This window comes from Mesorhizobium sp. M1396, assembly GCF_040317725.1.
Lineage (GTDB): Bacteria > Pseudomonadota > Alphaproteobacteria > Rhizobiales > Rhizobiaceae > Mesorhizobium.
Window position 1 is genome coordinate 1 of record NZ_JAMYLA010000053.1, and the last position, 52,142, is coordinate 52,142.

The following is a 52,142-nucleotide window of genomic DNA, read 5'->3' on the forward strand; positions in this document are numbered from 1 at the left end:
CCCGTGAAGTCGCCGGCAAGATCGAACGCGAGACGCGCTTCTACATTACCTCGCTGGTTCTCATCGCCAGCCTGATCGGCCCCCTTGTATCTGCACGGAGATGATTTTGTGCGATGGAAGCGACTGAGCCTCGAACCGGATGGCCATCCAGTTCGAGGCTTGGCGAAGTCGCCCGATGCCCCTCCGGTTACAACCGTGGATGAGCCTGGGATCTTCGCCTTCGTCACGCACGACCGAATAGTCGCTTGGCTCCAATCGCACGCACAAGGCAGGTTACCGTGAACAAGACCCTCTGTGGAATAGATATTTCGAAAGACTGGCTCGACGCCCATATCGAGCCGATCGGAACGGCAAACCGTTTCGCCAACGAAGCGGCAGGCATCGCCGAACTCGCCGCGTTTTGTCGGAGCCATGGCGTCGAGCTCGTCGTCATGGAAGCCAGCGGCGGCTACGAGCGCCTGGCCTTCCTGCTGTTGTGGGAGATGGGTCAGCCCTGCGGCATGGCCAATGCGAGGAGCGTTCGCTACTTCGCCGAGGCAATGGGCTTCCTGGAGAAGACCGACCGGATAGATGCCGCCGTCATCGCCCGTTACGGGCAGGTCAAGCGGTTGCAGCCAACGCCGCCGCCGAGCGTAGCCCAACAACGGCTCAAGGCGCTGGTCGCCCGGCTTTCCCAGGTCACCGGCGACCTCACCATCCAGAAGCAGCGCCGCAGCGCGGCTCGCGATGCCGAGACCATCATCAGCCTCGACGAGGTTATTGCTCTGCTCAAGCGCCAGAGCCGCCGGCTCGAAGGCGAGATCGCCTCGCTGATCGACGACGATCCCTTGTGGGCATGCCTCGACCAGGCCTTCCGCTCGCTCAAGGGCGTCGCCTCGCGCACCGTGGCCCGCCTCATGGCCGAGCTGCCCGAGATCGGCATCCTCTCCAACAAGGCCATCGCCAAGCTCGCGGGCCTCGCGCCGATCGCCAATGATAGTGGCAAGCGCAGTGGCCGCCGGTCGGTGCGCGGTGGTCGCGAAGGCCCGCGTTGCTTGCGCTTGACGTTGGGCGTCTAGCGCTCTCTGTTCGAGGGCGGACCTACGGATCCGCGTTCGATGATCGCGGTCGGCAGAATGAGCCTTTCGGGCGATCGTGTTTCACCCTTCAACCGCCGGATGAGCAATTCCGCGACACTCTTGCCAAGCGCATAGACCGGCTGGTCAATGACGGTAACGGGCGGCGTTGTTACGCTCGTCCAATCTGCGTCATGGAAGGTGATCAGTGAAATGTCCTCGGGAATCCGCAAGCCGCGCTGGCGGATCACCCTGAAGATCTCCAGCGCTATGACGCTGTCGGAGGCAAGGATCGCCGTCGCCCGATCTGGTCCGGACAGCAGCTTGTCGGCAACCCCGCGCGTTTCGGCCGGGCTTGTTGCACCAAGGCGAACATAACGTTCTGGCCGCTCAATTCCGGCGTCACGGCACACGGTGAGGAAGCCGTCGATACGCTCGCGAACCGATGAGGTATAGATTTGCCCGAGATCGCGGTATTCGTGCCCTTCGGCGTCGACTGCGGTCACATAGGCGATGTTACGGTGGCCGGCATCCGCAAGAATGCGGGTCGCCCGCATGGCGATGCCGCGATCGTCGACCGTGACGGTATCGACATCCAGATCGGGCAGCGCCCGGTCAAGCAGGGCAAGTGGCCGGCCCGAACGGTGGATGTCGCGCAGATGCGAGATGTCACGCGATTCCGATGGCGTGACGATCAGTCCGTCGACGCGCTTGCCGATCAGCAGCTTCACAGCTGCCTTTTCCGCCTCGATCTTCTCACCGGAGTTGGCCAGAATGACGTTGAACCCCGCGGCCTTTGCCGCATCGCTAATGCCGCGCACCGCAAGGCTGAAGAACGGGTTCTCGATGTCGCCGACCACCACCCCGATGATGCCGGACCTGCCGGTTGTCATGCTGCGAGCCAGCTCGTTCGGACGGTAGTCCAATGCCTTGGCTGCGGCCATGACGTCCGCGCGGATCATATCGCTGACGACGCCATATCCGCCGAGCACGCGCGCGGCTGTCGCTTTCGACACGTTCGCCGCGCGGGCGACGTCGCTGACTGTTATCGACCGGGTTTTGGGCGCGGTTGTTTTCATCGGATGAACGACTACAAGAGTTGTTGACGGAAGGTCAATCTGGCGATAACGATTATCAAAGAGACCGGTCTCACACAATAAGAGACCGGTCTCTTACCCGAATGAACGAGTCCTCAGAGCGTGGAGACCTGTCGGCCGCGCAAGCCCGTGGCGGCGACGAACGATGCGAGGCGTGAAATTTACGGGCTCAACGCAAATGCCAAGAACAATAAACCCCAGAGTGGAGAGAAGACATGAGCAGGATTGGAATTCTCAAGTCATTGATATCGCCGATCCAGGTTGGCGCAATGGCTCTGATGGTTGTGTGCATCGGAGCGGGTTTGATTTCGCGGGCCGCGGCGGGTGACAATCCCTATGGTCTCATCGATGCGAAAGTCATCAGCGTCGGTACTATGGGAGACGCCAAACCCTATGCTTTCACCCAGGCGGATGGCACGTTCACGGGGTTCGACATTGAATTCTTTCGAAATGTCGCGAGCCGCCTTGGATTCAAACCGGATCAGGTGATCTTCACCGGTCAGGAGTTCTCGGCGCTGATGCCGTCGGTGGCCAATGAACGCTTCGACGTGGCGGTGGCGGCGATCGGTACGACGGAAGCGCGCAAGAAGACTGTCGACTTTTCGGACGGCTATCTCGCAGGCTATCTCTCGGTGCTCACAGCAGACAAGGCGATAAATTCGGCTGACGGGCTTAAAGGCAAGCGTCTTGGTGTCGTCCAGGGAACATTGCAGGAAATCTATGCAGCGAAGAATTTTGTCGGAACGGATCTCGTGAAATTCCCCGACAACAACTCCGCCGTTTCCGCGCTCAACAATGGAACTGTCGACGCCCATTTCCTCGACTACGAGGCTGCCAAGGACTATGGCGTCCGCTATCCGGACCTAAAGATCGCCGTTAACATCCCCTCCTTCGATGCGCCAGCGGGCTTCGTCGTGCGCAAGGGCAACGACAAGCTTCGCGATGCATTGAACACCTCCCTTCATGCGGCCATGCAGGACGGCACCTGGAAGACGCTTTATGAGAAGTGGTTCCCCGGCTCGCCGATGCCTGACCAATATCTCCCCAAGAAATGAACGAACTCAGCCGCCGGCCCTGAGGGCCGGCGGCTGGCGCGCCTCTGGGCGGCGCGAACAGCGCAATGAAAAAGGGGACCGAATGGACTGGCTTGAAAACTTGCGTCGCAGTTTCCTCGACTGGCAAGCCATGGCGTATGTGCTGCCGAGCATGATCACCATCGGATTGAGGAACACCTTGATCCTTGCGGCCGCGTCAACGGTACTCGGTGTTGTTCTGGGGATGATCCTGGCGGTCATGGGCATCTCGCAATCTCTCTGGCTGCGCATTCCGGCCCGGGTCTACACGGATGTTTTCCGCGGCCTCCCGGCGATCGTGACCATTCTGCTGATCGGCCAGGGCTTCGCCCGCATCGGCCGCGAAATCTTCGGGCCTTCGCCCTATCCACTCGGCATTCTCGCCCTCAGCCTGATCGCCGGCGCCTATATCGGAGAAATCTTCCGCTCGGGCATCCAGAGCGTCGAGCGCGGGCAGATGGAAGCCTGCAAGGCGCTCAGCATGAGCTACGGGCAGGGCATGCGCCTGATCGTAATCCCGCAGGGTATCCGCCGCGTTCTGCCGGCTCTGGTCAACCAGTTCATTGGCAACGTAAAGGATTCGAGCCTCGTCTATTTCCTCGGATTGCTTGCGTCGGAGCGCGAGATTTTCCGCGTCGGCCAGGACCAGGCGGTGGTCACAGGAAACCTCTCGCCGTTGCTTTTGGCTGGCGTTTTCTATCTCGTCATCACCGTGCCGTTGACCCATGTGGTCAATTACATCGACAACTCGCTGCGGGTCGGAAAGCAAAAGGCCGGCCTCGTCATCAGCGGCCTTGCCGAGGTGAGCGAACTGGAAAGCGCAATCAGTGGTCCACCTTCCGAGGCCAGCCCTGAGGGCAGCACGGTGCTCCCCCGGTTCAAGGGTGGCAGTCTCGCCATCACCAATCTCGACATGGCCTATGGCGATCTTGATGTCCTCAAGGGCGTCAGCCTGAAGGTCAAGCCGGGCACTGTCACATGCGTCATTGGCCCGTCGGGTTCGGGCAAGTCGACGCTGTTGCGCTGCCTTAACCGTCTGGTCGAGCCCAAAGGCGGCGACGTGCTGCTCGATGGCGCGAGCATTCTGACGATGAAGCCTGAAAAGCTACGCCGGCGTGTCGGCATGGTGTTCCAGCATTTCAACCTGTTTCCCGACCATACAGCCCTCGAAAACGTCATGCTGTCGCTGACCAAGGTCAAGGGCATTCCAGTGCAGGAGGCAGAGCGCATCGCCGAGGCCCGCCTTGCCGATGTTGGGCTTGCCGCACGCAAACACCATCGTCCCGGAAACCTGTCCGGTGGCCAGCAGCAGCGTGTCGCGATCGCTCGTGCACTGGCGATGGACCCTGAGGTCATCCTGTTCGACGAGGTGACCAGCGCTCTCGATCCCGAACTGGTGAAGGGCGTCCTCAACCTGATGGCGGACCTCGGCCAGCGTGGCATGACGATGGTCGTCGTCACCCACGAAATGGGCTTTGCCCGCAAGGTCGCCGATCAAGTCGTCTTCATGGATGAAGGCCGCGTCGTCGAGGCCGGCACGCCAGCTGCGATCTTCGACACTCCGAAAAGCGTGCGTCTGAAGCACTTCCTTGCCGAAGTGCTTTGATCGCACCATTGCAGGCTCTGAGACGCATCGAAAACAAGATGCCTTCGTTCCCGCCGTCCAGTCAAACCTCCACACAGTGAAAGAAATATCCCATGACTACATCGCATTCGGTCTCAAAGGTCGTTGTTGTCGGGGGAGGTATTTTCGGTGTCTCCTCGGCTGTTCATCTTGCAAGGCTCGGCATCGAAACCCTCCTGGTCAATGATGGACCGCTCGCCAGGGGAGCTTCCGGCCGCTCGCTCGCCTGGCTCAATTCCTCGCGCAAGCGGTCTGCTGAGTATCATCGGCTGCGCATGATTGGTATCGACCGCTACCGGACGCTGTCCGCGAGATATCCGGATGCCGCCTGGCTGCGTTTCGACGGCGGCCTGACATGGGACGCGGATGACGCCTCGAACGAGATCGCCGATGTCTTCGCCCATGAGAAACACCTGGGCTATGACGCGCGGCATCTGTCGTCAGATGCGATAGCGTCGGTCACCCTGGGCATAGATGCCAGCGCGGTCACGCCTCAGGGCGCGATCCTCAACCCAGGCGAAGGCTGGGTCGATCTGCCGTCGCTGATCGAGATACTAATTGCGGAATTCGTGGCGCGTGGCGGCCAGCTTGTCACCGATGCCGGAAGCGCCGCGGTCACGGTCATCAACGGTCGCGCCACTGGTGTCACCACGACAAGCGGCATCAGCTTTGCCGCCGATGCGGTTCTGCTGGCCACCGGCGGTGATGTGCCGCGCATGGTTGCGCAGTCCGGCCAACATATCGCCGACGGGACGCCGATTGCGCTGCTGGTCAAGACCAAGCCGGTCAACTTGCCGCTGCGGGCGGTGCTCAACACGCCACGCGTCGCCATACGTCCGACGCCAGATGGAGCCCTCGTGCTCGATTCCGCCTGGTCGGAAGACGAGGTAGTGGTCAATCCGGACGGCACTTACGGCGTAGAGGCTTCGACCGTTCAGGGGCTTCTCGACGAAGCCTCGAAAGTTCTCGCGGGCCATCCGAAGCTGGAATTGGAAAGCCACGGTGTCGGCCCCAAGCCGATCCCCGGGGACGGGGAGCCGGTATTGGGCCAATTGAAGGACATCAAGGGATACTACATCGCCTTTAGCCACAGCGGCGCAACGCTTGGCCTGATCGCCGGCGAGCTGCTTGCCGACGAGATCGCCACCGGGAGAGAGCACCCACTCCTAGCAAACTTTCGACCAGCTCGGTTTTCTTGAAGATCGATTCAAGATCGGAACTGCCGCTAATCACCTACACATGAACGCTAATCACCTACACATGAATGTTCTACCTATTGTAATACAAATCGAGCTTGAAGGAAGAACAAAACGTAATTAAAACGATAACTTGCTATTGTGGTCGATCCGATGTGGCCAGAATAACTCATGACGATCGTGCTTTTCGCCCAACCCTGCGCTCGTTTGACTCGCCCGCGTACTGCGACCCGACGTTCTTCCTTCGGCTAAAGATCCTGCCTCGCTCGTTCGACGCTGGTTTATCTTGGTCAAGCCAGCCGACTTGCATCCTCTCAGGTGAGCCCGTGCCGGACGAGATGGCGAACGACCGGCGAAAACATCTGCTGGCCGATATAAGATCCTGTGTTCGCCTGCTCGAACAGTGTTTCGGCGGCTACCGCATCCTCGACTATGGGGATACCTGCCTGGCGCGCCTGAGCCGTTATCTCGTCGGCCGCGCGGCCTTGACCCTTGCCAACGACCGTCGGCACCGGCGTTTCGTCTTTGACGTAACGCAATGCCACGGCGCGGTCGCCGGACACGAAGACGATGACCGCATTCTTCACACCCAGCTTCGCAGGTTGCATCACCGCTTCGCGCCGCTGTCGCTGCTGTTCATGGCGGATCATTGGATCTCCTTCGAGATCCTTGTGTTCGCGCTTGTATTCGGTTGCCGTCATGCGCATGTCGCGAAGGAACAGCCAGCGCTGAATGGGAACATCGATCAAGCCGATAACGACAAAGGCCAGGGCGGCGGCAATTCCAAGGGGTGTCAGCACCGCCTTGATAATCGGCTCCAGGCATGACTGACCACAGCCTGGCGCATCGAACAGCGGCTGCAGCCATTCGGTCAAGATGAATACGAACAGGCTTGCCAGCAACACCACCTTGATCAGGCCTTTGGTGAACTCGATGACGTTGCGCAGCGACAGGATTTTCTGAAGGCCCTTCGCCGGGTTTATGTTGTCGAACTGCGGCTTGAGCTGCTCAAACGAGAAGACCGGTCCGAACGTCCCCAGCATGCCGAAGGCCACGGTGAAAACGACAACGATCCCGACCAGCGGAAATGTGGCAAGCATCAGCAACGAAAACGAATGGCGAATGGCCCGCAGGCTGATCTCCCCGAACGAGCCGCCGGGCACCGTCACGGTTTGTACGAGCTCCGAAAGGCGCCTGAAGAGCATCGGCCAGGAAAAATAGAGATACGCGAGCGCTGCGAAAAGCGTGAAGCCGGAGACCAGGTCGCGGCTTTGCGAAACCTGGCCTTTGCGGCGGGCGTCACGAAGCTTCTTGTCGGACGCTGGTAATTTCTTTTCCTCAGCTTCTTCGGTCATGTTGCAATCTCATCGCACTGTCGTGGTTCCAGTAGGCCGCTGGCCTGTGTAAGGTAGGGCGGGCTTGGATACGGAGAGGTGGATATGCGGTTGCATGTCGTATTCTGGCCAATCGTCATCACGCCGGCTGGCGTCATGAGGTTGCCTCTTGCCCGGCCTTCGGCTGAGCCGATGGCAACGACCGGGAGACACTGCTCGCGTCGGCCTTGCCCGAGCGGCCCGCGATCGTGGCCAGCGGCTGGACGTTGAATTCTTGCGCGAGTTCCTGGAAGGACAGAACCGGAAGCTCGATGGCATTGTGTATGAGCAGGCTCCGCATATGACGCCGCACATCCATCGCGGCGAGGACCACCGGTGAGACGTCGGTGGAGTTCTGCGTCAGCGCCCGCTCGATTTCGGTGACCAGGGCCTGCGCATCATCGTCGGAAAGATTCAGGAATGTCCCGGTCGAAGTGCTTTGCACCGCGTTTCGCAGGATATCCTCGGCCGACCGCTGCAGGACATAGGCGGCGATGATGTTGGTGCGGCCGGCGGAGCGGAAGCTGATCTGGCGCTTCAGGGATGTGCGGACATATTCCGTCAGCAGGACGACGTCCTGTTCGCGCTGGCCCCATTCGATCAGGGCCTCGAGGATCAGGCGCAGATTGCGGATCGGCACGTTTTCATCGACGAGCCGGCGAAGCACTTCTGCGATCTTCTGCAGCGGCACGATCTCCTGTGCCTGTTTGATCAGGTCCGCATAATCCGGCTCCATGTCCGACAGCAGCCTGCGTGTCTCCTGAATCCCGACGAAATGGCCGGCATAGAGCCGAAGCGAATTTTCGGTCCATTTGGCCGCTGTTTCGGCTGGCGTGGAGAAGGCGAAGCCGGCTTCCTTCAGCACCGATATGTTGCTGTCATCGACCCACGCGAATTTGCGCTGACCGGCAACCGGAGGAGCTCTTTCGTAGGTCACTTCAAGCAGATCGAGATGCGTCGCGTCCGCTTCGACAAGAACGCGGTCGGCTGGAATTTCGGCATCCAGGATGGGCGCTCCTTCCAGATCGATGCGGATGCCTCGTGGTGAAAGCATCTCGTCGACCTGCGTGCCGATAGCCGGAACGTCGACACCGAGATCGCCGAACAGTTCGCGGCGCACGCCGTCGGCGAGTGTGGCAAACTCGGGCTCCGGGATTGAGCGTCCTAGCTCGGTTCCGAAGCGGACCACGACGCGATAGGAAGGAGGCAGTGTTCCGGTGGGGATTGCTGAAAGCGAGACGGAATTTCCTGGTTCGGGCGTGGCGATCTGGCCGATGTCTTTGGGCCCGGATTCCTGGGCAGTGCGGCGATTGATTGCGTAGGCGCCCGCTCCGAAGCAGGCGCCAAGCATGAGGAACACGACGGCAGGGAAGCCTGGCACCATGGCAAGGCCAACCATGATCACCGCGGCAAGCGCGAGCGCTCGGGAGTCCCGCAGCAGCTGGCTGGTTATTTGCTGGCCAAGGTCTCCCGTTCCGTCGGCGCTGCCGACGCGCGTCACCATCGTACCGGCGGCCACGGCGACGAGCAGTGCCGGTATCTGAGCCACCAGCCCGTCGCCCACGGTAAGCAGCGAGTAGGTGGAAGCAGCGTCCCCCAGGGACATATCGTGCTGCAGTGTCCCAACGGCGAAACCACCGACAAGGTTGACCATAATGATCACGATTCCGGCGATAACATCGCCCTTGACGAATTTCATCGCGCCGTCCATCGCGCCGAACAGCTGGCTCTCGCGCTCCAGCTGCTGGCGCAGGCGGCGTGCCTCCGCCTGATCGATGTCGCCGTTGCGCAACTCGGCATCGATACTCATCTGCTTGCCCGGCAGGGCATCGAGCGTGAAGCGCGCGGCCACCTCGGCGACGCGTTCGGCACCGCGTGCAACCACGATGAACTGTGCGACGGTGATGATCAGGAAGATGACCAGGCCTACCGCAATACTGCCGCCGACGACGAAGGTACCGAAGGCGGTAATGATGTCGCCCGCGTTGGCCTGGAGCAGGATCAGTCGCGTTGTCGTGATTGTGATGGCCAGCCGGAACAGGGTGGCGATGAGGATGACCGACGGCAGCGACGAGAACTGGAGCGGATGAGAGACGTAAAACGAAGCCAGCAGGATAAGCACGCTGATGGCGATATTTGCGGTGATGAGAATATCGACGAGGAATGTTGGCAATGGGATGAGCATCATCACCACGGCGACCAGCAGCAGGACGGCGATGACGAGGTCGCTGCGGCGTGACAGCCTCGCCAGCAATTGCAGAAGCCGCTCCGACATGGTCATTCAACACCTCGTTGCGACAGGAAGCTCAGCAAGGCACTGCGCGCCTCGGTCTTGCGCCCGGCCGCCAGCAAGGCGCGGCTCTTCAGCAAGGCAAGCGCCGGATCGTCCATTCCTTCCAAGGTCTCCAGCCTGGCGATCGTGGCAAGCGCCTTTTCCGCCTCGCCATCAAGTGTGAGCAGGTGCGCCAATGTCCTGAGCACGCCGGCATTTCCCGGCGAGAGCTGTGCGGCGATAAGCAGGTACGCCGCGCCCCGCTTTGCCTGCCCGTGACACCCGTAGAGATAGCCCAGGACATGCAGCAGATGCACCGTCTCATGCGGGTCGGTCAGATTTCGATTCCTTCCTGCATGCGACCAAGCAGATCGCGATGACGCTCGATTTCATCCTCCATCAGCGTTCTGGCGAGTGACTTGAGTTGCTCGCCGCCCTCGAGGTCAGGGACCAGGTCCGCTACGAAATGCTGAAGAATTGGCACAGAACGACGCATGATGGCTGGCTCGGGAATACTGGGCATGACGAAGTTGATGAGGATCTCATCGAGCGATTCCCCGGCTTGACCCGGAGAGGGCTGGAATTCCGCTGTTTGTGTCTTTTCCGTACCAGCGGCCGACTTCGTGCCCTGTGCACGGTTTGAGGCTTTGTCGACGCCATTCATCCGCCGCCGGTTGATCGATTGACCGCGTACGCTTTCGGCCTGGCGAACCTCGCGGCCGGGTGTGTCGCCCCTTGCCGTGTCGAACCGCGGCCCTTCAAGCCGGCGGCTCACGGATATTTCAGCGCGACCGTGGCGCCGCCCTTGGTCAGGAGAAGTTCCGTCTCGCCGATATGCTTTATGGTCCAGCCGTCATTCGTGAATGCACCTTCGTGGTAGCGTGCACCGTCGGCTGCGATGACGTAGGGCCGCTCGCCATACCAGATTGCCTGCAGCGTCAGGCGCGGAGCCTGCTCCGCATTGCCGATCATGACGTTGGAGACCAGCGCAATGTGGGCGCCGAACGCCTGGTCGAACCAGGATTGCGTTTCCGTCCAGACACCGCTCTTGTCATTCGGGATCATCCCCGAGACCAAGAGGCGTCCCGTTGATTGCTGAACGGTCAATGCGCTTATGCCCGACTGCTCGAGATGCTGCTTGAGCTGGCTTGCCGCTGCGGCGGCATTCTGAATTTGCGGCGGCGATGAATCGTCCAGCACTTCTTGCCCTGCCGCGCCGGCGAAGGCCATTCTGATCGGTTCGCCGTCCTGAGAGGCTAGCTTCTCCTCGCCAATGTCTGGCTTGGCGAAAGAGAACCCGTTCGCAGCGACGGAGACGGCGAAGACGGCAAGGAGAACGCTGCCCGCAACCAGGAGAGGACGATTGGAAACAGGCCAGCGGTTCGATCCGCGCGCCGGGTTAACCAGCCGGATACTGGCATCACCCACATGTATGATGAGCGGCAGCCTGCAGCGGCTGCCATGTCCCTCGTGGATGGTCTCTCCCGTGGCAAGCGCCACATCACCGCCAACGGCTTCGATTTCAAACTGGCTGCCCTGACGCCGCAGCCTTGCATGGATCGGCGCGATGCCTGCATCCCTGAGGACAATGTCCGACTCCGTGCTGGAGCCGACCGTATAGAACGGCTCGACCAGATCGATTTCGGCGCCGGCGTGAAATCCGTGGATTACGCTCAGCGCGATGGAATGTCCTGCTGCCGTGGAGGGAGCGATAATCGAGCGGAACCGGCGCGCCGGTGCCGCATCCAGATATCTGCCGATAGGCCTAGCGGTCATGCAACTTGATCTCCCGCCGATGACAATTTCAAATGCAGCCAGACGACGGCGTTGAAAGGTTTCTGCCGTGCAGTACGCCGCCGGTTGCTTGCGGCGGCGTACGGGTTCGAAAATCCGCTGCCTTAGGCCTTTTCAGCCGACTGGCCGAGCGTTTTCGCGGTGCTCATCAGCATGTCATGTTGGGATTTCGCGATCTCTTTCGTGATCTCCAGCCCGAACATGCGCTCCTGGTGCTTGATCATCTTGTCCAGGTTCTGTTCCGGCGACCCGGCAGAGCCGGAGGTAATGGGAGGGGTAGCAGCCATCATTGTCTCCTTGAGGGACTATTCAAGTTACAAACTCCGGACTCACACCGCTGCGATCCGGCAGGTTGCCGAGGCACTCTAAGGCAGCATGACCGAAATTGAAAGTCCATTTGGAATATGCGACCCGCTCAAGTTCCAACTGTTGCATTGCCAACGCGTGAGGAGTAATCTGCCAAGCGGGTGAATGGGGTACTTCAGGATGGAAAAAGGTCCTTTGGCCGAGTTATTGGTCGAACGGTTTGACAATATGCCGCCGCAGTTGCGGGTCGCCGCGCGTTTCGTGCTGGATCATCCCAAGGAGGTCGCGCTGATGTCGATGCGCGAGCAGGCGCACCAGGCTGGCGTTTCGCACAGCACGATGATGCGGCTGGCGCGATTGCTTGGCCTTGAAGGTTACGAGGATATGCGCGGTCTTTATGCGCGCGCGCTGCGGGAGACGATCGCAGGAGAGCCGGCGCGACAGGGGATCGAACAGCGTGGCGATCCGGGATATTCGACCGTCGGCGTCGTTGCCGACACGCTAGCGGCCCAGATTTCAAGTCTTGGTGAATACACCAACGCCATACAGATCGTTGCCGCCGCCGACCTGCTTGCAAGATCGCGCGATGTTTTCGGTCTCGGCTCACGTTCGGCTTATCCGGTCGCCAGCCACTTCGTTCACGTCATGTCGTTTCTGGCTGGCGGTGATCGCAAGGTGACGCTTGTCGGCGAGATGGCCGGACAGGGCCTGGATGCACTCCAGCACGCGGGACGTGGCGACGTGCTTCTGGCTGTGGGCATGGCGCCTTATGAACGCACGACCATCGACGTGGCGCGCCAGGCGGCTCGGCAAGGCGTCGGCGTGATTGCAATCACCGACAGCAGCGTGTCTCCGCTGACGCGGATCGCGCGGGAGACAATCATAGTCACGTCGAATTCTCAGTCGTTCTTCCGAAGCATGGCGCCGGCGTTCGCCGCCGTCGAGCTTCTGGCGGCGCTGACGGCAGCGCGGTCCGAAACGGATGCCGTCGAACGGGTAAAACAGTCGGAAGAGCAGCTTGCCGCTTTCGGCATTTATTGGAAGCCCCCTCGATAGCCTCCGAAAGGGTGCGATCGGGCGGGCGTGCCGGCGGCCAGGCTGCCGGCAACAGTGATTTCCGGAGGTCGTCCAGATGGTTCGCCCGATAACGCTCAACAAGCCGCCGGTCCAGCCGCAGAAGGTCAATGCAACGGCAAACACCGAGCAGATAGCGCGGCTGGAGGCGCAGGCGGCGAAACTCCGGGAGCAGATCAGGCTCGCCAACAGGATGGGCGAGCGCGACTGGTCGGCGCAGGCCCGTCAGGAACTGGCGCAGGTGAACACGCAGCTGAGTTCCCTTCAGCCGCCGCCTGTCGCGGCTCCGGCGGCGCCGGGCATCAACCTCGTGAACGCTGGCACCGGCACGCCCGGCAACGGCACGACGGTGACGCCGGCGCTCTATGTGCGGACTGATCTCGCGGCACCCACGCTGGCGCCGGTCAAACTTGACGGAAGCAAGCCCGACGACAACGCCGCGGAAGCGACGACTGCCCGCAACATCGTTAACGACGTCACCGGCGGCAAGAGCATCGACCAGATCGCGTCTGCCCGCGGCATGACGCGCGACCAGGTCATCGCCGCGCTCCGGTCTGGCGGCATGACCGTGTCGACCACCGATCCGAATAGCGATGTGCAGACGACGAAAATCACGGATGCCAGCGGCCGCACCGTCACGCAATATTACGACTACCAGCACGACAGCTACTATACGAGCGTCGAGCAACCCAACGGAACCGCGACCACCACGCCGGTCCGGGATGGGCTCGGGCGCAAGGAAACCAGCAGCTACAATGCCGACACCGGCGCCATAACGACACGTTACGAAGACGACCTCGGTTCGGGCACCGTCACCGAGCGGACGTCGCTGCCCAACGGTGCTTCGGTGGAAACGGTGACGCCGGGCGCCGGCCCGTCGCTTCCCGTGACCACGGTCACCGGTCCAGACGGCCGCAAGACCATATTGGCGGCCGCGCAGGATCCCGGCGGGACAAGCACGCAGAATATCAAGGACGGTCTGGCGGACGGCAAAAGCATCGAGCAGATCGCGCGGGACAACGGCCGCACCAGCGAGCAGGTGATCGCCGAACTGCAGGCCGCCGGCTATCAGGTCAAGACGCAGGCAGCGGCAAGCGGCAACGGCGACGTGCAGTCGGTCGAAATCGTCGATCCGCACAGCGGCAACAAGACCGTCTACTCGCACGACTATCAGCACGACGAACGCACCGTCGTGACCACGGCGGACGGCAAGGAAACGTCGCAGTCCGTCGATGGCAACGGCAAGACCCGCAACAGTGTACGCAACACCAAGACCGGCGAAACCACGACCACCATCGTCGATCCGAAAACAGGGACCGAGACCAAGATCGTCACCGACAAGGACGGCCGCGTGACGACGACCACCACCGAGAAGATCAACGGCGGCAAACCCGTCGAGTACGAGGTCAAACCCGACGACAACCTGACCCTGGTCGCGCGGCAACATGGCGTGACACTGGATGATCTCAGGCGGACGAATCCGGAACTTTTCAGCTCGTCCCGCGACCCGGACACCATCCATCCGGGCGAAAAAATCACCATCGAAAACGGGACGCGCACGACGGTGGAGGTCAGCTTCAACGGCTATACGCTGACCACCAGGCCCGATGGCAGTCTGACGCTGCACAACAACACCACCGGCATCGACCTGAAGATCGAGGCAGGAAGCACGCAGGCCTCCCTGGCCAGGACGCTATTGGCGGTGAACCCCAACAGCAGCAATTCCGAGGAGGCAAAGGAGGGCCAGGTCGTGAAGACCTTTGTCGAAGGGCTGTTGGCCGGTGAGACCTTGCCCAGCCTCATCGACGCTGCGGAGAAAGCCGGACAGGACAAACAGGCTCTGATCGACAAATACGGTCTGGGCACGGCCGCCAAGCCCAAGCTGGATGGGCTGAACAGGGTTGTCGATCCGTTCGGCGATCCGCCACAGGGCAACGCACCTTCCGGAGGGAAGTGGACGCCGATGAAGATCGACGGCGTCTGGACCTGGGTCGATCCCCAGGTCGCCCAGGCCATCATTGACGAGAACATCGCCCTGTCGCGCATCACCGAGACGCGAGCCCTGGCCGGCCAGCAGCAGGAGCAGTTCAACGTCGATATGCTCGATCCCGCCTACAAGGATGCGGTCGATGGCGCGCAGACCATCATAAACAAGGCATTGGCGCCTCACGGCCTGCAATGGACTGCGCAGAAACCGAAGGGCACGCTCGCCGATGCGCGGGAGCGGCTGACCAAGGCCAACACCTTGCTGCAGAACGCACGGGATGCCCGCGGCGAATATGAGAATGCCGGACGCGTCCTCAAAGATGCCATCGCCGGGCAGAGCACGCTGACGCCGCTGGGTGATCCCAATGCAACAGCCGTCGGCCCTGTCAACGGCCCGAACCGGTATACGGAACACGCTCAGGGTGTCGCCGAGCATGCAGCCGTCGACAAGCTGTTTTCCGAGGTCGGCCTGCATCTGAGCAAGGGCGACAAGCTCACCATCGATTTCCTGGTGGGGAAGGCCGAACTGGACGGCGTCCCCACGGACTCGAAGGAATACAAGGACCTGAAGGCGCTGCAGACGACAGCAGGCAGTCAGCTCGAACTGGCGCAGGCCTACCAGAACTACTTCGACGCTCATACCACTGCCGCACAGGTCGGCGCGCAGCAGACGGATCTCGAGCAAAAGCTGCTTGTCCAGTATCTTGGCGAACAGAAGTTCGACCCGAACGAGGAATACAACCGGTATAGCGGCGACTACCTGGGTCACTACAAGACCTCGACGCTCGAAGTCCGTGATGGCCAGCTCTGGGTCGTCAACCATTTCGACAAAGGAACGACAGAGCAGCAGCTCACCTACAGTCTGAACGACAAGAACGTCAGGGACGAATACCGGGACCGCCAGCTCAACAAGGACTGGCAACAGCTTCTGAGCGGTTCGACGGAGAAGGTGTGCACCGCCAACGGCCTGGAAACCGCGAAGGCCGGCGAGGCGCAAGCGGCAAAGAATCTGAACGATGTCCTAGACAAGCAGCTCGGCAACAGCATCACCGACCTGAAAACGAAGCTGACGAGCCTGCAGACCAACTTCAACAATGCGCTGACGCAACACGGGCCTGGGGCGGTCGATGCGCCCCAAGGGACGCTGCCCGATGGCGTGCAGCCGGTCGAAATCGATGTCGGCGGACAGACGATCAAGGTGGCGCCGGAGGTTGCCCAGAAATACAACCAGATAGGGATCGATGCGCTGACCCAGGGCGGCAAGGCAATCTGGATCGACCTGGACACACACGATGACGATCATGGTGGCCGCTGGGTCGACCCCGAACTGGCGGTCTCCAAGCTCAAGCTTGATGCGACAAGGGCTGAGATAACGCAGGCCGAGGATCTGCGCAGGGTGGTGCAGGGGTTCAGCGATTACCATGAGCTTCGGCTCAGCGATCCCTCGCTCTTGGCCGACCGCAACGGCACGGTGGACAAGACCTATCTGGACGAACATCAGCAACAGACGCTCGACGGCATCTATCAGCCGAAGTTCCAGCAGCTGCTCGACAGCGGCTACGACAACGAGTTCCGGGAACAACCTGGTACGACCCTCGACGACACGGTCGCCAGGACGTTCGGCCTGGATCGTTCGACCGATGATGGCCGCGAGGCGATCGACAATGTGACGGAGGAGATCCGCGATATTGGCGGCGACAATCCGTATGTGCGCAGAGTACCGATCTTCTACGTCGACGACGAGGTCGGGACGCAGCAGGTCACGCTCTTTGCCGTGCGCGACGGAGACGGCAACACTCGCTATGTCGACGCAACCGGCAAGAAGTTCGACGACCTCGGCGATTTCCAGGACAACAACAGCCAGTTTGGTGAGAACGGCAAGCTCGTCGTTCCCAAAGGACTGGAGATGAAGGCGGGAGACGACGGCAAGATCGCGCTTGAAGTGGTGAAGGCGCGCAACGTCTCGGTCTGGGACAAGGTTGTCGATCCGCTGGTTGGCATTGGGACCGGCATCGCCACTATCCTGTCGTTCACGCCGGCCGCGCCGATCGCGGCACCGCTGGCCTATACGGGGGCTGCCTATCTCGGAACCCGAGCGGTCATAAACCAGGTCAACCATCTGGAACATGGCGGCGAGTGGGACGATAGAGAGTCACTGATGAACATCGCCAGCGCGGCGACCACGGTTCTGCCCATGGCATCCAGCGGCCTGCGCACCATTGGCATGGCGGGAAAGGAAATGACCGCTCTCCAGGCCTTCCGCGGCAGCATAGGCGCAACACGGTCTGGCTCTTCCCTGGCGCTCGAAACCCGCAGCTACATGCAATCGACCGCCGGCCTGAACAAGGCGGCGTGGGGAATGGATGTCGGCTCGGTGATTGTCGGCGCACCCTTACTGGCGACCTCTGCCTACGATCTTGCCGTCAACGGAGACCAGATGAATGGTCTCCAGCTTGCCAATGCGCTTACGGGTCTTGGCACCGGGGTCACCGGTACCGGCCTCGGCATCCACGGCCTGCGTACGTTGCGGCCGGGAACGGGCACGCAGGCGAGCTCCAATGGTCCGGACGCCAGTCCGCCACCGGTCAGCGACGGACCACACCAGCAGCCGCCTGGCGGCAACGGACCGCGGCAATTGCCGCCGGCGCCGGAGCCCGGTTCCTCGGGGCGCCCAATGAATGTCTATGAGATCGGTGCCGACGGCGTTTACAGGCCGACCGGGAAGCAGGTCTTCCACGACCCCAGCCATCCGGTGATACCTGGAGACGTGATCAAGGCCGATGACGGCAGCGGCGATGGTTCGACAATGCAGCCGGGCCACGATCCTCAGGGGTCGACCCCGCCTGGTACTGCCCATCCCGCCGATGGCGATCCCATCATCGTACCGGGCAAGCCGACAGGACAAGACGGAACGGTGCGCCTCGTCTGGGACCCGGAGACACGCAGCTTTGCCAGCACGCCCGGACACGACACGAGCGAGTATGTCTACACCAGCGGCAAGGATCCGAGGACGCCCTCGGCCTATCTCGACGGCTTGACCGTCGAACAGCTTGTGACCCGCTACGAGCAGGAGAAGGGTTATTATTCCAGCCGCGAAATGGCCGAGCGCTATGGCCCGGACGGCGTCCAGATACCGCGCACGCCACTTCGCGACATCCTGCCGGACTTCCGCGTCGGCGTCACCTTCCGGGCCCGGCTGAACACCGGAGATGCATTCGGGATCGGCTCGCCGACAATTGCGGCCGTCGGCTTCGGTGTCGGAACCAAGACCGATTTCGGCATGATCGGATGGTCGATCGTCGACAGCGTCGGCCAACGCAGCCTGACGCCGTTCAAGGACGCGCTCGGCACCCAGGGCGTCGTATCCTACCGGGCACGCGAATACAGGAACATCACAAGCCTCCAGGCCGGCGTATGGCCGGTGTCCAACCAGACGGCCTTCCCGGTCCGCAGCAGCGATCTGTCGGCGGCTGCGAGCAAGGCGATATTCAGCGATGCGACCGGCTATGACGCCAAGCCAGTGGATGCCGCCATCGTCGGGATGACGCCGGATGGCGAAGGCACCGTGATCGAGATGGCCTACACGCCTTCGCTCGATGGCAAGGAGGTCACGCTCGCACCCGGCCAGCACGATTTCTTTGGTGTGCCGGCGGAAAACAGCTCCGGCCATGTCACGCTGCAAGGCGCGCTTCCGTTCGACCGTGTCATGACCGAGACGAAGGCCGGCATACGCCTGCCGATCGTGGCCAATCATGTCGCGGCGGTGGACCAGATGCCGCGCGTCGGCTTCGAGAAGCGCCCGGAACTGTCCGTCAAGGACACGCTCCAGCCGGGCGACATTGTGTCGACGCAGGCATACGACCAGATCCAATCCGCTCTCGGCTCGACAAGCCTGAAGATCCAGTTCGCGGTCAAGGATCCGGCGAAGGCGTCCGAACTCATCGCAGCCATCGGCCAGGGCGATGGCATCCGCTCGATCCGTGACCTCGTCAAGGCCGGCCAGATCGATCCGTCGAACACGGTTTCTCTGGTTGACGAACCGACGCTGAGCGGGTTGCGGCTGTCGGCCATACCGGGCAAGGCGCCCACCGCGGACATCGTTTTGCTGACCGGCGAGAAGGCTCGAATTGTAAATCCCGAGGCGATGCTGGTCGACGTCATCTTCAACGATCACAACAGGCTGCCTGGCGTACTGGGGTTCAATCCCGACCGGATGGTCACGTCCGCGACCTACAAGGTGAAATCGACAGTACAATCATGGCTTCCGGCGCGCTTCCAACCCGACGGATCACCGCAGTCCCGCTACATGCCGAGCGCGGGCAACATCTATAAGAACCTCTACGGTTCGCATGGCACCCCGGCCACGCGCTACACGCTTTCACTGTCGACCCATCCTCTGCCTGCTGGAGCGTTGACTTTCAGCGCCGAGGTGAGAATCCAATACAAGTCCAAGGCGGCCAGCATCGCGTCTTCGATCGCCGAGAACGAAACCGCGACACTGACCTTCAATCGGGCCGACGGGCAAACTGAGGAATTGACGATCCCCGCCTGGCTCGCCCACGCGGTAGAAACCTCGCGCGACGGCTCGGCGACAGGCATTCCGAAGGGCGGCAAGGCCTCTTTGGAGCAGTTCCTCGGCGAACTGGAAAACGCAAGGCCCGACCAGCGCGCGGCGATCGAGCAGTTCCGGACGGAATTCGGTTCGTCGATCGTGGATGGCGGGTTCATGCGCCAGAACGTTGCCGATGGCGTGCTGACCTTCCTCTCCTCGCAAGTGGGCAGCCGCCGAAACGGCCCGATTCAGATAAGGGACGAGCACGGTCAATCCGTGACCGCCACCCGATATGGACCGCTGCCAAAGAGCGCGGAGAATGTCTATGTGCCGCCAGCCGACGGACAACCAGCGCGCGGCGACGAAACGGAACTGATGCACAAATCGCATATTCTGTTCCGCGATCCGGAGACCGGAGAGGCATACGTCCTGCCATGGGTGCGCGGCGCCTCCGAGGACCATGTGCCGGGCAGTCAGGGACGGCCGGAGGGCGAAACGGTGCCGCCGGCGGCAACGCCAGCCAGGAAGGCCATCGAGGCGGCGCCTCCGACGACCCACTCGCTGCAACAGGTCCGCAACATGCGGCAGCCCGAGAAATGGAAGGCCGGCGAGATCTATACGCGCGAACTCAATGGGTCGCCTGGAGAAGTGCATTTTCCGGTCGATGCCAACCCGGGTGGGCCCCACCCCGTCTCAGGCGTGGGTGGGCGATACGTGGATTCGCCTGTCTTTAAGAGCGACGACGTGATCGAGGCAATCGAGGTCAAGACCTATCATCGCTGGACGACGATCAACGGTGTCGCGCAGATGCGTGAAGTGCCGCTCACGCCGAAATTGCAGGAGCAAATCAACAAGGATGTGGCGCTGCGGAACGAGAACCCGGGTTATCAGCCGCGCTGGGTTTTCCTCGATGCGCCGCCTTCCGCGGACTTGCAGCGGGCGCTCGACGATGCGGGAATTGTCGGCAACATCTTCGGACACAACAAGCCCGCCACGGCAGCACCGCAACCCCAATCCGCAACGGCCGGAACCGGTTCGGGCCGAACCATGCAGCTCAAGGACGAGAGCGGCAAGGTGATCACCGCGACAATGTTGGGCACCGAGCCGAGGGGCCCGCAACAGGTTTATGTGCCGCCTTCCGACCGGCCTCGCGCGCCGGCCGATGCACCGGAGTTGGCGGACAAGACGCACATACTGGTGTACGACCCCGACACCGGCGAAGCCGTCGTGCTGCCATGGATACGCGGTGCTTCCGGCGGCCACGTGCTCACCCGAGATGGCGTCAGGGCGACGCCGCTTGACCAGGTGCCGGATCTCGTCATGGGCGATTTCCAGCCGAACCAGATTCCCTGGCTCAAGCGTGAGCAGGTGGCCGAACTGACGGAACAGCAGTTCCGCGACTTGGATCAGGCCGGCTTGCTGCCTTCTCTGACCAGGAGCCAACTGCGGGGTATCCCGAAGGCAAAGATAGGCCAGGTCAACATCGCGGGCCTCGACGGGAAACAGATTCCTTGGCTGACCGAGGGCCACATCCGGAACATGACCGGCCAGCAGTTCCAAGATCTCGGCAAAGCCGGTTTGACGCCTCAACTGACGAAACCACAGTTGCAGGCGATCAAAGGAGACTTGGTCGAGTTCGTCGACGTGTCGAAGTTGGAAGCGCGCCAGGTTCCTTGGTTCAAGCCCGGCCAGGTCGCGAAGTTCACGTCACAGCAATTCAAGGACGTGGGCGAGGCCGGATTGCTGAAGAACCTAACCGAGCGCCAGGTTCAGGCGATCCCCGAAACCATGGTCGGTTCCGTGGACGTGGCGAAGCTCGATCCCAAGCAGGTGCCGTGGCTGACCGAGAAGCAGATCCCGGTGTTGACCCGCGATCAATGGGGCGCCTTCACGATCCACCACACCGAAGCGCTGACCCAGCCGCAAATCGAAGCGGTGACACCAAAACAGTTCGAGGAAATGAGCCCCGGCCAGTTCCGCAAGTTCACGCTTGAGCAGTTCGAGTGGATGAGCGGGGATCACATGAACGGCCTCTCCGTGCTGCAACTGACGACCTATCGGGCAACCCATAAAAAGGCGATGACGCCGGAGCAAGCGAGCAGCGTCGATCTGGCGCTGAGCCATGCCAGGATACGGGAAAACGCTCAGGCGCTCGCCACCTTTGGCGGCATGTCGACCACCTCCTACATGCTGTGGACTTCGTTGCCGCCAACTTGGACCGCCACCGCAAGTGGGGTGGCATTTGGCGTGCGAGGCTTCGTTTTCGGCGCGCAGGCGCTCTTCCCCAACGCAACCGCGGGTCACAAGCCGTTCGGGCGATTCCTCAACGCGCTCGGCGGAGCCACATTCATAGCCGCGGCGCCAGGTGCCGCGACCGGGATGATCCAGGGTAAGGATCTTGTCGTCAACAGCACGTTTACGCTCGGCAACATCGTCTATGGCACGAAGTCGATGCTGCAGTCGTTCACAGGCAGACCGGTGATCCGAAACCTGGCCGAACATCTGGCTGGACCAGGATATGTGCTTGGCTGCGCCGTCTATACGCTGCATTCCTGGCCGGCGCCGATCGCAACAGTCGCCGGCACCATGTTCACGTTCGGCTGCGCGGAATTCTGGGCGTCGGCCATAAGGACGGACCGAATGAATAGCCGTTCGGTACCGCGAACCGATGCCGATATCGCGGCGGCGGAAAAGTCCGACAAAAGATGGACCGCATGGGATCGGTGGACCCTGGGCATCACCTTCGGCGTTGGAATGCTTCTCTTCTCGCTGGACTCCCTGCTCGCGGAGCCTTGGGAGGGCGCGAAGACGGCCCCTCCACCCGATCCGAAAAAACCGGATGGCGATCCCTCGTCCCAGCGACCCGATGATCCTTCGGATGTTCCAGGTGGGACGCAAACCCTGCCAGAGACCTTTCCGCAACTTGTCGTGCAAGCGGATGACGGCCTGAATTTGCGGACCCAGCCCGACGGGCATTCGGCCGTGGCGACGGTTCTGCAACCCGGCACATTCGTCGAACAGACCGCGAAGCCTTCGACCGATCCTTCGGGAGAAGCCTGGATACCCGTCGAAGGTTTCGGACCGGACGGCGAAATGCATAGCGGCTGGGTCTCCGGCGACTATGTCGAGATTCACCCCAAGGGCAGCAGCAATTCCGAGGGCCGCACGAATCCAACACTGGAGAAGAATGGCTATCAGTGGGTCGACGTCAAGAACGGCGACTCTATCCGCCTGATCGCCAGGACCCATTCAGCGGATGTGGCGGAGACGGTGGTGCTCAACATGGATCATATCCTGAGTCCGGACATGATTTTCTCAGGCGACCGCATCTACCTGCCGGTCACGTCGGTCGGCTGAGGAACTGCCGGCCCAATCTAGCGCCCGTCAGCAGGCTGCGCCTTGCCGCTTCTCGCGGCATAGGCGTGCGCGACGCAGGCAGCCAGCTTCGCCGCCCGCTCCGCTATCGCATTGGATGGTTCGGAAGAATAGGAGGCGGTAAACTGCAGGTCGGACGGGTGCCATTCGCAGTCGACAATGCGCAGTGTGCCGCTTGCGGTATAGTCCCGGACGACTTCCTCGGGGAGCGAGGCTATCCCGATACCGTTGAGAGTCATCTTGATGGAGGCCGCCAGCGAATTGGCCGGAAAGATACGCGGCGTCTCTTCCAGTTCACTGGTGAGCTTGCGGTAAAGTTCGCTGTAGGGTCTGGTGGTGCGCGCGTAGCTGATGATCGGAAACTGCATCAGATCATTCAGCGTCAGCTTGCTTCGGTTGGCCAATTTCAATCGCGGCGAACAGACCCAGACGAGCGGAAAGGATGGCAGCTCGATGTTCTCGATGCTGTACTCTAGAATCGGGCCCATCAGCACTGCAAGATCGAGCCTGTGGGACATGAGTTCGTTGCGAAGGGTCGTCGTCGCATCAACGACGATATCCGTATCGACGAGCGGGTAGTTTGCTTGCAATTCCTTCAGGAAATCCGGAAGCCAGGTGTGCACGATGGATTCGGCAACCCCGAGCCGAAGCACCCCTGCCGTCTCTGAGAGAGAGTTGGCCGCGAGTTGCAGCCGTTCCGCTACGCGCAGGACCCGTTGAGCAGGTGGCAGCAGCCTTTGTCCCTCGGCGGTCAGCCTGACGGTGCTGCTGTGCCGTTCGAACAGCCTGGCGCCCAGCGCTTCTTCCAGGCCGGCAATTCGGGTGGATACCGCCGGCTGCGTCGTGTTCAGGCGTTCCGCTGCCTTTCGAAAGCTTCCGAAAGTGGCGACCAGGAGAAAGGTTTCGAGCTGCTTGATGTTGAAAGGGATCACGATTCAATGCCGGACAATAATCTGAGCTCCAATCTTTACGCGGTCATATAGATCGATAACGTCTTCATTGGTCATGCGGATGCATCCGGAGGAGTTGGCCTGTCCGACGGTCCGTGGCTGGTTGGTGCCGTGGACGCGATAAAGCGTATTTCCGATATACAGGGCGCGGGCGCCAGGCAGCATTCCTTCGTCTGACGTCTGGTCAGCAGCAGAAGGGGAGACCAGCACATTTCTCGCCTGATCGTAAGTCCAGCTTCTAGGGTCATAAGCGCTGTTTGATTGGGGCCTGCGCCGCCATGGCGGCAACCAGCGTGGCAGCAACAAAGGCTGCCGCAGCCAGTCTCCGGCTGAGACGTGGGCCGGACAGCATACTGCCTCCCGCTATGCTGGCGGAAACGAACACGTTCGCGAGCAGGGCCCTGTTTGCCACCACCGACACCTTTCTGCATCCAGGCGTTGAACAGTGGATCACACATGGGTCCCGCCTGATTCCAGCGCGCACCATATCGCTTTGTTTGTCGTTCGCAACATTTGGCACAGCAAGTTAATGCGTAGTCCAAATGGACTTCCAATTTTCCAGTGTGCGCGATAGAGTGAGACCGGCGGGCAAACCATGAAGCGAGCGACGCGGGCAACACTCGTGGGTCGCTTGCAATAGGACCAAAATTGACGGGACGCGGTATCTGCCATGCGGATCGGTTGTCGGGAGCCAGGGCTGCCTTTGTCGCCTGCGGCCTGGCGATGGTTCTGGCGTTCGGCCTTGCCTCGCAGCGCGCGTATGCCGCCGAACCGCGCTGGCCTCCTGGCCCCTACAAATACATCACGGTCGACCAGTCAGTGGCAGACGCGCTGGTCGAGCTTGGCCGCAACATGCGGGTGCCGATGCGTGTAAGCAAGCTTGTAAAGGGGCGCCTGAGTGCCGGCATGCCTGTTGGAACGGCCCACGAGTTTCTGGAAGAGATTTGCAATCGGTACGGGCTGGTCTGGCATTTCGACGGCATTGTCATGAACGTGGCAACCGAAGCCGAAATCCAGACGGAAATGATCCCGCTTGATGCAAACACGGTTGCCGGCGCCGAAGATCGGCTTTCACGGCTGGGCGTCATCGATCCGAGGTTTCCGGTAAAGGTTTCCAAGCAAGACGATGTCGTCTCGGTATCGGGGCCGCCCTCCTACATCGAACTGGTCAGGAAAACGCTCGGGGTTCCCGCGGCAACGGGCACGAAGCCGGAGCCGGGCAAGGTTGTTTCGGTCCGCGTTTTCCGCGGCAGGCAGGTGGAGGCGTATGATGTCCCCTCCGCCAACAAGGACTAGGGAACGGGAGGCAGGTTCATGCAGATCGCACCGATTGGAGCCCTGGAGGCTATGCTTGCAAACTTGACCACCAGCATAAGCTCGCAACAGCAGATCACCGCTGGCGCCGCGGCGCAGCCTGGCAACCGGATGGTCGGTGCCAAGCAGGAAAAGCACGACGCCGTGAAGGTCAACACACCTGAGCGCGGTGATGTCGCCTCACGGTCGGGTCAGCAGGTGGCGCAAGCATCGTCCGGTGCCAATCCGGCAATGGCTGGGCAATCCTCCAAACCGGATAGGACGGAGCCGATCGTCGAACGCCAACTCTTCGACTATCTGGCCGAGACCGAGAAGGCAGGGGGCGGGGCGTTCACGGATCCGTCGGCGCTGTTCGGTTCGGCCGTTCGGTCGCTGGACGGAACCATGCAACAGGTCCAGAAAGCACTCGGCCAGGCGAACGCTCCCGCGAACGCCGAGACAGCCGCCACGCAGGACATTGCGGGCAAGCCAGCGCCGCCCGGCAAGGAAGCCGAAAATTCCCCGGCAAAGAATGCCGAGCAACTCCTCGAACGGTCCATTTCGGTGATGTGGGCAGCCGCCAATCTCGAGGTCGTGACGAGCAGCGTGACGGCCGTCACGTCGTCCACCAGCACGCTGATCAAACAACAGTAAATGCCGCGGAGTGTTTCGTGCCGACGCTAACCTTGCCGTGGCGGTCAACGCTATTGAATCGATACGGCGCCCGTTGGCGCGTCGCTCTCGTTGTCATGGGTATGCTCGTACTGCAAGCGTGCTCTGTGGAGCTCTATTCCAACCTCAGCCAGCGGCAGGCCAATGAGATCGTGGCTACGCTGGTGCGCCACGGGATTCCGGCGCAACGCGAGACCGGCAAGGACGGCAAGATGACGGTTTCCGTAGAGAAGGGCCGCTTCGCCGAGGCCATGGCGATTCTCGACGAAAGCGGCTTGCCCAAACAGGAATTCCAAACGCTCGGCGAGGTGTTCAAGAGAGGTGGGATTGTATCCTCGCCGGCGGAAGAGCGGGCGACGATGATCTATGGCCTGAGCCAGGAACTGTCGCAGACCATCTCGGATATCGACGGCGTGCTTTCCGCGCGTGTTCATCTCGTCTTGCCCGAAAACGATCCGCTGAGACAGCAGCTGGTGCCGTCGTCCGCCTCCGTCTTCATCCGGCATCGCGCATCGGTTCCGATGAATGAGCTGATTCCGCAGGTCAAGATGCTGGTGGCCAAGGGTGTCGCCGGACTGACCTATGACAATGTCTCCGTCACCCTCATTCCGGTGACCGCGACGGCCCCGGAACAGGGAACCGGCGAGGCGGGCCTCACGAGCTTCCTCGGCCTCTGGATGCATCCGGACAGCGTTGCCGCCGCGATGGGGCTGTTTTACGGCATGGCGGCGGCCATATTCGCGCTGGCTGCCCGCCTGGCCTACCTGCAGTGGTCCCGACAGCCAGGCGTCTATGCGCTCGATGCTTCGACAATGCCTGTGAAGAAGACATGACCGAGACCCGCTCGACGCAAACCGCCAGCCCGGAGTGGCAGGCATTCGTGTCCAACCCCGCATCCTATGTCGATGCGGCAAGGCTCGCGGAATGCCTTGACGGTACGATCGGCGAGGCTGCCTGCGAGCGCATGCTGCAGTCGCAACGCCTGCATGAACGATTGTCAAAGCTTTTGATAGAGCGTCATAGGCTCTCTTCAGCAGTCGAAGAGCCGGCCGACGAGGTCGATCGAGCGATCGCTCTGTCCTCTGGCGAGGAGTTGGAGGAACTTGCGCTTCGCGCCGGCGCGATCTACTGGGCCGGCAGTCTGGCCGCTGTCATTGTTGGACGCGAAGCGGTCGCGTGGCAGGCAGCGCTTGGCGCGGATCTCTGCGCTTTCGCGGTCGCCAATCGCGATCTGGCCGGTCCGATACAGCGGTTGGAGCCCCTGGAGGACATTTACGGCCGTGTCTATGCCGACGGCCTGCGTTGCCTTGGCGCTTGGTGTCAGGCGATGCCTGGCGATACGAGCATGCGGGTGCGCCTCAAGCTGGTGTCGCACGAGCTTGTCGACCAGACGGCAGCCGAACCCTTTGCCGAGGCCGGTCCAGCGATTGTTCGACGAGCGATGGGCTAGGCGGGATGATCGAACCGGGCAAAGCGACCGATGCCGTGCCGAGGCGCCCTTTCGCCCGGATCCTGCGCGCCGCCGAGGTGCGCGCCCTGCAGGACGGTCATGCCGTTCTCGATGAAGCAAGGCGCGATGCGCAGCAGTTGCGTGGCGCTGCCCGGCGAGCCTATGCGGCTGAATATGCGCAGGGCTATGAAGACGGCAAGGCGCAAGGCGATGCGGACGCCACGCGGTTGATAAGCGAGACAGCGGTCAAGGTGGATCGCTATTTTGGCGGGCTGGAAGCCGAAGTCATCAGCCTGGCCCTCGATGTCGTCAGGCGAATGCTTGGAGAATTCGACGTCAGCACGCTTGTCGCGAAGGCCGCAAGTCAGGCTGTGACTGAAATTCGCCGCGCCAAATATCTGAAAGTCCGCGTTCATCCCGCTTCCGTGGACAGGGTTCGCGATGAGCTGGACGCGGTCTTGCGCGAGGGTGATCTGGGCATGACGGTCGAGATTGACGCGGATGACGCATTGGCAACCGGCGCCTGCGTCGTTTCGACTGACTTTGCCGTCGTCGATGCGAGCATCGACGCGCAGCTCCAAGCCATGGCTGCCGCGATTGCGTCAAAGGCGGAGGTTCCATGACACAGCCCGCTGTCGATATCGAAAGCCGTCTGGCGTCTATCATTCCGAACCTGCGTTCCGCCCTCCGCGACGATGCAAGCCGGCCGAGGAAGGGGCGTGTTAAGCGGGTCACCGGCACGGTTATCCATGCAACCATGGAGGAGGCCCGGATCGGCGAGATATGCGAACTGGTCGATCCCAGGACCGGCAAGACGACCAAGGCGGAAGTCGTGGGCCTCATGGACGAAATGGCGATCCTCGTTCCGCTTGGCGATCTGACCGGTCTTTCAAGCCTGACCGAGGTGGTTGCGACCGGAAAGGACCAGCGAGTGCCCGTCGGACCCGGCCTGCTTGGTCGGGTCATCAGCGCGCTCGGCGAGCCACTGGATGGCAAACCGCTTTCGCCGGACGGCATTACCGGCAGCTATCCGGTCAACGCCTATCCGCCATCCCCGCTCGAGCGCAGCTTGATTTCCGAGCCAATCCAGCTTGGAATCCGCGCCCTCGACGGGCTGCTCACCTGCGCGCGTGGGCAGCGCGTCGGCATCTTCGGTGAACCTGGCGTCGGCAAGTCGATCCTGCTTTCCGACATTGTCAGCGGCACCGATGCCGATGTTGCCGTGGTCGCCCTTGTCGGAGAGCGCGGACGTGAAGTGCGCGAGTTCCTCGAACATCAGCTTGGACCGGCAGGGCGGCAGCGGGCAATCGTCGTCGTCGCGACATCCGACCGGCCTGCCATCGAGCGCGTCAAGGCCGCCTATGTGGCGACCAGCATTGCGGAATATTTTCGGGACCAGGGCAAGCATGTGCTGCTTGCGATGGACAACATCACGCGGTTTGCCCGCGCGCAGCGCGAGATTGGCCTGGCCTCGGGCGAGACACCGACGCGTCGCGGTTTTCCGTCTTCGCTGTTCGCGGTCTTGCCGCGCCTGCTCGAGCGCTCGGGCCCCGGCCGCGTCGGTTCCATCACGAGCCTCTACAGCGTTCTCCTGGAAGGCGACGGCACACTGGATCCTGTCGCCGAGGAAATTCAGGCGCTGCTCGATGGCCACGTCTTCCTGTCGAACGAACTCGCGCAGCGGAACCACTTCCCGGCCATCGACGTCTTGCGCAGCCGAAGCCGTCTCATGGACGCGGTTGTACCGCCGGCACATCGGTCCGACGCCAGCCACCTGCGTGAGCTGCTTGCCCGCTACGCCGACATCGAACTTCTCCTGCGGGTCGGTGAATACGAAAAGGGCAGCGATGCCGTGGCGGACGAGGCAGTGGCGAAGATCGATGTCATCAAAGCCTTTCTGCGTCAGGCGTCCGCCACACACGAGAGCATCGAGAAGACACGCCAACTCATGCGGGAAATCGTCGATGAAAGACCGTGACATGATCGCTCGATTGCGCGACCTCAGACGCCGCCGGGAAGAACGCGCGAAGGAAGGCGTGATCAGAAGGCACGCCGCCGCGCACCGGGCCACCAGGGAAGCTCAGGAGGCGGCCGCCGCCGTCACGCAGCACCTCCAGCGCACGGTTGACGCCGAAGATGCGGCGTTCGGTTCGCTTGTCGGACAACCGGTAAAGGCCGCCAGCCTGCATCGGCTCCAGGGACGGTTCGAAATCGCCGCCAGAAAAACCGCGCAGCTGCGTGAAAACGAGAGGATGGCCGGCGTCGCCGAGGAGCGTCGGAAAGTGGAGTTGTCGGCAGCGCGCAACGATCATCGTGCGAGCGTGAAGGCGGTGACAAAGCTGGATGGACTGCTGGAGCATCTGTCCAAACGCAGCGCGCGTCGTCGCCTGGCTCTTTCCGAGCTTGTCGAGGAGGAGGAACGCGGTCCGCGGCACTTGCCCGCGGAACGATAGCCCAATCCGTGATCGTGGATATGGATGTGGACATGGAAGTGTGATGCCTCAAGCCTTGGCGTCGGCAAAAACGAAAGCGCTGGGAAAACCGAAGAAACGCACTGCCGGACTGCCGGTCGTGGGCGAACGGCTGACGCTCGAATCCGTCCCGGCCGTGGACGTCGGGGCATTGAACGCCTTTTACCGCCGTCGCGCTCCCGCGCAGATCACCATCGCGGGGAAGGCAATGACGATCGCTGCGGTCTGGCCGGCGGCGAACCCCGCGGACCAGCGGCTGTGCACGATTGCGTTCACCGTCGCAGGCAAGGTCGCCAAATTGCGCCTGCCGCTTTCTCTGGTCGAACGAGCCTTCGCCAAGGCGGACGAGCTGGTCGACATGAAACGACTGGCGCCCATGCACGCCGCACTGCTGCTGGAATCCGCATTCGAAGAAGACCTCGAAAGGATCGAGGGCAAGCTGGGTGAGAGGATCGCGCTCACCTCGGTCGAACGAAGAGATACGGTCTCGGAGCAAATCTCGCTCGCTTTTGTCATGGCCGGCAACGACGAGACGATAGACTGCGTGCTGAACACGACGGACGCCGGCCTGGCGGTGCGGATCGGCCGCCTTCTCGACGAGATCGGCAAAACGAGGCCGCCGATTCCGGCCGAATTCCCGCTGTCGGTCTGCCTTCGGCGTGGCGCGCTGACGATCACCCTTGGCGAGCTTCAAAGCCTGCAGCCTGGCGATGTGGTGCTTTTCAGGGATGCGGAGGAAGAACGCATGGCGGCACTCATCATTGCCGAGCGCCTTTATGCGCCGGTGAGCTTGACTGCCGATGGGCCGCAATTGCTTGCCGCGCCGACCGCAATCGCCGGATCGAATTGGGAGTGGACCATGAACCAGAACACGCCGCCGCCAGCCGGCCAGACATTGGAAGAGTCGACTCTGGACGAGTTGCCGGTCGCGCTTGCCTTCGAGATCGGCCGCATGGCAATGCCTCTTGGGGACGTAAGACAGCTTGCGCCCGGCGCTATCGTTGCACTCACCGATGTAACGGAGCAGACCGTCGACATCATCGCCAACAGCAAGCGCGTCGGTCGTGGCGAGATCGTGCGGATTGGGGAAAACCTGGGCGTGCGGATCGTCCGTATGTTCGACAATGCTTGAGAATTCGCCCAACCTGCTTGGGATTCTGATCGCTGTCGGCTTCGTCGGATTGCTGCCGCTGGCAGTCGTCACGATGACGGGCTTCCTGAAAATTTCGGTGGTGCTGTTTCTCGTCCGCAATGCGCTTGGCGTCCAGCAGATGCCGCCCAATCTGGTGCTTTACGGCATAGCGCTCGTGCTCACGGTCTACGTCACCACGCCGATGCTGAGCGAGATGTCGGGCCGGCTTCAGGAAGGGCAGGTTCAGTTCCAGACGACGGACGACCTCGCCAGGGCAGCGCAACTGGTCAGGGAACCATTGCAGCGGCATCTCATGAAATTCACCCAGCCGCAAGAGCGGCAGTTCTTTCTTGACGGCACCACTCGCCTGTGGCCGGAACAAGCGCGGCAGAACCTCAAGGACGACGACCTCTCGATCCTTGTTCCGGCCTTTGTCGCATCCGAACTTACCCGTGCCTTCGAGATCGGCTTCCTGCTTTATCTCCCTTTCCTCATCATCGATATCGTTGTTGCGAATGTCCTGATGACGCTCGGCATGATCATGGTCTCGCCGGTTCTCATCTCGATCCCGCTGAAACTGTTCCTTTTCGTCGCCATTGATGGCTGGTCGCGGCTGATGCATGGCCTCATCCTGAGTTACGTCTGACACCGCTGGGGTTCGCATGAGCAATGACTTCATCCTGGCGAAGGTCCAAAGCGCGCTTCTGACGGTGCTGCTCGTGTCCAGTCCGGCGATCATCGCGGCGCTTGCCGTCGGCATCCTTGTCGGCCTTGCCCAGGCGCTGACGCAGATCCAGGACCAGTCGCTGCCGCAGACGATCAAGCTCGTCGTGATCCTGTTGGTCATCATCGTCTTCGGTCCGCTGCTTGGCCAGCAGATCGCGGAGCAGGCCTCGACGGCGCTGGACGAATTCCCCGTCGTCACGCGCTGAGGCGGGCGGATGCCGGTCGAACCACTCTTCGCCTCTGTCAAAGAGCTGCAGTTTTATCTTCTGGCCGGCGCTTTCGCGCTCGCACGCCTGACCGGTTTCATGCTCCTGATGCCGCTCTTTTCGCGTGTGCCGCTATCCGGGCTTCTGCGCAACGGCGTGGCTCTCGCGCTGGCGGTTCCGGTCTTCCCGATGATCGTGACCAAACTGACGACCACCGATATCGCGACAACGATGATCGTCCTGTACATTCTCAAGGAGGTCGTTGTCGGGGTGACGCTCGGGCTCGCAATGGGCATACCGTTCTGGGCGGCGGAAGCCGCTGGTGATATCCTGGACCTGCAGCGCGGTTCCACGATGGGGACCCTGATCGATCCGATGATGACCCATGAGACGAGTGCCACCGGCACTTTGCTGGCCGTCATCATGATTGCGATCTATCTGGCGGCCGGGGGCTTGCAGCTTTCCCTGACCAGCCTCTACGATAGCTACGGCCTCTGGCCGATCGACCAACTCCTGCCTGTGTTCAGCAAGGATGCAGCCGGGATATTTCTCGATCTCCTCACCCGCATCCTGGTGATGGCGCTGACCCTTGTGTTCCCAGTCGTCATCAGCATGCTCCTGTCCGACATTGTGCTGGCTTTCCTGGCGCGCGCCTCGCCGCACCTGAATGTTTTTGCCCTGTCGCTGGTCGTCAAGACGTTGGTGTTCAGCCTCGTCCTTGTCCTCTACGCGGCTTTCCTGCTCTTCTATATGAACCGGGACCTCGGCTTCCTACATGAAGCAGGTCGACGGATAGAAGCAATCGGCTGCCGCAGCTGTCAATGAGTACAAAAACTCCATGAGCAGATCCTAATAATAACAGAAGCCTCCATTGGTCGACCAATAAATACAATTTATCGACGAGGGAAGATTCTGATAATTTGACAAGCGGGCAACGCGTCGATGATCTTACGCGCTCTCGACGTGTCTCTGAACATACATATGCCCGGAAGCCATGGCTCGCCAGACCACTTCATTGTTCTATGACAATTTGCGACTGGTCGATGCAGATAGGCTGCGCAAACTGGTTAGAATGGGCGCTTATGAAGGATATACGGGAGGGCTTGCGCGCGGTAAGCTGCAGGCCAATATTGTGATTGTGCCCCGCAGTTTTGCCGGGGATTTCCATCGGTTTTGCGTCCGCAATCCGAAACCCTGTCCTTTGGTGGGCGTCACCCGTGCCGGCAGCCCGTTGCTCCCAGCCTTGGGCGATATCGATATTCGCACCGATGCACCCCAGTATAACATCTATTGCTTCGGGGAGATGATCCGTCGGAAAACCGACATCATCGACCTGTGGCGGGATGATTTCGCCGCTTTTGCGCTCGGCAGTTCGCTTACCGTCGAGGCGGCACTTGCCGAAAAGGGCGTGAAGCTCCGTCGCTTCGGCTTCGGAAAGACTTCCCCCAAGTTTAGAACCAGGATCGAGACGTTCCAGGTCGGACCGTTTGGTGGCGAAATGGTCGTCTCCATGCGCCCGATAAGACATTGCGACGTCGACAAGGTTCGCGCCCTGACCGCAGGTTTTCCGCATGCGCACGGCTCCCCCATCCATGTCGGGGAGCCGGCGACCATCGGGATACGAGATTTGATGGCTCCCGACTGGGGCGATGCGGTCGAACTCAGGGAAGGGGAGGTCCCTGTATTCTGGGCCAGCAGCCTGACCGCTCAAGACGCTCTTGCGCGTGCCGAACTCGCGATCTCGATCACGGTGTCGCCGGGCCATATGCTGATCACCGACGTAGATGCACAAGCCGGCGCGCGTCTCGGAGCCAGCTTGGCGCATACGGGCGTGCAAATGGACGGGTTTTGGACTCGCGACGATGCTCTGGACCCACAATGACTATTAATATTTGCAACGAAGAGCGGCCGCAATTGGAGCGGGTGACGGCACTTTTCGAGACGGTTTGGACGCGCCATCGAACGCCACAAGGTGGAAAAATCGCTGATTGGTCTCGATAGTCGGTAGGCGTTAGCGTAGTCCGGAGCGCTACGGCGTATTTTTCCGCACAAAAGACAACGATTTTCGGCATCTCGTTCACTACCGATTCTGCATCATCAACTGAAGTCTTCGATTGCGTAAGTCCGATACGTTCGGCAGTCTGCTCGTCTGGGCAGGATTTCAAAGCAATCTGAAGTTGTTGGCTCAATCTGTGGGCGATCGGCCAATTGATCTCGAACCAAATGGCGCCTGTCGTCTCAGGGCGCGGTGGCGTCCGAAACCAGAGCGGCGTGCCGAGGGACTGGAACGGCGGCCGGATTCCGCTCTGTCCTGGGCAGGGGACCAGCCGCCTGTCGGCGGTGCGCGTCGCGAAATCTTCCATTCGACCCTGGCTAGGCGTGGGGTGGGAGTTGGGACCCGCTAGCCTTTGCCCGCAGCCAGTCCGAGACGCGATAGTACCGTAACATCGCGGCGGGAGCGAACGACATGAAGAAGGGTGCCCGCCGGAGTGGTTCGAGCTTCAGCGACAGGTCTTTTTCAGGGACGCCCTTCGCCCATTCGCCGAGTATGCCGCCGAGCATGCTTCCGGTCGGCACGCCGCGACCGGACAGTCCTGTCAGTGCGACGACGCCCGGCGCGAGCTCATAGAATCGTGGGATGGTGCGCTGCTGCATATCCAGTTCGCCGAACCAGAAATATTCCCATCTCAACTCGCTGCTGAGCTGCGGATGGAGCCAGCGCAGCCGATCAGACATGAGGCGGTGTGTGAACGCCATGTCCCTTCCGCGACGGCCCATCGGGAACATCGAGGCGACGATGCGTCCCTCGGCATTGTACTTGTAGACAAAGATGTCGCCGCGGCCGTCATGCATCGTCGTGTTGCGCGGCAGGATGGTTTGGCGTTCGCTGGCCGTCAGCGGCTGGCTAGCGGCGACGAACACACTCTGGATCTTGTAAGTCTGGTCGAGGCCGGGCCATCCGTCGACGGTGTAGGCGCCAGTCGCAAAGATGACCTTATCGGCGACAACGGTTCCTTCGCCGGCGTGCACTGCCCAGGCACCATCCTGCCGCACGACGTCGCGGACCGGCGATCCCGTGTGGATTGCGCCACCTTCCTGCATGACGGCACCGGCCAGGCCTCTTGCGTATCTCAATGGATTGAGGTGACCAGCCTCGGAATGAAACCAGCCGCCATGATATCGCGGGCCGCCGGTGATTTCCTCGGTCGCCTGTCTGTCGAGCACCCGCGTCTTGGCGCCGACGGCATTATACTGCTGCGCCTTTACCTCGAGCTTGGCGATGGCGCCTGGCGTCAGCGCGCCCATGACGTAGCCATTCTGCTGCCATTCGCAATCGATGCCGTAACGCTCGATCATCCCTGCGACTTGTCCGTTGGCTCCTGTCTGCCGGGCGATCAGCCTTTCCGCCCACGGCTCGCCCAGCATGGCACGCAGTTCGGGCAGGCTGTAATGGGTGAAGGTTGGCGTACAGTGGCCGGCATTGCGCCCCGAGCCGCCGAACCCGATCTCCTGGGCTTCGAGCAGAACGACGTCAATGCCGTCACGGGCGAGATCGAGTGCGGTGGTCAACCCGGTGTATCCGCCGCCGATGATGCAGACGTCCGCCCGCCTGCGTCCTTGCAGTGGGCTGGTCTCTGGCGGCGGCGGCGCGGTCGCATACCAGAGCGAGACTTCAAACGGTGAAAACCTTGCCATTCCGGGCGGCTTCACAGCATGTCGCTTCGTGCGTCGAGCGCATCGCGCAACCCGTCGCCGATGAAGTTGAAACTGGTGACTGCCAGGGTGATGGCGGCACCGGGAACGATTGCCAACCACGGCGCGCTGTCGAGATACTGCTGGGCGCCGTTCAGCATGTTGCCCCAACTCGGCAGCGGAGGCTGGATGCCGTAGCCGAGGAAGCTGACATAGGCTTCCAGAAGGATGGCGCGGGCAACGGTAAGCGTGGCCGCGACGATGATCGGGCCGATCGCATTGGGCAGCAGTTCGCGAAACATGATGTGGCTGTTGCTGAGCCCGAGCATGCGGGCGGCGACCACGAAGTCGCGTTCGCGCAGCGATCGCACTTCCGCCTCGACGATGCGCGCGATTTCCATCCAGCTCGTTGCCGCGATGATCAGAGTGATCATGATCGGGCTCGGCTTGATGAAGGCCGCCATCGCCAGCAGTAGGAAGATGTTGGGAAAGGACAGCATCGCGTCGACGAAACGCATCAGCACCGTGCCGATGCGGCCGCCGAAGAAGCCGGCAGCGATCCCGAGCACGGTTCCAAAGACCGTGCTGATGACCATCGCAGCGAAGCCGACCAGGAGCGAAATGCGTCCGGCCATGAAGAGGCGCGCCGCGATGTCGCGGCCGAGCGGATCGGTGCCGAAGAAATGATAGCCCGTGAACGGCGGCGAGAACCGGCCACGCAGATCGATGTAGAGATCGTCAAAGGGCAGCAGCAAGGGGCCGAGGACGCAGGCCAGCACCAGAACGACGATCATCACCAGGCCGAACATCGCCAGTCGGTGACGGGCAAATCGGCGCACGGAGCGGCTTTGCCACCAGCGGTGCCTGGCGTGGGTGGGGATGAGGAAATCCGACTGGGTCATCTCTTCGTCCTCAGCTCAATCGAATGCGCGGATCGACGAATGCGACGGTGAGGTCCGCGGCCAGATTGCCGACCAGGACAAGGACCGCGGACATCATCAGCAGACCCATCACGACGGGGTAGTCGCTGTAACCGAGGCTATCGAGGAACAGCCGTCCCATGCCGGGCCAGGTAAAGACCGTTTCCGTCACCAGCGCCCCACCCAGTATTGTTGGCAGTTGCAGCCCCAGCAGGGTGATCATCGGCAGCAGGGCGTTTCCGAGGATGTGGCGGATCAATACGCGCCGGGAACTCAGCCCCTTGGCCCGGGCCGTTCGGACAAAATCCTGACTGATGACGTCGAGCGTGGCGGTGCGCATGTAGCGGCTCCACACGGCGACATTGACCAGCGCAAGAACGATGCTCGGCATGATGAGATGGATCGCGTAGTCGCCGAGCGAGCCATTGCCGATCGTGTACATGTTGCCGGCCGGCAGCCATCTGAGCCGCAGCGAGAATATGTAGATCGCGATCAACCCAAACCAGAAGGTCGGGATCGACAATGCCACCATCGCGCCGACCGTCGCTGCGTAGTCGAAGATCGAGTATCGTCTAAGCGCGCCCAGGACACCTATCCACGTGCCTACAAAGATGGCGATCGCGGTCGATACGCCCATCAGCAGCAATGTCGCGACAAGGTGCTCCCAGATGATATCAAGCACGGGCCTGCCGTCCCGGTAGGAATGACCCCAGTCACCGCGAAGCAGGTGGCTCAGCCAGTCGAGGTACTGGATGGGAAGAGGGCGATTGAGTCCCATTTGCGTGGCGATCCGGTCAAGATCGGCCTGCGTCATTCCTGGCGTGAGAGTGAATTGCGAGAGCGGTCCGCCCGGAGCCAGGTTCAGGACGGCAAAGCCGATCACCGAGACCAGCAGGAGCAGGACGAGACTTTGCCAGAAGCGTCCCAGCAGATAGCGAAGCATGCCGGTTGTCTCCGTTTTGGTGTCCGTCGGATACAGTCGCGCCAGAGGCGCCTTGTCGGCTATGCAGGCCGAGCCGGTCATCACCGGCCCGGCCTCGTTTGCGCGGGCTATGCCCAGTGCCAGGTGGCCACGTCCCAGGAGTCGATGCGTACATTGATGTTCGGCTCGACGCCTTCGACACCGGACTTGTGTCCGCGCACCGTCGCGTATTGGAACATCGGCAGGAATGGCAGGTCGTTGCGTACGGTCTCCTGGATCTTCAGGTAGGCTTGCTTGCGTTTCTCCGGCACGAATTCGACACCGCCAGATCCGAGCAGCTTGTCTACCTCCGGGCTGGCATACTGCCAGGTGTTCTGGCCGGCGCCACCCTTGGCCGGAATCGACTTCGAGCTGAGATAGTCCGACGTGTCGGGATCGGAGCCCGTCAGGAAGTTAATGCCGACGACGACGGAATCGAATTCCGACTTCATCCAGTAGTCGCCCCACATCACGGCTGGCGGCAGGTTGGAGATCATCACCTCGACGCCGATGTCGCGATACGATTGCTGGATGAACTGCTGCGCCTGTTCGCGGATGTGATTGCCCGCCGTGGTCGAGTTCTTGAACGAGAGGCGGACACCGTCCTTGACGCGGATGCCGTCCGCTCCGGGGACCCACCCCGCGTCGTCTAGCAGTTTCTTTGCCTTGTCCACGTCGTATTCCTGCTTCGGCAAATCCGGATTGTAGTAGAAGGACTGCTGCGGCATGTAGGTTTCGGTCGGGGCCGGCAGCCCGTAGTAGAGGGCGTCGATGATCGTTTTCTTGTCCAGCGCATGATACAGCGCCTGGCGAACGGCGAGTTCCTTGAACTGCGGGCGCTCCATGTTGAAGCTGAGCGACTCGACCGTGGCGGCGGGAATGACGGCGACCGACGTTCCGCCCAATGCCTTGGCTTCCTCATAGTGGTCGGCTGTGATCCACTGTAGTCCGATGACGTCGATATCACCGGTCTTGAACTGGGTGTAGAGAACGGTCAGATCCGGAATGTACTTGTAGATCAGGCTCTTCAGGTAGGGGCCGTCGGCGAAGTAGTCGGTGTTGGCGGCCAGTTCGATATGGTCGCCGGCCATGCGTTCCACCCATTTGAACGGGCCAGTGCCGATCGGGGCATTGTTGAACGGCGCGGTGTTCTTGTCCTCCGCCGCACCGAGCACATGTTTGGGAACGATGAAGGTCGCGGCCAGGATCGACGGGTAGGGCGCGTAAGGCTCCTTCATCTTCCACTTGATCTCGGTTGGCGAGACGACAGTCAGGTCCTGGACAAGTTCGTGGCCGGCGCGTCGCCAGCTGCGAAACTTCGGGTCGACCAGCAGTTCGAGCGTGAACTTAACGTCCTCGGCGGTGAACGGCTGTCCGTCATGCCACTTCACGTCGTCGCGCAGCTTGACGTGCCACTCGAGCCCGTCGGCCGAGATGCCGCCGTTTTCGACGGTAGGCACCTCCTTGGCGAGCGCGGGGAAGAAATTGCCCTTGGGATCGACACCAAACAGCGGATCGAAGACGCTGAAGTGAATGCCCTCGTCGACCTCGATATGGGGCAAATGCGGGTTGAAGACGGTGGGCTCCTGGGAAAACCCGACGATCACCTGTCCCTTGGGTTCGCTCGGCGGGGTTGCCGCAAGGGCCCTGCCTGCTCCCGTCAGATTGGGCATGGTGAGGCCGGCGGCACCGGCGATTGCCATTCCAAGCGCCTGACGACGCGTCGGTCGAAAGATTATGCTGCTGCTGCTGCTCTTGTCTGACATTGGAGGCTCCTTTTCATAGTGTTCCACTTTCGCTGTGTCACGCTCTCTTGTCGGAGCGCTTATAATCCAGTGATCGGAGCGACCTTCGATCCGTCCGAGAACCGCGACCACCGGAAGTCCTTGGGATCGACGATCGGCGGCCGTCCGGTGACGATATCGGCCATCAGCCTGCCTGCCGCGGGGCCGATGCCGAAACCATGGCCCGAGAAACCGGTCGCCACATGGAAGCCGGGAACGCTGTCGACGGCCGAAATGACGGGAATGGCGTCGGGCGTGACGTCGATATAGCCGGCCCAGCGCTGCGCCACCTGTGCCTTTTCCAGAACCGGAAATGCTATGCGGGCATTTGCAAGGACGCGCTCCGAGCTTTTCTTGGAAGGCTTTGGATCGAGCACGCGGCAGTATTCGAAGGGGCTCGCCTCATCCATCGCCCAGCGGGTCGGCATCCTTGCCTCGTCTAGGAAACGACCGCCCAGGCGGAATTGCAGCGATCGCCACTCTGTCTTCCAGGCCGGAAGAAAATCGCGCGCATAGCGAAAGGAGTTCGGCACGATGTCGACGACATTGCTCATGCTGGAGGCGACGGTGTAGCCACCGTCCTGGCGCTTGCGTATGGCGAAGTTGTTTGCCCACACGGCCTGGTCCGGCCCGTTCTCGACCGGCGTCGTGCGAAGAACCGTGTTCATGACCTTCAACTGCGGCAGGTTGAGACCAAGCGTTCCGCAAAACAGGTTCGACCAGACCCCTCCGGCAAGGACGACCGCCTTGCAGGCAATGAAGCCGCGTTCGGTCACGACGCCCGAGACGGCGCCGTTCGTCGTCTCCACGCCGCGCACGGCGCATTCCGTCAGTATGGCGGCGCCGCGGTCGCGTGCGGCTTCGGCAATTGCAGGCGCGGCCTTCTGGGGCTCGGCGCGACCGTCGGCGGGCGTGTAGAGCGCCCCTTTGACGTCGAGATTGGAGCCGGGGAGGAGGTCACGCAGTTCACCCGCGCCGATCATTCGCGACTCGAACTGATAGCCTTCGAGATGGCGTCCCCAGCGCTCGTGCTGTTCGTATTCCTTGTCGTCCGCGCATGTGAACACAATTCCGGCCCGGGCATAGCCAGTGTCTCGTCCGGTCCGTTCGGAGAGCCTCGCCCATATGCGCAAGGCCTCCGCCATCAGCGGAACCTCGCGTGGATCCCGCCGGGAAATGCGAACCCAGCCCCAGTTGCGGCTGGACTGTTCCTGTCCGATCTCGCCCTTCTCGCACAGGGCGACCCGCAAGCCTGTCTCGGCCAGTTCAAGTGCCGTCGCGGTGCCGATGATGCCGCCGCCGACGACGACACAGTCGACCTCCTTTGGCAGCTCGGTATCTCCATGGACGGGGACGACGAACGGTCCGGGCATGCTCAGTAGGACTCCTCGAGCTGGCAATTGATGGAAAATTCCGCGACGCTCGCATGATCGGGCAGATCGAGAAGCAAGCCGATGATCCGTGCGAGGTCGTCCGGATCGGTCATCAGCGCATCGGAGCGATCGGTGACGCCGCGGGCCATGTCGGTGGCGACGAAACCGGGACAGACGGCCGTGGCCCGAATTCCGAGGTCCCACCCCGCCTGCCGGATGCCGTGGGACAGCGCGACTGCGGCAAATTTGGAGATCGAGTAGGAGCCCGCGGTCACGGACTTGACCCGCTTGCCAGACAATGAGGCCAGTATGATCACCCGGCCCGCGGGGCTCGCCGCAAGCGACGCCCATGACGCGCGCACCAGACGGCGCGGAGCCTTGACGTTGATCTCGAACATCAGATCGAGATCCGCGTCGTCGATGTCGATGACCGACTTCGGAATCATGATGCCGGCGCTGGCGACAACCGCGTCGATCCGGTTGAAGGCATCAATGGTGCCGTCGACCCACGTCTGTTCACTGCCGGCTTCCGCGGCATCGTACGGGAACAGGCGGACGCGTTCGCTATCGGCCCAGTCGGGCTGCACCGATTCGCGCATGCCCAGCGACAATGTCCAGCCCGTCTCGAACAGGTGCCGGGCGCAAGCCGCACCGATGCCGCGGCTGGCACCGGACACGAGTGCCACACGCTGGCCGGTTCGGATTCCTGCGGGTTTCCTCATTGGTCGAGTCCCGCGGTGCGGCGGTAGACACGCCGCAATATGTCCAGCAGACGCTTCTGGTCTTTCTCGGGCACATCGGCGAAGAAATCGCTGGATTGCTTGGTGGCGATCTTGCGCACCTTGCGGGCGAGGTCTGCCCCCTTTTGGGTGATGTGGAGCTCCTGTGCGCGTCCATCGTCCGGTGCAGCCTGACGCGTGATCAGTTCGTGATCGATCATCTGGTCGACCAGCCTGCCCATGGCGGAGCGATCGCGCATGATGAGCTGCGCGATGACCGAGGGCCGTATTCCTGGATGGCTGTCGACAAGGAGCAGTGTGGTGATCTTGCCCGTTCCCCGGGCAACATCGAGACCTTCCAGCCGGTCATCAAGATCGCGTGAAAGCGCTATGTTGATGCTGCGGATATAGAAGCTCAACGTGTCTTCGAGGACATCCAGCCCGACCGTCTCGACAGGATAAGGCGGACCTTTGTTCTTCTTCACCGGCATCGAACACTCTCCAGAGGCTGTCGTGGACAGCCTTCATCGAGATCGCCGCAGCCCCATCCGGGGTTGTCGAGGGCTTCCAGGGTATGATTGAGCGAGTAGTGGATAAATGCAACTACTTTTAGTGGACAAACGCAACTATTCTACTCAGCAGGAGACCGGCGCGGCACGCATCGGCAGCCTGATCAAGGAGCAGACATGCGGCCGCGCCTTTGTCGGCATGGTCATTTATTGTTCAGGGGAGGAGAGCTTCAGGGTGGCCGCGGCTCAAGCAGCCGGGATCCATTCCTTGCCGGGAATGGCGGAGATCAGTTGCCTCGTATAGGGGTGATGTGGCGACCGGAATATCTGCGACGGCGGGCCACACTCCACGACTTCGCCGCGGTTCATCACCAGAATTTCGTCGCAGATCCGGCTTGCCACCCGCAGGTCGTGAGTGATGAAGATCATGGCGATCTTCATTTCTTCCTGGATGCTCGCCAGCAGATCGAGGATCTGCGCCTGGATGGAGACATCAAGAGCCGAGACCGCTTCGTCGGCGACCAGGACCTTGGGGTCCATCATCAGGGCTCGTGCGATGCCGATCCGCTGACGCTGGCCGCCAGAGAATTCGTGCGGAAAGCGGTCGTAGGCACCCTCGTCGAGGCCGACCAGACGCAGCAGCCGCAGCGCCTTCGCGCGCGCTTCCGGAGCGGACAGGCCGTGCGCCATCGGGCCGACGGTGAGGATCTTGGCGATCGTCTGGCGCGGATTGAGCGAGGCGAACGGATCCTGGAAGATCATCTGGATGTGCGGCCGCATCGGTCGGAACTCGGAGTCCGAAAGCGCCGCGATATCCTTGCCGTCGAACAGGATGCTGCCTCCGTCGCTGTTCAGGAGTTTCAGCAGGACGCGGCCCAGCGACGATTTCCCCGAGCCGGACTCGCCGACGATGCCGAGCGTTCTGCCCTGCCGAACCTCGAAGCTGACCTGCTTGACGGCATGCACGATGCGGGACCTCGAGAAGAAGCCGATGCCCGGGCTATATGTCTTGTCGAGTTTCTGCACCGCCAGCGCGATCGGAGTATCCTCGCGCGCCTTCGTTTCGCTCTCGATCATATGCGGGACGGCGGCGATCAGCCGCCTGGTGTAGGGATGGCTTGGATTGCCCAGCACGTCGGCGGCGGCGCCTTGTTCGACCATCGCGCCTTTCTCCATGACGATGACGCGATCGGCGATTTCCGCGACGACGCCAAAATCGTGCGTGATGAACATGACGCTCATGTTCTTTTCGCGCTGCAGCCGCCGGATCAGGGCAAGTATCTGCGCCTGGGTGGTGACGTCGAGAGCGGTGGTCGGCTCGTCGGCGATCAAAAGATCAGGCTTGAGCGCCAGCGCCATGGCGATCATGACGCGCTGGCGTTGCCCGCCAGAGAGCTGGAACGGATACTGGTGGCGCAAGACCGCCGGTTCCGGCAGGCCGACTTCGCCAAGCAGGTCGACAACCGCCTTGGCGCGGGTCGCCGAGGTGCCGGACCGGTGTGCTTCCATGACCTCCGCCACCTGTTGGCCGACAGTCATCAGCGGATTGAGCGCGGAAAGCGGATCCTGGAAGATGATGGAGACCGAACGGCCACGCAGACTGCGCATCACGTCTTCCCCGGCGCTGGCGAGATCGTGACCCTTGAAGCGGATGCTTCCCTGCGCGATCCGCACCGAAGACGGCAGCAGGCCCATGATCGCGTTTGCGGTGACGGACTTGCCGGAGCCGGATTCGCCGACGATGCAGAGCATCTCACCCTTCCGCATGTCGAAGGAAATGTTTTCGACGGCGTTCTCCCGCTCCATGTTGTTTGGCAGGCGGACGGTCAGATTTCGAACAGAGAGAACAGTTTGCTCGCTCGGCTCGTGGGTGGTCATTTCGCTCGGCGGCATTGCTTGGCCCTTCAAAGTCCAATGATCTGACAGCATACTAGCCGCACGTCCTGCCATCAGCGCAAGCCCCGACGACTATTTCATTCGTCGACTAGCCGACGAACCATTGGCGCCTGAAGTCGCGTGGTAAGCGGTCCCTAACTGGACCATGCCAACCACCAGTGCGCGAAATCAGTATCGTCGGCCTATGATTTTATCAAGAAGGGCGATCCTGGATGCGGTTCCAGGCATGCATGCGGTTGGCGACCTGCACTGCGATCGGATGGAACGGAACTGGCTTCATGTTCGTAACCGGCAGCGGCATCTGCTCGTCCGTGCGCCGACCGCTGACCAGCGACCGATTTCCTGGCCAAGTGACAGCGATATAGCGACGCCGCGGCCGGAATAGATGCCCCTAAAGACGAGACCGGCGCCAAGGGGTACAGGCGCGGCCGGCGGTCGGGCACCACGGCGAAAGTCCCGTGCACCTGCGGCTGGAGTAAACGCTTTACAGCCCGGTTTGGTACCGCTACCGTTTCCACGTCGCGTGAGCAGGGGAGGGGAGCCTGGGGCTGTCGCGGACCAGACACGAAGCGGTTTCCTTCGACGACGTCGCAGGAAGCATTCGGGAGGAAATCGATGGCGTCTGTCGCAATTGGCGAAGTCTACAAATCATTCGGGTCCGTCGAGATTCTACACGGCGTCAGCGTCGATATAAAAGACGGCGAATTCGTCACGCTGGTCGGGCCCTCGGGCTGCGGAAAATCGACTCTTCTCAGAATGATTGCCGGCCTGGAAAAGATTTCACGCGGCCAGATCGCGATTGGCGAACGTGTCGTCAACAACGTTGCGCCCAAGGAACGCGACGTCGCTATGGTCTTCCAGAATTATGCGCTCTACCCGCACATGACAGTCGCCGAGAACATGGCGTTCTCGCTGATGCTCAAAGGGGTCTCCAAGACAGAAAGCGATGCCGGCGTTCGCCGGGCGGCCGAAATCCTCGGGCTTATGCCGCTGCTGTCGCGCTATCCTCGCCAGCTTTCCGGTGGCCAGCGCCAGCGCGTCGCCATGGGCCGGGCGATCGTGCGCGATCCGCAGGTTTTCCTCTTCGACGAGCCGCTGTCCAATCTCGACGCCAAACTCAGGGTGCAGATGCGCGCCGAGATCAAGGAACTGCATCAGCGCCTGAAGACCACGACGGTCTATGTCACGCACGACCAGATCGAGGCCATGACCATGGCCGACAAGATTGTCGTCATGCATGACGGCGTCGTCGAGCAGATCGGACCGCCGCTGGAACTCTACGACAGGCCGAACAACCTCTTTGTCGCCAGCTTTATCGGCTCGCCCGCAATGAACCTGCTCAAGGGCGAAATCGCAACCGACGGCCCGCCGTCCTTTCGCGGCGCCGGCGGCATTTCGGTGCCGCTCGCCGCGCCACTTCCCATCGGCAGCGGCGGGCCAGTGGTTCTGGGAATACGGCCCGAGCATTTGCGGCTGTCCGACCAAGGCATTCCCGTCACCGTCGTGGTGGTCGAACCGACCGGGTCGGAGGTGCAGCTCATCGGCCGCACTTCCGGGGGTGACGAGATCGTCGCCAATTTTCGAGAGCGCCATTCTTTCACGCCTGGCGAAACCATCCAGCTCGCCGCCGAGCCGGGACTCATTCACCTTTTCAACGGCGAGACCGGGCAACGATTGGAAACGCGCAGCAGGCAATAAGGACCACTACGAGGAATCGACAGGAGGAGACAAGCATGAGGTTCACCAGACGCGACGTAATCCGCACCACCGCCGCCGCGGCGGCGGGCGCCTTGGGAAGCCGGTTCATCAGCTCGCCCGCCTATGCCCAGGAGGAACCGAAATACAAACCCGAGGACGGCGCCAAGCTTAGGCTGCTGCGCTGGTCACCCTTCGTCCAGGGCGACGAGGACCAATGGCTGGCCAACACCAAGCGATTCACCGAAGCGACCGGTGTCCAGGTCCGCGTCGACAAGGAAAGCTGGGAGGACATTCGCCCCAAGGCAGCAGTCGCCGCCAATGTCGGGTCCGGCCCCGACCTGATGTTCGTCTGGTTCGACGATCCACACCAATATCCCGACAAGCTGCACGACGTGACCGAGCTGGGCGAATATCTCGGGTCGAAGTACGGCGGCTGGCATGACGGGCCAAAGCAGTACGCGACCCGGGAAGGAAAATTCATCGGCCTGCCGCTGGCCACCATCGGCAATGCAATCGTCTATCGCGAGAGCTGGGTCAAGGAAGCTGGCTTCTCGGAATTTCCGAAAGACACGAAAGGCTTCCTCGAGCTTTGCAAAGCGCTGCAGGCGAAGGGACATCCGGCCGGTTTCACGCATGGCCATGGCGTCGGCGACGGCAACAATTACGCGCACTGGCTGCTTTGGAGCCACGGCGGCCAGATGGTCGACGAGAGCGGCAAGGTGACGATCAACAGCCCCGAGACCCTGAAGGCGATCGAATACGCCCAGCAGCTATACAAAACTTTCATTCCCGGCACCGAGAGCTGGCTCGACGTCAACAACAACCGAGCCTACTTGGCCGGCGAACTGAGCGTGATCGCCAATGGCATTTCCGCCTACAACACGGCCAAGATCAACAAGGACAAGGATCCGAAACTGACCGAAATCGCCAAGGACACGCGCACGACCAACCTACCGATCGGACCCATCGGGAAATCCGTCGAGCTGTTCCAGGTGACCACCGCCGTCATCTTTGACTACACGCCTTACCCGAACGCGGCTAAAGCCTATCTGCAGTTCATGTTCGAGGACCCGCAAATGTCGGACTGGATCACCTCCTCGGCAGGCTATTGCTGCCAGACGCTCAAGGCGTTCGATAACAATCCTGTGTGGACGGCCGACCCCAACAACGCTGCCTACGCGAAAGCCTCGGCGACGCTGCGACCTAACGGTTATGCCGGGCCGCTAGGCTATGCCTCGGCGGCAACCATGGCCGACTATGTGCTAGTCGATATGTTCGCCAAGGCCGTGACCGGCCAGGCGACGCCGCAAGAGGCGATGGAAGAGGCCGAGAAGCGCGCAAACCGCTACTATCGCGTTTGAGCCGGGCTCAGCCGGGCGGCAGGGCTGTCTGGCTGGCTTCGGACTGCGTCAAGGCTGTTCCGGCCGATCAATAAGACCTCAACAGGAGCCGACCCCATGGCCGTGCCGTCAGCTGCCATTCAGCCGCGTTCTTCGAACCTGTCGCGGATTCTATCGCGCTGGGCCGAAAGCCGGAACGCGCTTGGCTTCGGCTTCATGCTGCCGGCGGCGGCACTACTGCTTGTCTTCCTGACCTATCCGCTCGGCCTCGGCGTCTGGCTTGGCTTCACCGATGCCCGCATCGGCCGCCCCGGCATCTTCATTGGCCTCGAGAACTACGAGTATCTTTGGAGCGACGCCGTCTTCTGGCTCTCCGTCTTCAACACCTTGCTCTACACGATCAGCGCCTCGATCCTGAAATTCGCGCTTGGCCTCTGGTTGGCGCTCATTCTCAATCAAAACCTGCCCTTCAAATCGTTCTTCCGCGCGATCGTCCTGCTGCCGTGGGTAGTGCCGACGGTGCTGTCGGCCATCGCCTTCTGGTGGATCTACGATGCGCAGTTCTCGATCCTATCATGGGCCCTGCAGCAGATGGGCCTTATCGACCATCGCATCAATTTCCTCGGCGATCCGACGAACGCGCGGGCGTCGGTCATCGCCGCTAATGTTTGGCGCGGCATTCCGTTCGTGGCGATCACACTGCTTGCAGGCCTGCAGACGATTCCGCAGTCGCTCTACGAGGCCGCGACGCTTGACGGTGCCAACCGTTGGCAATTGTTCCGCTACGTGACGTTGCCGTTGCTTACACCCATCATCGCCATCACCATGACGTTTTCGGTGCTCTTCACCTTCACCGATTTCCAGCTGATTTATGTGCTGACCCGCGGCGGGCCGGTTAACGCCACCCATTTGATGGCGACGCTGTCGTTCCAGCGAGGCATCTCCGGAGGCCAGCTTGGCGAGGGCGCCGCGATCGCGGTGGCCATGATTCCATTCCTGCTTGCGGCGATCCTGTTCAGCTATTTCGGCCTGCAGCGCCGCAAATGGCAGCAGGGCGGCGGAGACTGACATGGCCGCGATCGAAAGCAACCGTCCGGACACAGACGAGGGCGGCATGGGTTATCTTCAGAGCCTGCCCCGGCGCGTAGTGACCGTCTATCTGCCGCTGCTGGTATTCGTCATCGTGCTGTTGTTCCCGTTCTACTGGATGACGATCACGGCGGTGAAACCCAATCTCGAGATGACGGATTATGCGAATTTCAACCCGTTCTGGGTAGTGCATCCGACATTGGAGCATATACGCTATCTTCTCTTCGAGACGTCCTACCCCGGCTGGCTGCTCAACACGATCATCATCTCAACTGCCGCCACGTTCCTGTCGCTGCTTGCTTCGGTGTTTGCGGCCTATGCGATCGAACGCTTGAGGTTTTCCGGGGCGCGCCAGGTTGGTCTGGCGGTCTTCCTGGCCTATCTCGTGCCGCCCTCAATCCTGTTCATTCCATTGTCGGTAATGGTGTTCAACCTCGGCCTTTACGACACGCCGTTCGCTCTGATCCTTACCTACCCGACCTTCCTCATACCGTTCTGCACATGGCTGTTGATGGGTTACTTCCGCTCGATCCCGTTCGAACTGGAAGAATGCGCGCTGATCGACGGAGCGAGCCGCTGGCAGATCCTCACCAAGATCGTGCTGCCGCTGTCGGTGCCGGGCCTGATTTCCGCGGGCATCTTCGCATTCACCCTGTCGTGGAACGAATTCATCTACGCCTTGACCTTCATCCAGTCGTCCGAAAACAAAACCGTCCCGGTCGGCGTGCTTACCGAGCTCGTGCGCTCGGACGTCTATGAATGGGGAGCGCTGATGGCAGGCGCACTGATCGGCTCTCTGCCGGTGGTGGTGCTTTATTCATTCTTTGTCGAACACTACGTCTCCTCGATGACAGGGGCAGTGAAGGAGTGAGGCTTTGCCACGGTCGCCTTCCGAAGCCGCCCCGTAGAAACACCGCAGGCTTGGTATCCTTTTCAACGAACCTACTCGGCCTCGTGCTAAGTCCTGTCGAGATTTAGGAATCGGCTTTTGGCTTGTTTGTGATTCAGGCTGAATGGGACGATTTGTGCTGACTGACGCCAAATGGGTAAGATGGAACCGCCTTGCGTGACCTTCCAGCCTTTTTTGAAAATTGGACACCGTCTTTCAAGCGATGCCGGGATTGAATCCCATTACTGCGGGTTTTCGAAGCCAGTCGGGACCAGCCAGACGGGGAGTCCGGTCGAGGTCACCGCCACGGAATGACCAGGGACGGCATGACCGAGCAAGATTTGCGCGCCCACGCGGCCCCAAACGCGAACGGCGATAGGCGATATATTCAGGGGCACCGCCGATACCGAAGGAATGACCGGCGCTATCGTCGCTGTCATCGAAAAGGAGCCTGGGAATGTCCTCGCATATGATCGCTGTCATCGGTGGTGACGGTATTGGACCGGAGGTCGTCGAGGCCGGGGTGAAGGTGCTAGAAGCCTTGACTGTTGCCGAACCAGGTCTTGCCTTCGATTTCAAGCGCTTCGACTGGGGTTCTGATTACTATCGCGGCAACGGCCGCATGATGCCGCGCGATGGCCTTGACCAGATTAAGGCCTTCGATGCGATCTATTTCGGCTCGGTCGGCGACCCTAATCTCCCCGACGATATCACGCTTTGGGGTCTGCGCCTGGCCATCTGCCAGGGGTTCGACCAGTACGCCAATGTGCGGCCGACGCGCCTCCTGCCTGGACTGACCGGTCCGCTGCGGCCCGAACTCGGCAAGCGGATAGACTGGGTGATCGTCCGCGAAAACAGCGAGGGCGAATATGCTGGCGTCGGCGGTCGCGTCCATCGCGGCCTGCCGATCGAGGTTGGCATGGATGTCGCTGTCTTTACCCGCACCGGCATCGAACGAATCGCCCGGTTTGCCTGCGACCTTGCCTCGTCACGGACCCGAAAGCTGCTGACAGTGGTGACAAAGTCGAATGCACAGCGCCATGGCATGGTGCTCTGGGACGAAGTCGTTCGCGAGGTGGTTCGCGACTACCCCAGTCTGACTGTCGATTGGATGCTAGTCGACGCCATGACCCAGCGAATGGTCAACAAGCCCGACAGTATCGACACGGTTTTAGCGACCAACCTCCATGCCGACATCCTTTCCGATCTGGCTGCTGCGCTTGGCGGTTCTCTTGGCGTTGGCGCGACGTCGAACATCGATCCGTCTCGCAGGCATCCGTCCATGTTCGAGCCCATCCACGGTTCGGCCTTCGATATCGCCGGCAGGGGCATTGCAAATCCTATTGGATCGTTCTGGACGGCAAGCCTGATGCTCGACCATCTCGGGGAGGTGGCTGCAGCACGTCGCCTTATGGTGGCGATCGAGATCGTCACCGACCGTGGAGAGTTTCTTAGCCCGGATCTTGGTGGTGCTGCGAGCACGGCAGCGGTCACGGCCGCCGTGATCGAGGCACTTCGCTCCAACTAGCACTACTTTGGCAGATTTTTAAAAATGGGGCGGGCCGGATGATGCGCTGGCAACAGGAATTACCCAGAACAGAAAAATCTAGCATCGGTCCGGTCTGAAGCTCATTCGCGCAAGCGACAACGCAATTCGCTGAGCATCCAAAGTTTGTTGCCGGGCCTGCGAAAGCCATAGCATGCGATGCTCCCACGACACCCCTCTCATTGCGGACCTCGCGGCGACAGTGATTTCGTATCCCCCGCAGCGAGGCGACGCGATCGAACTGGCATCATGGCCGTCGCTGGGCGTGAAGCTGTTGGCACAAGCCGCCCACCTTCACCATGCTGACGACCGATCCCGGGCGGGATGTCGCGCCATATCACAACCGACAGGTGGTCGTCCTTCAGCCGGAGAATTGGGCTGCCTGGATCAATTTAACAAAGCCTGACGCCGAGCTCTCGCGCCCGCTTCCATCCGGATCGCTTTCGGTGGAGAAAGTTCGCCCCGAAAGTTCGTGATTTAGCTGCGTAATCTCCGGCACGCTGAGGGGACCGAGATCGAGAACCGGCGTGTATTCGCCGGTGCGGCGCCAGACGTCCCGAACCTTTCCATTCTCTCGATCCCGTTTCGGATAGAATATCTGCCCCTCGAAGTGATCAAGGAACGCCTTTGCAGACGCGGCATCACTGAAACAATGGAGCCGAAAGGTTTCATATTCTCCGTTCGGCCATATCGCCTGCACCTGCCGCGTTTGGTGCTTAAGTCCTCGTTCCTGGCAGAACTTCGCGATCATGGTGAAGTTCCGGTCGGTGCAGAGGTCATCTGGCAGCGCAACCTGGTGTGGCCGTCGCTACGGATGAATAGCACGCTGCCTGGCCGGTGGCCGCAGTTCGCGGCGTCCTCAACGTGATCTCCGACTCGGGGTTCGCGAGATGACGTGAGGAGACGAGGTCCAGTAGCCCGATCCGGGGTAGGAACCTGATACTGTTTGCAGATGGCGGCCAACGCCGTGCCGAAAATTCCGAGCTCAGGGGCGGCTTTGCCAAGCGACTCGCCGGTTTCTGGAGATTTCCCTCCCAAATCCAGACTGCTTTTTATGCGACGGCTTGAGCAAAAAAAAGACGAACATCGAAAGCGCCCTTGCCGTCAGTTCCATGTGACATGAATTGCCATCAACGCGCTTTCATGCTTGCTGGGTCGATGTCTCGTCCTCGCTTGCTGCCCGAAAAGGATTTTCCGACCTATGCGTACCTGCCTGGCAAACATCCGCATCCGGTACGTGATCCCTTGGGCCATAGCTACCGAAACGAGCCCGTGACCATCGCCCTTGCGGAATCACTAGGCTCGGATGTCTTTCGATGGGGAATCGACCTTTTCAACCACGGCTATTACTGGGAAGCGCATGAGGCTTGGGAGCCTCTTTGGCACGCTGCGAAACGAAGCACGCAGCACCGCCTGTTCTTCAAAGGACTGATCCTGCTGGCCGCAGCCGGTGTGAAAATCCGCGAGGGAAAGCAGGTCGCTGCCGTGTGCCATGCAACAAGAGCTGCCGCGCTTTTTCGTCAGGTGGTGACGGTGCCGAGCCGGCTTCGAGAACTGGATGAGGCATCGTCAGGCTCCTTGTTGAAGAAGCCTGTGATGCTCTGCCCCTGCCGAACCCCGCTCAACGCGAGTGCGACGACCGGTTCTTGATCTCTACCTCAACCGCAGGCGCCTTCCCGCGCAGCGGGTTCCTTCCTCGGGGACTTTCGTATGCCTGCCGGCGCCCGAAACTCTTCACGATTGCGGACCGTCTGCTTCCGGCCCCACTGCAGCATTTTCCACTTTGAGGCGAAATAATTCTCGACTATGGTCCGTCAGGCTTACGGCATGGGGGATTGCCGATGGTTTTATCACGCAGGGGTGTCGTGCTCGGCGGCCTGGCGCTGGTCGCGGTCGGTGCAACCGGCAATATTGTTCAAGCCGCGACGGCAAAATCCTTTTACGCCGGTACCGCCAGCGACAACAATTTTGTCTATCGCAAGACCAACTTCGCCAAGATCGACAAGAGATGGCATCGCCAGATCGTCAAGTATTTCAGCAGCGAGCCG

The 52,142-nt window shown here is 61.4% G+C and carries 41 protein-coding genes and 2 pseudogenes; 26 read left to right on the top strand and 17 right to left on the bottom strand.

The features are described from left to right. Positions 1-278 precede the first annotated feature (278 nt). A pseudogene (locus NKH02_RS27325) lies at positions 279-1,031 on the top strand (IS110 family RNA-guided transposase); the annotation flags it as partial. 23 nt (positions 1,032-1,054) lie between these two features. Here NKH02_RS27325 and NKH02_RS27330 read toward each other — a convergent pair. Then, a complete protein-coding gene (locus NKH02_RS27330; RefSeq protein WP_352882815.1) occupies positions 1,055-2,134 on the bottom strand; it encodes a LacI family DNA-binding transcriptional regulator in 1,080 nt (359 codons plus the stop codon). A gap of 287 nt (positions 2,135-2,421) precedes the next feature. On the opposite strand from NKH02_RS27330, the gene NKH02_RS27335 reads away from it, so the two are divergent. The 3 genes from NKH02_RS27335 (at position 2,422) to NKH02_RS27345 (ending at position 6,048) form a co-directional block, all read left to right on the top strand. Beyond that, positions 2,422-3,207: an ABC transporter substrate-binding protein gene (locus NKH02_RS27335; RefSeq protein WP_502911087.1), complete on the top strand. Its 786-nt coding sequence runs from the start codon at positions 2,422-2,424 to the stop codon at positions 3,205-3,207. Positions 3,208-3,289: 82 nt separating this feature from the next. Continuing rightward, a complete protein-coding gene (locus tag NKH02_RS27340; RefSeq protein ID WP_352882817.1) occupies positions 3,290-4,831 on the top strand; it encodes an amino acid ABC transporter permease/ATP-binding protein in 1,542 nt (513 codons plus the stop codon). Between the two features lie 92 nt (positions 4,832-4,923). Further along, positions 4,924-6,048: an NAD(P)/FAD-dependent oxidoreductase gene (locus tag NKH02_RS27345; protein WP_352882818.1), complete on the top strand. Its 1,125-nt coding sequence runs from the start codon at positions 4,924-4,926 to the stop codon at positions 6,046-6,048. A 311-nt stretch (positions 6,049-6,359) separates the two neighbouring features. Here the strand turns inward: NKH02_RS27345 and NKH02_RS27350 are convergent, their stop codons facing one another. The 6 genes from NKH02_RS27350 to NKH02_RS27375 form a co-directional block, all read right to left on the bottom strand. Continuing rightward, positions 6,360-7,400, bottom strand: coding sequence for an EscU/YscU/HrcU family type III secretion system export apparatus switch protein (locus tag NKH02_RS27350; protein ID WP_352882819.1), 1,041 nt, complete (start codon positions 7,398-7,400; stop codon positions 6,360-6,362). Between the two features lie 133 nt (positions 7,401-7,533). Beyond that, positions 7,534-9,699: a type III secretion system export apparatus subunit SctV gene (gene sctV / locus NKH02_RS27355; RefSeq protein WP_352882820.1), complete on the bottom strand. Its 2,166-nt coding sequence runs from the start codon at positions 9,697-9,699 to the stop codon at positions 7,534-7,536. Next, positions 9,696-10,007, bottom strand: a complete 312-nt coding sequence (locus tag NKH02_RS27360) for a tetratricopeptide repeat protein (RefSeq protein ID WP_352882821.1) — start codon at positions 10,005-10,007, stop codon at positions 9,696-9,698. The genes sctV and NKH02_RS27360 overlap by 4 nt, the downstream gene beginning before the upstream one ends. A gap of 17 nt (positions 10,008-10,024) precedes the next feature. Next, a complete protein-coding gene (locus tag NKH02_RS27365; RefSeq protein ID WP_352882822.1) occupies positions 10,025-10,465 on the bottom strand; it encodes a hypothetical protein in 441 nt (146 codons plus the stop codon). Beyond that, complete coding sequence (locus NKH02_RS27370) at positions 10,462-11,466, bottom strand: SctD/MshK family protein (protein ID WP_352882823.1); 1,005 nt, start codon at positions 11,464-11,466, stop codon at positions 10,462-10,464. Before NKH02_RS27370 ends, NKH02_RS27365 begins: the two co-directional genes overlap by 4 nt. 122 nt (positions 11,467-11,588) lie before the next feature. Continuing rightward, positions 11,589-11,774 carry a hypothetical protein gene (locus NKH02_RS27375; protein ID WP_145972194.1) on the bottom strand — a complete coding sequence of 62 codons (186 nt, stop codon included), beginning with the start codon at positions 11,772-11,774 and terminating at the stop codon, positions 11,589-11,591. Between the two features lie 211 nt (positions 11,775-11,985). On the opposite strand from NKH02_RS27375, the gene NKH02_RS27380 reads away from it, so the two are divergent. Both NKH02_RS27380 and NKH02_RS27385 read left to right on the top strand, forming a co-directional pair. Continuing rightward, positions 11,986-12,846 (top strand): MurR/RpiR family transcriptional regulator, encoded by an 861-nt coding sequence (locus NKH02_RS27380; protein ID WP_352882824.1) that lies wholly within the window; start codon positions 11,986-11,988, stop codon positions 12,844-12,846. A gap of 76 nt (positions 12,847-12,922) precedes the next feature. Then, positions 12,923-22,759, top strand: a complete 9,837-nt coding sequence (locus tag NKH02_RS27385) for a LysM peptidoglycan-binding domain-containing protein (protein WP_352882825.1) — start codon at positions 12,923-12,925, stop codon at positions 22,757-22,759. Between the two features lie 17 nt (positions 22,760-22,776). Here NKH02_RS27385 and NKH02_RS27390 read toward each other — a convergent pair whose 3' ends face one another. Next, positions 22,777-23,709 carry a LysR family transcriptional regulator gene (locus NKH02_RS27390; protein ID WP_352882826.1) on the bottom strand — a complete coding sequence of 311 codons (933 nt, stop codon included), beginning with the start codon at positions 23,707-23,709 and terminating at the stop codon, positions 22,777-22,779. Positions 23,710-23,712: 3 nt separating this feature from the next. Further along, positions 23,713-24,033: a L,D-transpeptidase gene (locus NKH02_RS27395; protein ID WP_352882827.1), complete on the bottom strand. Its 321-nt coding sequence runs from the start codon at positions 24,031-24,033 to the stop codon at positions 23,713-23,715. Positions 24,034-24,375: 342 nt separating this feature from the next. Between NKH02_RS27395 and NKH02_RS27400 the strand changes: the two genes are divergently transcribed. The 12 genes from NKH02_RS27400 (at position 24,376) to NKH02_RS27455 (ending at position 33,559) form a co-directional block, all read left to right on the top strand. Then, positions 24,376-25,023 (top strand): type III secretion protein, encoded by a 648-nt coding sequence (locus tag NKH02_RS27400; protein WP_352882828.1) that lies wholly within the window; start codon positions 24,376-24,378, stop codon positions 25,021-25,023. Positions 25,024-25,041: 18 nt separating this feature from the next. Further along, complete coding sequence (locus tag NKH02_RS27405) at positions 25,042-25,674, top strand: hypothetical protein (RefSeq protein WP_352882829.1); 633 nt, start codon at positions 25,042-25,044, stop codon at positions 25,672-25,674. Further along, positions 25,590-26,525, top strand: coding sequence for a type III secretion system inner membrane ring lipoprotein SctJ (sctJ, locus tag NKH02_RS27410; protein WP_352882830.1), 936 nt, complete (start codon positions 25,590-25,592; stop codon positions 26,523-26,525). Before NKH02_RS27405 ends, sctJ begins: the two co-directional genes overlap by 85 nt. Beyond that, positions 26,522-27,142 carry a SctK family type III secretion system sorting platform protein gene (locus tag NKH02_RS27415; protein ID WP_352882831.1) on the top strand — a complete coding sequence of 207 codons (621 nt, stop codon included), beginning with the start codon at positions 26,522-26,524 and terminating at the stop codon, positions 27,140-27,142. The genes sctJ and NKH02_RS27415 overlap by 4 nt, the downstream gene beginning before the upstream one ends. A 5-nt stretch (positions 27,143-27,147) precedes the next feature. Further along, positions 27,148-27,765 carry a type III secretion system stator protein SctL gene (gene sctL, locus NKH02_RS27420; RefSeq protein ID WP_352882832.1) on the top strand — a complete coding sequence of 206 codons (618 nt, stop codon included), beginning with the start codon at positions 27,148-27,150 and terminating at the stop codon, positions 27,763-27,765. Continuing rightward, positions 27,762-29,120, top strand: coding sequence for a FliI/YscN family ATPase (locus tag NKH02_RS27425; RefSeq protein WP_352882834.1), 1,359 nt, complete (start codon positions 27,762-27,764; stop codon positions 29,118-29,120). The genes sctL and NKH02_RS27425 overlap by 4 nt, the downstream gene beginning before the upstream one ends. Further along, complete coding sequence (locus NKH02_RS27430) at positions 29,107-29,595, top strand: hypothetical protein (RefSeq protein WP_352882835.1); 489 nt, start codon at positions 29,107-29,109, stop codon at positions 29,593-29,595. The genes NKH02_RS27425 and NKH02_RS27430 overlap by 14 nt, the downstream gene beginning before the upstream one ends. A gap of 43 nt (positions 29,596-29,638) precedes the next feature. Then, positions 29,639-30,745 (top strand): type III secretion system cytoplasmic ring protein SctQ, encoded by a 1,107-nt coding sequence (gene sctQ, locus NKH02_RS27435; protein ID WP_352882837.1) that lies wholly within the window; start codon positions 29,639-29,641, stop codon positions 30,743-30,745. Beyond that, positions 30,738-31,391: a type III secretion system export apparatus subunit SctR gene (gene sctR / locus NKH02_RS27440; protein ID WP_352882838.1), complete on the top strand. Its 654-nt coding sequence runs from the start codon at positions 30,738-30,740 to the stop codon at positions 31,389-31,391. Before sctQ ends, sctR begins: the two co-directional genes overlap by 8 nt. A gap of 16 nt (positions 31,392-31,407) precedes the next feature. Further along, positions 31,408-31,677 (top strand): EscS/YscS/HrcS family type III secretion system export apparatus protein, encoded by a 270-nt coding sequence (locus NKH02_RS27445; RefSeq protein WP_352882839.1) that lies wholly within the window; start codon positions 31,408-31,410, stop codon positions 31,675-31,677. A gap of 9 nt (positions 31,678-31,686) precedes the next feature. Further along, positions 31,687-32,502, top strand: coding sequence for a type III secretion system export apparatus subunit SctT (sctT, locus tag NKH02_RS27450; RefSeq protein ID WP_352882840.1), 816 nt, complete (start codon positions 31,687-31,689; stop codon positions 32,500-32,502). A gap of 169 nt (positions 32,503-32,671) precedes the next feature. Continuing rightward, positions 32,672-33,559 carry a D-glutamate cyclase family protein gene (locus NKH02_RS27455; protein ID WP_352882841.1) on the top strand — a complete coding sequence of 296 codons (888 nt, stop codon included), beginning with the start codon at positions 32,672-32,674 and terminating at the stop codon, positions 33,557-33,559. 491 nt (positions 33,560-34,050) lie between these two features. Here NKH02_RS27455 and NKH02_RS27460 read toward each other — a convergent pair whose 3' ends face one another. The 8 genes from NKH02_RS27460 to NKH02_RS27495 all read right to left on the bottom strand — a co-directional run bounded on the left by NKH02_RS27460 (position 34,051) and on the right by NKH02_RS27495 (position 43,514). Continuing rightward, positions 34,051-35,373 (bottom strand): NAD(P)/FAD-dependent oxidoreductase, encoded by a 1,323-nt coding sequence (locus tag NKH02_RS27460; protein ID WP_352882842.1) that lies wholly within the window; start codon positions 35,371-35,373, stop codon positions 34,051-34,053. An 11-nt stretch (positions 35,374-35,384) separates the two neighbouring features. Continuing rightward, complete coding sequence (locus tag NKH02_RS27465) at positions 35,385-36,272, bottom strand: ABC transporter permease (RefSeq protein ID WP_352871567.1); 888 nt, start codon at positions 36,270-36,272, stop codon at positions 35,385-35,387. Positions 36,273-36,282: 10 nt separating this feature from the next. Continuing rightward, positions 36,283-37,233, bottom strand: a complete 951-nt coding sequence (locus tag NKH02_RS27470; protein WP_352871566.1) for an ABC transporter permease — start codon at positions 37,231-37,233, stop codon at positions 36,283-36,285. Positions 37,234-37,340: 107 nt separating this feature from the next. Beyond that, positions 37,341-38,954, bottom strand: a complete 1,614-nt coding sequence (locus NKH02_RS27475) for a peptide ABC transporter substrate-binding protein (protein ID WP_502913865.1) — start codon at positions 38,952-38,954, stop codon at positions 37,341-37,343. Between the two features lie 122 nt (positions 38,955-39,076). Then, the gene (locus NKH02_RS27480; RefSeq protein ID WP_352871562.1) at positions 39,077-40,408 is read right to left on the bottom strand and encodes an NAD(P)/FAD-dependent oxidoreductase; all 1,332 of its coding nucleotides are present in this window, start codon (positions 40,406-40,408) and stop codon (positions 39,077-39,079) included. 2 nt (positions 40,409-40,410) lie between these two features. After that, positions 40,411-41,130 (bottom strand): SDR family NAD(P)-dependent oxidoreductase, encoded by a 720-nt coding sequence (locus NKH02_RS27485; protein ID WP_352871560.1) that lies wholly within the window; start codon positions 41,128-41,130, stop codon positions 40,411-40,413. After that, a complete protein-coding gene (locus NKH02_RS27490) occupies positions 41,127-41,618 on the bottom strand; it encodes a MarR family winged helix-turn-helix transcriptional regulator (RefSeq protein WP_023758780.1) in 492 nt (163 codons plus the stop codon). Before NKH02_RS27490 ends, NKH02_RS27485 begins: the two co-directional genes overlap by 4 nt. A 264-nt stretch (positions 41,619-41,882) precedes the next feature. Continuing rightward, positions 41,883-43,514 carry an ABC transporter ATP-binding protein gene (locus NKH02_RS27495; RefSeq protein ID WP_502910922.1) on the bottom strand — a complete coding sequence of 544 codons (1,632 nt, stop codon included), beginning with the start codon at positions 43,512-43,514 and terminating at the stop codon, positions 41,883-41,885. A 633-nt stretch (positions 43,515-44,147) separates the two neighbouring features. Here NKH02_RS27495 and NKH02_RS27500 point away from each other — a divergent pair. The 8 genes and pseudogenes from NKH02_RS27500 to NKH02_RS27535 form a co-directional block, all read left to right on the top strand. Further along, complete coding sequence (locus NKH02_RS27500; protein ID WP_352882844.1) at positions 44,148-45,230, top strand: ABC transporter ATP-binding protein; 1,083 nt, start codon at positions 44,148-44,150, stop codon at positions 45,228-45,230. Positions 45,231-45,265: 35 nt separating this feature from the next. After that, positions 45,266-46,591 (top strand): ABC transporter substrate-binding protein, encoded by a 1,326-nt coding sequence (locus NKH02_RS27505; RefSeq protein ID WP_352882845.1) that lies wholly within the window; start codon positions 45,266-45,268, stop codon positions 46,589-46,591. 195 nt (positions 46,592-46,786) lie between these two features. Then, a complete protein-coding gene (locus NKH02_RS27510; protein WP_352882851.1) occupies positions 46,787-47,638 on the top strand; it encodes a carbohydrate ABC transporter permease in 852 nt (283 codons plus the stop codon). Position 47,639: 1 nt separating this feature from the next. Further along, a complete protein-coding gene (locus NKH02_RS27515) occupies positions 47,640-48,530 on the top strand; it encodes a carbohydrate ABC transporter permease (protein ID WP_352882846.1) in 891 nt (296 codons plus the stop codon). A 475-nt stretch (positions 48,531-49,005) separates the two neighbouring features. Next, on the top strand, positions 49,006-50,076 hold the full coding sequence (locus NKH02_RS27520) for a tartrate dehydrogenase (protein ID WP_352882847.1): 1,071 nt from the start codon (positions 49,006-49,008) through the stop codon (positions 50,074-50,076). 317 nt (positions 50,077-50,393) lie between these two features. After that, positions 50,394-50,570, top strand: a complete 177-nt coding sequence (locus NKH02_RS27525) for an SOS response-associated peptidase family protein (protein WP_352882848.1) — start codon at positions 50,394-50,396, stop codon at positions 50,568-50,570. A 796-nt stretch (positions 50,571-51,366) separates the two neighbouring features. Beyond that, positions 51,367-51,744, top strand: coding sequence for a DUF309 domain-containing protein (locus tag NKH02_RS27530; RefSeq protein WP_352882850.1), 378 nt, complete (start codon positions 51,367-51,369; stop codon positions 51,742-51,744). A gap of 191 nt (positions 51,745-51,935) precedes the next feature. Then, positions 51,936-52,142 (top strand): annotated as a pseudogene (locus NKH02_RS27535) (L,D-transpeptidase); the annotation flags it as partial.

What these genes read in the sequence shown, in the direction of transcription:
- NKH02_RS27330 (WP_352882815.1), bottom strand. Translation starts at nt 2,134, where the DNA reads ATGAAAACAACCGCGCCCAAAACCCGGTCGATAACAGTCAGCGACGTC.
- NKH02_RS27335 (WP_502911087.1), top strand. Translation starts at nt 2,422, where the DNA reads ATGGCTCTGATGGTTGTGTGCATCGGAGCGGGTTTGATTTCGCGGGCC.
- NKH02_RS27340 (WP_352882817.1), top strand. Translation starts at nt 3,290, where the DNA reads ATGGACTGGCTTGAAAACTTGCGTCGCAGTTTCCTCGACTGGCAAGCC.
- NKH02_RS27345 (WP_352882818.1), top strand. Translation starts at nt 4,924, where the DNA reads ATGACTACATCGCATTCGGTCTCAAAGGTCGTTGTTGTCGGGGGAGGT.
- NKH02_RS27350 (WP_352882819.1), bottom strand. Translation starts at nt 7,400, where the DNA reads ATGACCGAAGAAGCTGAGGAAAAGAAATTACCAGCGTCCGACAAGAAG.
- sctV (WP_352882820.1), bottom strand. Translation starts at nt 9,699, where the DNA reads ATGACCATGTCGGAGCGGCTTCTGCAATTGCTGGCGAGGCTGTCACGC.
- NKH02_RS27370 (WP_352882823.1), bottom strand. Translation starts at nt 11,466, where the DNA reads ATGACCGCTAGGCCTATCGGCAGATATCTGGATGCGGCACCGGCGCGC.
- NKH02_RS27375 (WP_145972194.1), bottom strand. Translation starts at nt 11,774, where the DNA reads ATGATGGCTGCTACCCCTCCCATTACCTCCGGCTCTGCCGGGTCGCCG.
- NKH02_RS27385 (WP_352882825.1), top strand. Translation starts at nt 12,923, where the DNA reads ATGGTTCGCCCGATAACGCTCAACAAGCCGCCGGTCCAGCCGCAGAAG.
- NKH02_RS27405 (WP_352882829.1), top strand. Translation starts at nt 25,042, where the DNA reads ATGCAGATCGCACCGATTGGAGCCCTGGAGGCTATGCTTGCAAACTTG.
- NKH02_RS27415 (WP_352882831.1), top strand. Translation starts at nt 26,522, where the DNA reads ATGACCGAGACCCGCTCGACGCAAACCGCCAGCCCGGAGTGGCAGGCA.
- sctL (WP_352882832.1), top strand. Translation starts at nt 27,148, where the DNA reads ATGATCGAACCGGGCAAAGCGACCGATGCCGTGCCGAGGCGCCCTTTC.
- NKH02_RS27425 (WP_352882834.1), top strand. Translation starts at nt 27,762, where the DNA reads ATGACACAGCCCGCTGTCGATATCGAAAGCCGTCTGGCGTCTATCATT.
- NKH02_RS27430 (WP_352882835.1), top strand. Translation starts at nt 29,107, where the DNA reads ATGAAAGACCGTGACATGATCGCTCGATTGCGCGACCTCAGACGCCGC.
- sctQ (WP_352882837.1), top strand. Translation starts at nt 29,639, where the DNA reads ATGCCTCAAGCCTTGGCGTCGGCAAAAACGAAAGCGCTGGGAAAACCG.
- sctR (WP_352882838.1), top strand. Translation starts at nt 30,738, where the DNA reads ATGCTTGAGAATTCGCCCAACCTGCTTGGGATTCTGATCGCTGTCGGC.
- NKH02_RS27445 (WP_352882839.1), top strand. Translation starts at nt 31,408, where the DNA reads ATGAGCAATGACTTCATCCTGGCGAAGGTCCAAAGCGCGCTTCTGACG.
- sctT (WP_352882840.1), top strand. Translation starts at nt 31,687, where the DNA reads ATGCCGGTCGAACCACTCTTCGCCTCTGTCAAAGAGCTGCAGTTTTAT.
- NKH02_RS27455 (WP_352882841.1), top strand. Translation starts at nt 32,672, where the DNA reads ATGGCTCGCCAGACCACTTCATTGTTCTATGACAATTTGCGACTGGTC.
- NKH02_RS27460 (WP_352882842.1), bottom strand. Translation starts at nt 35,373, where the DNA reads ATGGCAAGGTTTTCACCGTTTGAAGTCTCGCTCTGGTATGCGACCGCG.
- NKH02_RS27465 (WP_352871567.1), bottom strand. Translation starts at nt 36,272, where the DNA reads ATGACCCAGTCGGATTTCCTCATCCCCACCCACGCCAGGCACCGCTGG.
- NKH02_RS27470 (WP_352871566.1), bottom strand. Translation starts at nt 37,233, where the DNA reads ATGCTTCGCTATCTGCTGGGACGCTTCTGGCAAAGTCTCGTCCTGCTC.
- NKH02_RS27475 (WP_502913865.1), bottom strand. Translation starts at nt 38,954, where the DNA reads ATGGCAATCGCCGGTGCCGCCGGCCTCACCATGCCCAATCTGACGGGA.
- NKH02_RS27480 (WP_352871562.1), bottom strand. Translation starts at nt 40,408, where the DNA reads ATGCCCGGACCGTTCGTCGTCCCCGTCCATGGAGATACCGAGCTGCCA.
- NKH02_RS27485 (WP_352871560.1), bottom strand. Translation starts at nt 41,130, where the DNA reads ATGAGGAAACCCGCAGGAATCCGAACCGGCCAGCGTGTGGCACTCGTG.
- NKH02_RS27490 (WP_023758780.1), bottom strand. Translation starts at nt 41,618, where the DNA reads ATGCCGGTGAAGAAGAACAAAGGTCCGCCTTATCCTGTCGAGACGGTC.
- NKH02_RS27495 (WP_502910922.1), bottom strand. Translation starts at nt 43,514, where the DNA reads ATGACCACCCACGAGCCGAGCGAGCAAACTGTTCTCTCTGTTCGAAAT.
- NKH02_RS27500 (WP_352882844.1), top strand. Translation starts at nt 44,148, where the DNA reads ATGGCGTCTGTCGCAATTGGCGAAGTCTACAAATCATTCGGGTCCGTC.
- NKH02_RS27505 (WP_352882845.1), top strand. Translation starts at nt 45,266, where the DNA reads ATGAGGTTCACCAGACGCGACGTAATCCGCACCACCGCCGCCGCGGCG.
- NKH02_RS27510 (WP_352882851.1), top strand. Translation starts at nt 46,787, where the DNA reads ATGCTGCCGGCGGCGGCACTACTGCTTGTCTTCCTGACCTATCCGCTC.
- NKH02_RS27515 (WP_352882846.1), top strand. Translation starts at nt 47,640, where the DNA reads ATGGCCGCGATCGAAAGCAACCGTCCGGACACAGACGAGGGCGGCATG.
- NKH02_RS27520 (WP_352882847.1), top strand. Translation starts at nt 49,006, where the DNA reads ATGTCCTCGCATATGATCGCTGTCATCGGTGGTGACGGTATTGGACCG.
- NKH02_RS27525 (WP_352882848.1), top strand. Translation starts at nt 50,394, where the DNA reads ATGCTGACGACCGATCCCGGGCGGGATGTCGCGCCATATCACAACCGA.